At 62.7% G+C, this 56,607-nt stretch carries 51 protein-coding genes and 2 pseudogenes (1 of these 53 running past the window's edge); 27 read left to right on the top strand and 26 right to left on the bottom strand.

The annotated features are described in order from the left end of the window. The 3 genes from CUJ91_RS25550 to CUJ91_RS25540 all read right to left on the bottom strand — a co-directional run. On the bottom strand, positions 1-1,104 hold the 5' portion of the coding sequence (locus CUJ91_RS25550) for a sensor domain-containing diguanylate cyclase (RefSeq protein ID WP_053860272.1). 375 nt of this gene lie to the left of the window's left edge; the window shows 1,104 of its 1,479 coding nt (coding positions 1-1,104); its start codon is at positions 1,102-1,104; its stop codon lies off the left edge, out of view. Positions 1,105-1,233: 129 nt separating this feature from the next. Continuing rightward, positions 1,234-3,813 (bottom strand): adenosylcobalamin-dependent ribonucleoside-diphosphate reductase, encoded by a 2,580-nt coding sequence (locus tag CUJ91_RS25545; protein ID WP_114157463.1) that lies wholly within the window; start codon positions 3,811-3,813, stop codon positions 1,234-1,236. Between the two features lie 272 nt (positions 3,814-4,085). After that, positions 4,086-4,373, bottom strand: coding sequence for a DUF3331 domain-containing protein (locus CUJ91_RS25540; RefSeq protein ID WP_029968727.1), 288 nt, complete (start codon positions 4,371-4,373; stop codon positions 4,086-4,088). Between the two features lie 347 nt (positions 4,374-4,720). On the opposite strand from CUJ91_RS25540, the gene CUJ91_RS25535 reads away from it, so the two are divergent. Next, complete coding sequence (locus tag CUJ91_RS25535) at positions 4,721-5,839, top strand: AI-2E family transporter (protein WP_029968728.1); 1,119 nt, start codon at positions 4,721-4,723, stop codon at positions 5,837-5,839. 49 nt (positions 5,840-5,888) lie between these two features. Here the strand turns inward: CUJ91_RS25535 and CUJ91_RS25530 are convergent, their stop codons facing one another. Both CUJ91_RS25530 and CUJ91_RS25525 read right to left on the bottom strand, forming a co-directional pair. Further along, the gene (locus CUJ91_RS25530; RefSeq protein ID WP_006053033.1) at positions 5,889-6,761 is read right to left on the bottom strand and encodes an alpha/beta hydrolase; all 873 of its coding nucleotides are present in this window, start codon (positions 6,759-6,761) and stop codon (positions 5,889-5,891) included. A gap of 77 nt (positions 6,762-6,838) precedes the next feature. Continuing rightward, the gene (locus CUJ91_RS25525) at positions 6,839-7,948 is read right to left on the bottom strand and encodes an OpgC domain-containing protein (RefSeq protein WP_114157462.1); all 1,110 of its coding nucleotides are present in this window, start codon (positions 7,946-7,948) and stop codon (positions 6,839-6,841) included. A 502-nt stretch (positions 7,949-8,450) separates the two neighbouring features. Between CUJ91_RS25525 and CUJ91_RS25520 the strand changes: the two genes are divergently transcribed. After that, positions 8,451-9,611 carry a porin gene (locus CUJ91_RS25520; RefSeq protein WP_053860276.1) on the top strand — a complete coding sequence of 387 codons (1,161 nt, stop codon included), beginning with the start codon at positions 8,451-8,453 and terminating at the stop codon, positions 9,609-9,611. A 28-nt stretch (positions 9,612-9,639) separates the two neighbouring features. On the opposite strand, the gene CUJ91_RS25515 is transcribed toward CUJ91_RS25520, so the two are convergent. Then, positions 9,640-10,122, bottom strand: a complete 483-nt coding sequence (locus CUJ91_RS25515; RefSeq protein WP_244231025.1) for a hypothetical protein — start codon at positions 10,120-10,122, stop codon at positions 9,640-9,642. A gap of 72 nt (positions 10,123-10,194) precedes the next feature. Beyond that, a complete protein-coding gene (locus CUJ91_RS25510; protein ID WP_114157461.1) occupies positions 10,195-10,782 on the bottom strand; it encodes an NUDIX domain-containing protein in 588 nt (195 codons plus the stop codon). A gap of 128 nt (positions 10,783-10,910) precedes the next feature. On the opposite strand from CUJ91_RS25510, the gene CUJ91_RS25505 reads away from it, so the two are divergent. The 3 genes from CUJ91_RS25505 to CUJ91_RS25495 all read left to right on the top strand — a co-directional run bounded on the left by CUJ91_RS25505 (position 10,911) and on the right by CUJ91_RS25495 (position 13,617). Continuing rightward, the gene (locus CUJ91_RS25505) at positions 10,911-11,666 is read left to right on the top strand and encodes a DeoR/GlpR family DNA-binding transcription regulator (RefSeq protein WP_114158057.1); all 756 of its coding nucleotides are present in this window, start codon (positions 10,911-10,913) and stop codon (positions 11,664-11,666) included. 133 nt (positions 11,667-11,799) lie between these two features. Beyond that, positions 11,800-12,216 carry a hypothetical protein gene (locus CUJ91_RS25500; protein WP_029968743.1) on the top strand — a complete coding sequence of 139 codons (417 nt, stop codon included), beginning with the start codon at positions 11,800-11,802 and terminating at the stop codon, positions 12,214-12,216. A 468-nt stretch (positions 12,217-12,684) separates the two neighbouring features. Continuing rightward, positions 12,685-13,617, top strand: coding sequence for a peptidoglycan DD-metalloendopeptidase family protein (locus CUJ91_RS25495; protein WP_114158056.1), 933 nt, complete (start codon positions 12,685-12,687; stop codon positions 13,615-13,617). Between the two features lie 30 nt (positions 13,618-13,647). On the opposite strand, the gene CUJ91_RS25490 is transcribed toward CUJ91_RS25495, so the two are convergent. Next, complete coding sequence (locus tag CUJ91_RS25490; protein WP_107710334.1) at positions 13,648-14,466, bottom strand: alpha/beta fold hydrolase; 819 nt, start codon at positions 14,464-14,466, stop codon at positions 13,648-13,650. A gap of 399 nt (positions 14,467-14,865) precedes the next feature. After that, positions 14,866-15,264 carry a hypothetical protein gene (locus tag CUJ91_RS25485; RefSeq protein ID WP_053860278.1) on the bottom strand — a complete coding sequence of 133 codons (399 nt, stop codon included), beginning with the start codon at positions 15,262-15,264 and terminating at the stop codon, positions 14,866-14,868. 324 nt (positions 15,265-15,588) lie between these two features. On the opposite strand from CUJ91_RS25485, the gene CUJ91_RS25480 reads away from it, so the two are divergent. From CUJ91_RS25480 to CUJ91_RS25470, 3 genes are read left to right on the top strand one after another with little or no spacing between them, the layout of a single operon-like run. After that, complete coding sequence (locus tag CUJ91_RS25480) at positions 15,589-16,044, top strand: (2Fe-2S)-binding protein (protein ID WP_006053023.1); 456 nt, start codon at positions 15,589-15,591, stop codon at positions 16,042-16,044. A gap of 1 nt (position 16,045) precedes the next feature. Next, positions 16,046-18,298, top strand: coding sequence for a xanthine dehydrogenase family protein molybdopterin-binding subunit (locus CUJ91_RS25475; RefSeq protein WP_114157460.1), 2,253 nt, complete (start codon positions 16,046-16,048; stop codon positions 18,296-18,298). A gap of 12 nt (positions 18,299-18,310) precedes the next feature. After that, positions 18,311-19,609, top strand: a complete 1,299-nt coding sequence (locus CUJ91_RS25470; protein ID WP_114157459.1) for a cytochrome c — start codon at positions 18,311-18,313, stop codon at positions 19,607-19,609. Between the two features lie 91 nt (positions 19,610-19,700). Here the strand turns inward: CUJ91_RS25470 and CUJ91_RS25465 are convergent, their stop codons facing one another. The 3 genes from CUJ91_RS25465 to CUJ91_RS25455 are packed head-to-tail and all read right to left on the bottom strand — an operon-like array spanning position 19,701 to position 21,972. Then, complete coding sequence (locus CUJ91_RS25465) at positions 19,701-20,357, bottom strand: amino acid ABC transporter permease (protein ID WP_114157458.1); 657 nt, start codon at positions 20,355-20,357, stop codon at positions 19,701-19,703. A 2-nt stretch (positions 20,358-20,359) separates the two neighbouring features. Further along, positions 20,360-21,106 carry an amino acid ABC transporter permease gene (locus tag CUJ91_RS25460; RefSeq protein ID WP_029968756.1) on the bottom strand — a complete coding sequence of 249 codons (747 nt, stop codon included), beginning with the start codon at positions 21,104-21,106 and terminating at the stop codon, positions 20,360-20,362. Between the two features lie 41 nt (positions 21,107-21,147). Continuing rightward, positions 21,148-21,972: a transporter substrate-binding domain-containing protein gene (locus tag CUJ91_RS25455; RefSeq protein ID WP_114157457.1), complete on the bottom strand. Its 825-nt coding sequence runs from the start codon at positions 21,970-21,972 to the stop codon at positions 21,148-21,150. A gap of 332 nt (positions 21,973-22,304) precedes the next feature. On the opposite strand from CUJ91_RS25455, the gene CUJ91_RS25450 reads away from it, so the two are divergent. Beyond that, complete coding sequence (locus CUJ91_RS25450) at positions 22,305-23,198, top strand: LysR substrate-binding domain-containing protein (RefSeq protein ID WP_029968760.1); 894 nt, start codon at positions 22,305-22,307, stop codon at positions 23,196-23,198. A gap of 29 nt (positions 23,199-23,227) precedes the next feature. Here the strand turns inward: CUJ91_RS25450 and CUJ91_RS25445 are convergent, their stop codons facing one another. Together CUJ91_RS25445 and CUJ91_RS25440 are read right to left on the bottom strand one after the other, a co-directional pair. Then, on the bottom strand, positions 23,228-24,310 hold the full coding sequence (locus CUJ91_RS25445) for a calcium:cation antiporter (RefSeq protein ID WP_006053016.1): 1,083 nt from the start codon (positions 24,308-24,310) through the stop codon (positions 23,228-23,230). A gap of 193 nt (positions 24,311-24,503) precedes the next feature. Then, a complete protein-coding gene (locus CUJ91_RS25440; RefSeq protein WP_006053015.1) occupies positions 24,504-24,866 on the bottom strand; it encodes a BON domain-containing protein in 363 nt (120 codons plus the stop codon). Positions 24,867-25,292: 426 nt separating this feature from the next. Here CUJ91_RS25440 and CUJ91_RS25435 point away from each other — a divergent pair, with 426 nt between their 5' ends. Next, positions 25,293-25,940 (top strand): DNA-3-methyladenine glycosylase, encoded by a 648-nt coding sequence (locus CUJ91_RS25435; protein WP_029968764.1) that lies wholly within the window; start codon positions 25,293-25,295, stop codon positions 25,938-25,940. Between the two features lie 272 nt (positions 25,941-26,212). Beyond that, complete coding sequence (locus CUJ91_RS25430; RefSeq protein ID WP_006053013.1) at positions 26,213-26,557, top strand: DUF4148 domain-containing protein; 345 nt, start codon at positions 26,213-26,215, stop codon at positions 26,555-26,557. Between the two features lie 316 nt (positions 26,558-26,873). On the opposite strand, the gene CUJ91_RS25425 is transcribed toward CUJ91_RS25430, so the two are convergent. Beyond that, complete coding sequence (locus tag CUJ91_RS25425; protein ID WP_006053012.1) at positions 26,874-27,314, bottom strand: CBS domain-containing protein; 441 nt, start codon at positions 27,312-27,314, stop codon at positions 26,874-26,876. Between the two features lie 336 nt (positions 27,315-27,650). On the opposite strand from CUJ91_RS25425, the gene ribA reads away from it, so the two are divergent. From ribA to CUJ91_RS35145, 3 genes and pseudogenes are all read left to right on the top strand, one after another. Next, positions 27,651-28,301, top strand: a complete 651-nt coding sequence (gene ribA, locus CUJ91_RS25420; RefSeq protein ID WP_006053011.1) for a GTP cyclohydrolase II — start codon at positions 27,651-27,653, stop codon at positions 28,299-28,301. An 80-nt stretch (positions 28,302-28,381) separates the two neighbouring features. Beyond that, positions 28,382-28,522 (top strand): annotated as a pseudogene (locus tag CUJ91_RS34950) (tyrosine-type recombinase/integrase); the annotation flags it as partial. 146 nt (positions 28,523-28,668) lie between these two features. Then, entirely contained in the window at positions 28,669-29,679 is a 1,011-nt protein-coding gene (locus tag CUJ91_RS35145; RefSeq protein ID WP_279635431.1) for a GGDEF domain-containing protein, read from the top strand. Positions 29,680-29,920: 241 nt separating this feature from the next. Here CUJ91_RS35145 and CUJ91_RS25405 read toward each other — a convergent pair whose 3' ends face one another. Continuing rightward, positions 29,921-30,955: an IS110 family RNA-guided transposase gene (locus CUJ91_RS25405; RefSeq protein ID WP_114157456.1), complete on the bottom strand. Its 1,035-nt coding sequence runs from the start codon at positions 30,953-30,955 to the stop codon at positions 29,921-29,923. Between the two features lie 29 nt (positions 30,956-30,984). Between CUJ91_RS25405 and CUJ91_RS25400 the strand changes: the two genes are divergently transcribed. From CUJ91_RS25400 to CUJ91_RS25355, 10 genes are all read left to right on the top strand, one after another. Beyond that, positions 30,985-31,266, top strand: a complete 282-nt coding sequence (locus tag CUJ91_RS25400; RefSeq protein ID WP_244231024.1) for a GGDEF domain-containing protein — start codon at positions 30,985-30,987, stop codon at positions 31,264-31,266. A 251-nt stretch (positions 31,267-31,517) separates the two neighbouring features. Beyond that, positions 31,518-32,321: a transglutaminase-like domain-containing protein gene (locus CUJ91_RS25395; protein WP_006051639.1), complete on the top strand. Its 804-nt coding sequence runs from the start codon at positions 31,518-31,520 to the stop codon at positions 32,319-32,321. Between the two features lie 332 nt (positions 32,322-32,653). After that, the gene (locus tag CUJ91_RS25390; RefSeq protein WP_006051638.1) at positions 32,654-33,079 is read left to right on the top strand and encodes a CopG family transcriptional regulator; all 426 of its coding nucleotides are present in this window, start codon (positions 32,654-32,656) and stop codon (positions 33,077-33,079) included. Positions 33,080-33,119: 40 nt separating this feature from the next. Next, the gene (locus CUJ91_RS25385; RefSeq protein ID WP_114157455.1) at positions 33,120-34,214 is read left to right on the top strand and encodes an extracellular catalytic domain type 1 short-chain-length polyhydroxyalkanoate depolymerase; all 1,095 of its coding nucleotides are present in this window, start codon (positions 33,120-33,122) and stop codon (positions 34,212-34,214) included. A gap of 306 nt (positions 34,215-34,520) precedes the next feature. After that, complete coding sequence (locus tag CUJ91_RS25380; RefSeq protein WP_114157454.1) at positions 34,521-35,738, top strand: acyl-CoA dehydrogenase family protein; 1,218 nt, start codon at positions 34,521-34,523, stop codon at positions 35,736-35,738. 44 nt (positions 35,739-35,782) lie between these two features. Next, entirely contained in the window at positions 35,783-36,130 is a 348-nt protein-coding gene (locus CUJ91_RS25375; RefSeq protein WP_006051635.1) for a DUF3088 domain-containing protein, read from the top strand. 285 nt (positions 36,131-36,415) lie between these two features. Next, positions 36,416-38,014: an ABC transporter substrate-binding protein gene (locus tag CUJ91_RS25370; protein WP_114157453.1), complete on the top strand. Its 1,599-nt coding sequence runs from the start codon at positions 36,416-36,418 to the stop codon at positions 38,012-38,014. Positions 38,015-38,027: 13 nt separating this feature from the next. Then, entirely contained in the window at positions 38,028-39,008 is a 981-nt protein-coding gene (locus tag CUJ91_RS25365; RefSeq protein ID WP_006051633.1) for an ABC transporter permease, read from the top strand. Positions 39,009-39,066: 58 nt separating this feature from the next. After that, positions 39,067-40,044, top strand: a complete 978-nt coding sequence (locus CUJ91_RS25360) for an ABC transporter permease (protein WP_006051632.1) — start codon at positions 39,067-39,069, stop codon at positions 40,042-40,044. A 2-nt stretch (positions 40,045-40,046) separates the two neighbouring features. Further along, positions 40,047-41,789, top strand: a complete 1,743-nt coding sequence (locus tag CUJ91_RS25355; RefSeq protein WP_114157452.1) for an ABC transporter ATP-binding protein — start codon at positions 40,047-40,049, stop codon at positions 41,787-41,789. 141 nt (positions 41,790-41,930) lie between these two features. On the opposite strand, the pseudogene CUJ91_RS25350 reads toward CUJ91_RS25355, so the two are convergent. The 4 genes and pseudogenes from CUJ91_RS25350 to CUJ91_RS34510 all read right to left on the bottom strand — a co-directional run. Next, positions 41,931-42,413: pseudogene (locus CUJ91_RS25350) on the bottom strand (aldo/keto reductase); the annotation flags it as partial. Positions 42,414-42,449: 36 nt separating this feature from the next. Next, positions 42,450-44,075 carry an ABC transporter substrate-binding protein gene (locus CUJ91_RS25345; RefSeq protein WP_114157451.1) on the bottom strand — a complete coding sequence of 542 codons (1,626 nt, stop codon included), beginning with the start codon at positions 44,073-44,075 and terminating at the stop codon, positions 42,450-42,452. 234 nt (positions 44,076-44,309) lie between these two features. Beyond that, a complete protein-coding gene (locus CUJ91_RS25340) occupies positions 44,310-45,518 on the bottom strand; it encodes an LLM class flavin-dependent oxidoreductase (RefSeq protein WP_114157450.1) in 1,209 nt (402 codons plus the stop codon). 126 nt (positions 45,519-45,644) lie between these two features. Continuing rightward, positions 45,645-45,797 (bottom strand): hypothetical protein, encoded by a 153-nt coding sequence (locus tag CUJ91_RS34510; protein WP_167450660.1) that lies wholly within the window; start codon positions 45,795-45,797, stop codon positions 45,645-45,647. A gap of 473 nt (positions 45,798-46,270) precedes the next feature. Between CUJ91_RS34510 and CUJ91_RS25330 the strand changes: the two genes are divergently transcribed. Together CUJ91_RS25330 and CUJ91_RS25325 are read left to right on the top strand one after the other, a co-directional pair. Next, complete coding sequence (locus CUJ91_RS25330; protein WP_114157449.1) at positions 46,271-47,860, top strand: ABC transporter substrate-binding protein; 1,590 nt, start codon at positions 46,271-46,273, stop codon at positions 47,858-47,860. 131 nt (positions 47,861-47,991) lie between these two features. Beyond that, positions 47,992-49,347 carry an LLM class flavin-dependent oxidoreductase gene (locus tag CUJ91_RS25325; RefSeq protein WP_114157448.1) on the top strand — a complete coding sequence of 452 codons (1,356 nt, stop codon included), beginning with the start codon at positions 47,992-47,994 and terminating at the stop codon, positions 49,345-49,347. A gap of 36 nt (positions 49,348-49,383) precedes the next feature. On the opposite strand, the gene CUJ91_RS25320 is transcribed toward CUJ91_RS25325, so the two are convergent. Beyond that, complete coding sequence (locus CUJ91_RS25320) at positions 49,384-50,352, bottom strand: NADPH-dependent F420 reductase (protein WP_374710176.1); 969 nt, start codon at positions 50,350-50,352, stop codon at positions 49,384-49,386. Here CUJ91_RS25320 and CUJ91_RS25315 point away from each other — a divergent pair. Then, complete coding sequence (locus CUJ91_RS25315) at positions 50,243-50,617, top strand: winged helix-turn-helix transcriptional regulator (protein ID WP_107707965.1); 375 nt, start codon at positions 50,243-50,245, stop codon at positions 50,615-50,617. The genes CUJ91_RS25320 and CUJ91_RS25315 overlap by 110 nt on opposite strands. Positions 50,618-50,792: 175 nt before the next feature. Here CUJ91_RS25315 and CUJ91_RS25310 read toward each other — a convergent pair whose 3' ends face one another. Genes CUJ91_RS25310 through CUJ91_RS25290 form a run of 5 tightly spaced genes read right to left on the bottom strand, consistent with a single transcriptional unit; the run spans position 50,793 to position 56,418 of the window. Next, positions 50,793-51,053, bottom strand: a complete 261-nt coding sequence (locus CUJ91_RS25310; protein ID WP_006051621.1) for a hypothetical protein — start codon at positions 51,051-51,053, stop codon at positions 50,793-50,795. Positions 51,054-51,085: 32 nt separating this feature from the next. Beyond that, entirely contained in the window at positions 51,086-51,868 is a 783-nt protein-coding gene (gene fabI, locus CUJ91_RS25305; protein WP_006051620.1) for an enoyl-ACP reductase FabI, read from the bottom strand. Between the two features lie 38 nt (positions 51,869-51,906). Continuing rightward, positions 51,907-53,094 carry an acetate/propionate family kinase gene (locus CUJ91_RS25300; protein WP_029968791.1) on the bottom strand — a complete coding sequence of 396 codons (1,188 nt, stop codon included), beginning with the start codon at positions 53,092-53,094 and terminating at the stop codon, positions 51,907-51,909. Positions 53,095-53,098: 4 nt separating this feature from the next. Further along, on the bottom strand, positions 53,099-54,037 hold the full coding sequence (locus CUJ91_RS25295) for a phosphate acetyltransferase (RefSeq protein ID WP_006051618.1): 939 nt from the start codon (positions 54,035-54,037) through the stop codon (positions 53,099-53,101). A 44-nt stretch (positions 54,038-54,081) separates the two neighbouring features. Continuing rightward, positions 54,082-56,418, bottom strand: a complete 2,337-nt coding sequence (locus CUJ91_RS25290) for a DUF3141 domain-containing protein (RefSeq protein WP_114157446.1) — start codon at positions 56,416-56,418, stop codon at positions 54,082-54,084. Positions 56,419-56,607 lie beyond the last annotated feature (189 nt).

Below are 56,607 nucleotides of genomic sequence, written 5' to 3'. Positions count from 1 at the left end.
CAGATCGGCGATGATGATCGTGACAGGCCACGGCCCCTTGCGTTCGAGCCGATTCAATTCGTCGACATAGAACGAGCGGTTGCGCAGTTTCGTCAGCACGTCGTGCTTGCCGAGAAACTCCAGGTACGCCTCAGCCTTCTTGCGGGCGGTGATGTCGGTCAATGCGACCAGCACCAGGTCCCAGTTGTTCTCATGCCCCGGCAGCACTGAAAATTGCAGGTGCACATGCACCTCGTTGCCGTCGAGCGAATAGTTGAGCACTTCTCGCTGCTGGAACAGTTTGCCTTCCCACAGGTCGAGCAACTGCTCGCGGAAATGCGGACGCATGTCGTCGCGGAACACATCGGGCAGATGCGCGAGCAGCGTTTTTTTATCGGGCGCGGCGAACATCTCAAGCGTGTGCTGGTTCACGTCGAGTACGTGAATCTCCTGCATGCAGCGCTCGACGAACTCAGGGTGTACGTCGGTGAACACGCGAAAATCGCTAATGCCTGCCGCGCGCGCCTGATCGAGCAGTTGCTTGACCGCGCTGAAGTCTTCGACCCATAGCGACACCGGAGAATGTTCGAAGAGACCGCGCGCGTATTCCTCGGCGAGCGTCATACGATGCCGCGCGCTTTCCAGTTCGGTGATGTCTTCCACCGACACCAGCACGCGGTCCCAGCGTTCTTCGTGGCCCGGCAGAATAGAGCCTTTGAGCAGCACGTCGAGTCGCCGTCCAGCGAGCGTGTAGTTGACCGTCTGGCTCGTGAAATGCGATTGCCCGGCCCACAACTGGCAGAGTTCCTCGAGATGCGTCTTGAGCATGTCGTCGCGGAACACAGCGGCGAGATTGCCGTTGAGCGTGTCGAAGTCCGCGGCCTCGAACTGCGTCAGCGTCTTCTGATTGACCTTCACCACGCGAATGCTGCGCGCGCATTCGGCGACCTGTTCGGGCGCTTTGGCGAAGTACGCGCGCAGATCGCTCACGCCCTCGGCGCGCCAGGTATCGAACAGATCGCGCACGCCGCTAAAGTCCTCGACCCACAGCGAGACGGGCGCGAGATCGAACATTTTCGAATCGTCGTTGGCGGGCTTGGTAACGCCTGGCGAAATATCCAGCATGAGAGTCTCGTCGCGGAAAGTGCGGCTATTCTACGGCTGGTTGCGCATCGGTCTAAAAAACAACCAGCTTTCCAGTATCAGCACTTTCGACAGGTGCAATAGCGGGGCAAGAGACCCGCTAACGCTAATTCACCCGCACGCTCCCACTTCGCCGCAGGCCGTGCAGAAGTCGCATCCGTCCTTGCGGATCACGGCGTTCGCGCCGCACGATCCGCATTTGCGACCGAGCATCGTATGCAATCCCGGCATCACGCCGGGCTGCGTCAATTCCGCTGTGTGCGCGTCGGCGGGAGCGGGACGGATGCCGAAGTCCGCGGACAGCGCCGTTTCCGCTTTCATCTGTCCGCGCGGCAAACGTGCGAGCAGACGCGATGGAACCTGATTGCCCTCGGCGTCGAGAAAACCGCGGCGATGCAGAATCTGCTGGATCGCAAACGCGAGCGCGGCCACTTCCGAATCGTGCCAGCGCGGCGTGCGATGACCGTCCAGACGCTGCACTTCGCCAAGCCGCACTTGCCCGCGATCCCACGAGACCTTGCGCATGTCCTGCAGATTACGCGCGACGAAACCGCCACGCGCGGCGAGCGACAGCGAACGCATGGTCGCCGTGATCCATTGCTGCGATTCGTCGCGCTGACCGGTCGGAATGAAGAACTCGATGGGCCGCTCGATCGTCACGTCTTCACCGCCGAGACGTCCGGTCACTTCAATGAACGACACCGCCACGTACAGCGATTTTTTGCCGGCTTGCGTCAGGTACTCGACCTTTTCGATGATCGCCGGTAATTCGCCTTTCGGCCGATGATCGATTGCGATTCGCAATGGATCGAGATCGCTTTCGGCGAGCGTGTCGTCGGCTTGCGCCGGACTCACGCTCAGCACGGCGCCGAGCGTTTCGTTCGGGCGATAAGTCGCGAGACCTTTCAGGCCGCTTTTCCATGCATCGAAATAGAGGCTTTCGAAGGCTTCGAACGGATAGTCGGCGGGTACGTTGACGGTCTTCGAGATCGACGTGTCCACGTAAGGCTGCACGGCCGCCATCATGTCCAGATGATCGCGTGCGGACATCTCCAGCGCGCTGACGAAATAGTCGGGTAGCCTGGTCACATCGCCGCCCAGCTCGCGATAAAGCCGGTATGCGTAGTCTTCGACATCGAACGATTCGCGGCCGCCGTCGGCCATCACCTTCATGCGCGTGTAGGTCCACGAGAAGGCCGGCTCGATGCCGTTCGACGCGTTGTCCGCGAACGCGAGGCTCACGGTGCCGGTCGGCGCGATCGACAGAAGATGGCTGTTGCGGATGCCGTCGCGGCGAATCGCTTCCTTGATGTCCTCGGGCAGCCGCGACGCGAAGGTGCCGGCTTCGAGGTAGCGCGCGGCATCGAAAAGCGCAAACGCGCCGCGCTCCTTCGCGAGTTCCACCGACGCGCGATACGCCTCGTCGCGCATCAGCCGCGCAATGCGCACCGCGAAGTCGCGGCCTTCCTGCGAGTTGTAGCGCAGCCCGAGCATCACGAGCGTATCGCCGAGACCCGTAAAGCCCACGCCGATGCGGCGCTTCGCGCGCGATTCGTCGTATTGCTGCGGCAGCGGCCACAGCGTGACGTCGAGTACGTTGTCGAGAAAGCGCACTTGGGTGCGCGTGCGTCGAGCGAGGCCGTCCCAATCGAACGAAGGCTCGCGGCCTTTGAGTTGCGCGAACGGGTCGATCACGAAACGCGTCAGATTGAGCGGCCCGAGATTGCAGCAACCGTAAGCCGGCAACGGCTGTTCGCCGCACGGATTGGTCGCGCGAATCGTTTCGACGGCACGCAGGTTGTTGTCCTCGTTCATGCGCGAGATGAACACGATGCCCGGTTCCGCGACGTCGTACGTGGAGCGCATGATGCGATCCCAGATCTCGCGCGCCGGCCGCTCGCTGTAGACCCACAGGCCGTCGTCGCGCTGCCGCACGTCGCCGGCCGCGCGCAGCGCCGGCGACGGTTCCGCGCGATGCACGAGCTGCCACGGCTGGTCTTCTTCGACGGCGCGCATGAATTCGTCGGTCACGCCGACGGACACGTTGAAGTTGTTCCAGCGTCCCTTCGAATGTTTGGCCTCGATGAATTCGAGCAGGTCGGGATGATTGCAGTCGAGCACGGCCATTTGCGCGCCGCGCCGCGAGCCGGCGCTTTCGACCGTGCGGCACGACGCGTCGAACACATCCATATAACTGCACGGACCGGACGCCGACGAACTCGTGGTGTGAACCCGCGCGCCCTTCGGCCGGATCGCCGAGAAGTTGTAGCCGACGCCGCCGCCGCGCCGCATGGTTTCCGCGGCTTGCAGCAGCGCGACGTAGATGCCCGGCAGCCCTTGTTCGTCGACGCCCTGAATCGCGTCGCCGACCGGCTGCACGAAACAGTTGATCAGCGTGGCGGCAATGCCGGTGCCCGCCGCGCTCATGATGCGGCCCGCGCCGAGCGCACCGTGCCGCAGATTGTCGACGAAGAGCGCCTCGACCGATTCGCGCAGCGCTTCCGGTTCCGCCTCGGCGACGCCGCGGGCGACGCGCTTGAAGACGTCGTCGGCGGATTGCTCGTCGCCTTTGGCGTATTTCTCGAGCAGGACGTCGGTGGAAAACTGCTGGGGAGCGATGAGCGGAGCAGGGGGCGCGCTGGCTGCGCGAGTCTCCGGCCGGGTCGACGTGTGCGGCGTGTCTTCTGCCATGGTGTGCCCTCAAACGGCGCCGTGCCGCGCACGGCGCGATGGGTGGAGATGCGCGTCACTTTACCGCCGGGCGTCGGGCCGGCAGGGTGATTTGACGCAAGCAGGTCCACCTTAACGCACGCGACGAAGGGCCGCAATCGGGGCGGTTTCATGCGCGCGGCGGCGTTAGGGACTCGATGGCGGAGTCAGCGCGAGCGGGCAGGCGCAGGGCAGGTGCAGGGCACGCGTGACGGCACGCGCGACGGCGCGCGTGGGCAGGATTGACGGCGAAATCAGGCTTCGGCGGGCAGCGCGCCGAGAATTTCCGCGCAGATCATCGCGGACGCATTCGACGGCGCCGGGCGCTCGGCCGGCTTGAAGACGGCATCGCCGCGGCGAATCTTGCGGCGCGATACCGCGCAGGTTCCCGACGTATGCGCCGACCTGCGACGCCACCGCTGCTCGCCGTAATGACATCGTCCGGGCTCGACCCAGCGGATCACCAGCGTGGTGTCGGAGCGCTCGAGAATCTCGATGCGTATGCCGTTAGTACCGTCAAGGGGGATGGACTCCAGGGTCATCATCGTCGGCTCCGAATTTGTGGTGTGCCCGAATTTAGTCCCCCAACGGCTGCAGAGCCATTGTGTCTACGTTGAAACACTGTTCCCCAATCAGCAACAATCCGACTTGACTTTCGACGGCACTTGAATTGGCGGGGCCTGGCGAAGGGCGTGCCGCCCAAAAATGAGATAAGAGCGCTTTTTGCAACGCAGTGTTGTAGCTGGTGAGACAGCCAAAGCAGGCCGCAAGCGCCTTGCGCGCTTCCATTAAGATGTCGTTGTTTATTGGGCGAGCGCGTCCCGCAGTTTAGCGGGTTTGCTTTTTTCGGGTCGGCTCGCGCACATACCGGCATCCACACACGAACCACATGAATTCACGTCCCCCCGTCGGCCCGTCCAGATCGACGCACCCGCCGCGCTCGTCGCATCCGACTCAGTCGCTGCTGACGCCCGAGCGCGTCAAAAAACAGAGGGCTGCTTCGCTCGCCTTGTACATCGGGCTCGTGCTGCTCGCGTTGTGGGTCGTGCGCGACTTTCTTCCGGTGGTCGGCTGGGCCGCCGTGCTGGCGATCGCGCTATGGCCGCTTCTGCGCAAGGTCGAAGGCAGCCGCTGGCTGACCGGGCGCACCACGCTGATTGCTGCCGTGCTGACACTGGCGATCGCGTTGCTGGTGGTGTTGCCAGTGGGCGTGGGCATCGCGCAGGCGTTGCGCGAAGCGCATGACCTCACCGACTGGTTCAAGGCCGCGCAGGAGAACGGCATCGCGATGCCGGACTTCATCCACCGTTTGCCGTTCGGCGCGCACCAGGCCGAGGCGTGGTGGCAAGCCTATCTGACGCCGCCGTTGCGCGACTCTGCGGCGATGAAGGGCTTGCACAGCACGACGGTCGTCACGCTTGGCCGCCATTTCGGGGCGCGCGCCGTGCACGCGGTCACCGTGTTCGCGTTCATGCTCGTGACGCTGTTCGTGATCTTCCAGGCGGGGCCGCGTCTGTCGGGCGCATTGGCGAGAGGTCTGCAACGCGGTTTCGGCGAAGACGGCGCACAGCTCGTCCAGCGGATGGCAACGGCTGTGCGGGGCACCGTGTCGGGGCTGGTCGTGGTCGGACTCGGCGAGGGCGCGTTGCTCGGCGTCGCCTATTTCGTGACGGGCTTGCCGCACGTCGCGCTGCTTGCGCTGATCACCGCGATTGCCGCGATGTTGCCCTTCTGCGCGCCGATAACCTTCAGCCTCGCCGCGTTGTGGCTGTTCTCGCAGGGATCGGTCGCGAGCGCGATCGGTCTTCTGGTGTTCGGGTCGATCGTGGTCTTCGTCGCCGAGCATTTCGTGCGGCCGGTGTTGATCGGGAATTCCACGCGCCTGCCGTTTCTGCTCGTGCTGTTCGGCATTCTGGGCGGCGCGGAGACCTTCGGGCTGCTCGGCCTTTTTATCGGCCCTGCGCTGATGACGGTCTTGATGGTGCTGTGGACCGACCTCGTGCAATAGCCCGGCCGGGTGTCGTCCGATTCGCGATTTTCGCGAGTGCTTTACTGATTCAAGGCCGCTGGTTCGACGGATGTTCCTGCGCCGGCAGCCTCGTGCAACCGAGCGTGTATTTCAGCGCGCCGGGCAGCAGGGCGCTCCACACGTCCCACGTATGGCCGCCGTCGATAATGCGCAGCGCCGCCGGATTGCCCGCCAGGCGAAGCTGCGTATAAAGCAGTGATGCATCGGCCTGGATCGCGAGGTCGTCGTCGCCGGCAGCGATGAAGACCGGCACGCGATACGGCCGGCTCATATAGCGTTCCCACTGCGCCGGGTAGTTCAGCTCGTGCCAGATCCGCGGATCGAACTGACGTTCGCCGAACACGCCGACGCGGCGCGCGGCCGAACCGCGCGGCGGTTCGTCGGCGTAGATGGCCGGGCTCAGCAGCAGCGCGCCGCAAAAGCGCTCGGGCTGCGTCATCACGTAGCGCAGTGCGCCGAAGCCGCCCATCGACACGCCGCCGATCATGCGCCCCGCGCGCTGCGTCGACACCGCGTAGTGCGTTTCGATTTCGGGCAGCAGATCGTCGAAGAACGCCGTCTCCATTTTTTCCTTGCGGTCCACGTACCAGTCGGTGCCGCCTTGCGGCATCACGACGGCGAGCGGCGGAATATCGCGGTGTTCGATCAGCGCGTCGACGGTGCTTTGCAGATGGCCGCGGCTGATCCAGTCGTTGGCATCGCCGTTGTTGCCGTGCAGGAGATAGATCACCGGAATGCGCGCGGCGTCGGGGCGATAGCCGGTCGGCAGATAAAGCGTGTAGGACCAGTCCCGGCCGAGCGCGGACGAATGGAAGCTGCGGGTCGTCACCGTGCTCGCGAACGACGAAGTGCCGCACGCGGCGCACAGAACGGTCAGCGCAAGCTGTAGGAATAGGCGCATGTCGGGAAAGGAACAGTGACGGCGGACGGCGGCCAACGCTGAGTCATAGCTCAAAGCTCAGAGCTGACCCACACATGTTACGGCGACGTCCGAAGCCGTGTGCCTACCATCCGCATCACGAGCCGCTTGAGCGGCTCCGTCCCACACGCGACGGCAACGAGCGCCGTGATCGCGCACGCGTCGGCGAGCAAGCCTAGCGGATAGTTCAGGTAACCGTCGGTGGCGGCATACAGCACCGAGTCCACCACGAGCGAGATCACCGCGCCGGCGATAAAGCACAGCAAGCCCTTGCGCCCGATGAGCCCAATCAGCGGCAGAGACTGCGCGAGCTTTCTTGCCCAGCCCGCCTCGATCAGCTTGGCCACGAGCCACGCGATCGCGAGGAAATTGACCGCGCGCAAGTAGGACAGATTCTGTTTGAAGCTCGGATCGAGCGGCTCGACTTCCACAAAGAGCTTGTAGTACGCCGCGACCGCCGCCACACAGCAGGCCGCGAGCGTCACGAGCCAGCCGAGACGGTGCTGACTCACGCGCTGATAGACCGGCTGGCAACGCACGAGCGCGCCCAGCACGAACAGCAACTGCCAGGCGAACGGGTTGAAGTCCCAGTGCATGTCCGGCGCGGCAGGCAGATACGCGTTGATGGCCGGCGCGCCGGCCCACAGCGCGACGCTGCCCGTGAGCAGCAGCCACGGTTTGCTGCGCGCGAGCGGCAGGATCATCGGCACGAGCAGCGCGAAGAAGGCGTACATCGGCAGCACGGACGCGAGATAAGGCTGACGGCGGAACAGCAGGATATCGCGCAACGCGGCGACGGGCGTGTCCATCAGGTCGTCGAGATCGGTGATCGCGAGATTCGGCGCCTCGACGTTGAACGCGTTCAGGACCGCGCTCACGAGCAGCATGAGGCCGGCGGTCACGAGAAAGGCGCGGTAGATTTCCAGCGAGCGCCGCAGGAAGCGGTTGCGCGCGATCGATTCGCTACGCCGCTCCGCGAGCGCCGCGTAGGCCGTCGCGGTTGCGAAGCCGCCGAGAAACACGAACACCTCCGCGGCGTCGCACAGCGCGTACGCATGCAGCGTGACGCGCGACAAGATGCTTCCGCCGATGTGGTCCACCACGATGATCAGCAGAACGAGTCCTCGGAAAAAGTCGAGCTCGATTAAACGCGATTGCGAAGCTTGCATTGTTTTTATGCCCAAAGCAGCCCCGTGCGACGGCGCGCTCTTTAGCGCGTCGGGCGTCTCACAAGGCTTTGGAATAGTGGGTAGATGCTGTTGCTGCAGCGGCGTTGCTGCGCTGAACCGCGCGTTGCCGCCGTAACGGACCTGCCTCAAAGCCGGCGCGCGCACGCGCTTGCATGAAGCAGTAAAAATGACCCTGACAGCACGGCGGAGTTCCGCCTCGGTGCCGCGAAAGTCGGCAATTATATTTCTTTCTGTGACAAGTCTGCTTGGCAGCGCACATTGCAAACGCAGTGCTGGCGGAGCCTCGGCGGAATGGACGTTTAAAGACAGTGGAGATTTCGCAACGTTTCGACACATCCAGGCGACACCCAATGGACGGACGCGTTCCGGCGTGTGAGGATTTCCCGTAAGCGCGTCGGACTTGAAGAAGCGCGTTGTCGTAGGGTCAAGAAGAACGCGTCAGATCGAGTTAGGCCGATTACTCGAGTGCAGGGGGATCGTCATGAACAAGCAAGTGTTCGCGCTGGCCGTTTCCACCGCTGTGTCCGCCGCCTTTAGCACGCCGGCTTCGGCGCAGACGAGCGTCACGCTGTACGGCGTACTCGACGAAGGCATCAACTACACGAACAACGCGGGCCGAGGACATGTGTACGAGCTGGCAAGCGGCTACGCGCAAGGCAGCCGCTGGGGCTTGAAGGGCGCGGAAGAACTGGGCGGCGGCCTCAAAGCCATTTTCCAGCTCGAAAACGGTTTCGACGTCAGTTCGGGGCGCCTGAATCAGGGCGGCCGGATGTTCGGGCGACAGGCTTTTGTGGGCTTGAGCGCGGAGCGCTATGGCGTATTGACGTTCGGGCGGCAATACGATTCAGTGGTCGATTATCTGGCGCAAACTACCGCGAATGGCAATTGGGCCGGCTCGCTTTTCTCGCATCCCTACGATAACGACAATACCGATAACTCGTTTCGGCTCGACAACACCGTCAAATACACAAGCCCGTCGATTAGCGGCTTTCAATTCGGCGGCACGTACAGCTTTAGCAACGACACGAATTTCGGCAATAACCGCGCCTATAGCGTGGGCGGGCAGTATGCGTATGGCGGCCTGCTGGTGAGCGCCGCGTATTTGCAGGCCAATAATCCGGGCAATGGTGCGAATGGTGCGATTACGGCTAACGACGCAAGCTTTATCGCGGCCCGCATGCGCGTGTTCGGCGGCGGCATTACTTATAACTTCGGTCCGGCCACGGCGGGTTTCGCGTATAGCAAATCGAGCTATTTGAATCCGACCGGCAACGGTTATCTCGGCATTACACCACTCGTGCCGCCCGGCGTATTGCTGAACTCGTTGAAATATCAGAACTTTGAACTGAACGGCAAGTATCAGATCTCGCCGATGCTGTTTGTCGGCGCGCAATATGTCTACACGATAGAAAACTTCGATGCGTCGAGTGGCGGCGTCAAACCGAAAATCCACTCATTTGGACTGATGGCGGATTACAACCTGTCCAAGCGGACCGACGTCTACATTCAGGGCGAATACCAGCAAGTGACTGGCGACTCGACGTATTCGATACTCGATGAGGCGTTTATACCAGGCGCGCAAGCGCCGTCATCGACGTCGAAACAGGTTGTGGTGCGCGCTGCGATCCGGCATAAATTCTAGAGTTTCATGCCGGGTGCCTGAACTGCGTTCAATTCATCAAAACGTTTTGAACCAGAATGCCGACCATCACGCCGGCGGGAATACCAAAGCTTCTGCCGCGAAGCGTCGCGCTCAGGTCTTCGTCGAGAATGAAACTGCAGCGGCGCTCGCGCCAGACGGTTTTATACAGAAGCGGCTTGGTGCCGGCGACGAGCACTGAAATGACCGCTGTTGCAATCACTTGCTGGATTGCATGCAGCTTCGCCATGAGAGGCACAAATTCGCCGCTGACGCAGAGCACGACCATGATCGCGGTAGCGACGACAGCGCCAAAGAAAAAACCGCCCATGAAGCGGTTGGCCGATGTAAGAGAATCCACGTTGAGCCTCGACTTCTTCATCGCCCGGAATGCAGGTTGACGAAGCAAAAATATTCTGAAGGGAAGGGTTCCGTTTGAGTTTTCCGGCGGGAGCGTGGCGCGCCGCCGGTCAACATCAAAGCAACGTAAGAATATTTTTTTTGCGTTCCTCAACCTATCGTCCGTTTCCTAATCGGGCTTGGGAAAATTCCTAAAGCGAGTGAGACGCGACGTGACGCGACGCGATCAAGCGTCGAACAGGTTCAACTGTGCGTACTGCAACAGCATGATCGTCTTGCCGTCGACGATCTCGCCGCGCTCGACCATCGCAAGCGCCTGTCCGATCGGCAATTCCAGCACCTCGATATCTTCGCCTTCGTGTTCGAGACCGCCGCCTGCGCCGACCCGCGCGAGCGCATCGTATTCGGCGACGAAAAAATGCAGTTTCTCCGTGACCGAACCGGGGCTCATGAAGGCTTCGAACACTTTGCGCACTTCATGGACGCGATAACCGGTTTCTTCCTCGACTTCGGCCCGAATCCGCTCTTCCGGTGAAGCGGACTCGAGCAGACCGGCGGGTGTCTCGATCAGCATCCCGTGATGACCGTTGACGAACGCGGGCAAGCGGAACTGCCGCGTCAGCACGACCATGCGCCGGCGCGGTTCGTACAGAAGCAGCGTCGCGCCGTTGCCGCGGTCGTAGGTTTCGCGGCTTTGGCGCTGCCAGGAACCGTCGGCGCGGCGATAGTCGAAGGTGGTCTTTTTCAGCACATACCAGTCGTCGGAGAGCACTTTCACGTCCACGATTCGCACTCGTTCCGCGGTTTCATTCATGGCTCGTACCTTTAATTGGTTGGTGGTGGTTAGGCCGACACGCGAATCATGGTATCGTGCAGTATCGTGCAAAAACAAGAAATTTCGTGCAATGGACGGATCGCGCGACCCGTCTGCCGGAGACGAGCGTGCTTACATCGCAGAGAAAACAGTTGATCCTCGAGGCGCTCAGGCGCGACGGGCAGGTCGTCGCCAAAACGCTTAGCGCCGAGTACGACGTCTCCGAAGACACCATCCGCCGCGATCTGCGCGAACTCGCGGCGGAAGGGCAGCTCCAGCGCGTGCACGGCGGCGCTTTGCCGGCGTCGCCGGCAGCGGTGGATCTCGCCGGGCGCGAGCGGATCGAATCGGCGTCGAAGGCGGCCATCGGGCGCGCCGCGGCGGGCATGATCGCGCCGGGGCAAATCGCGTTCGTCGACGGCGGCACCACCGCGGTTCAGCTTGCGCGACACCTTCCGCGTGAGTTGCGTGCGACGATCGTCACGCATAGCCCGAGCATCGCCGTCGAACTCGCCGGGCATGCGCAACTGGAAGTGGTGATGATCGGCGGCCGGCTTTTCCGGCATTCGATGGTCAATGTCGGCGCGGCCGCCATCGAAGCGCTCAGCCATATCCGCGCCGATCTGTACTTCATGGGCGTGACGGGGGTGCATCCGCAAGCCGGCCTCAGCACCGGCGACATCGAGGAAGCGTACGTGAAGCGCGCGCTCGCGGAGCACGCGGCGGAGACGGTGGTGCTGGCATCGGCGGAGAAACTCAATGCGGCGTCGGCGTACCGGATCGCGGACGTATCGGCGGCGAGCACGATCGTGGTCGAACGCGGCACGGCCGAGACGCTTACCGCGCCTTTCGAGGCGCTGGGCGTGACGGTTGTGCGCGCGTAGAGGTTGGCCGCTGCAATCGCATCGGCACGCGCCCTGAACTCCCGCCCGTCGAGCCGCTCAAACGGATCGCGCAGCAGGCCCGCATGCGCCTGTTCTTCCGCCGTCTCAGCCTGGCTTCTTCCACGGAGATTTCATGAGCAATCGCGCGACGCAGATCCTTCCTCATCATCGCTATGTTCATTCGCTCGGTGCGCCGCTTGCCTGCGTGCAAGGCACAATCACGAAGGTGTTCGCGAGCCCGGACAACCACCACGGCGCAAATCATCAGCACCTGATCGTGAAGATCGACAAGGTGTTGAAGTTTGAAGGCGGCACGCAGAATCTCGTCGGCACCGAGGTGTTCATTGCGGTGCGCTTCGGCGATAACGAAGGGCTTGCCGAGGAAATCCCCGGACTCCAAGCCGGCCAGCCCATCGAGGCGCAGGGCGAATACATCCCCGAGGCAAGCGCCTATCCCACCGACGACAACTCCAACCCTGTACTGCCCGTGCTCCACTTCACTCATCATCCCGTGGGCTACGTGTCATACGCGGGGCATTACTACAGCTAGCGGCTCGCCGCGCGTTCCGCGCAAGCTCCATCGCGTTTTTGAACCGGCAATTCAAGTTCTCGCGCCAGCGTGCCGTTAAGCAGATGGCGTCGATGGCGCTGCCCATGCGGCCCGGTTTTGCCGCATGGTTGTGCGCACAACGAGCACGCAGACGCTGTTGGTAACGTTTGTATCAGACTGTGTGACGCACGCGTTTTCTGTTAATCGCACTTTACAATCCGGCTGGAAATTTAATCGTAGTCTGGCCGTCCGCGGAAAAGTGGCTGTGTAAGCGCCGGAATCCGCCGTCGCCCGCGCGAAGATTCGACGCACGGAGCGATGCAACGAACAAGGCCAGCCGGCAATACAACGGTGAGGTGCCAGCACGCTCGCCAGGCCGCGATGCGAACGGCGGCGCGTCAGCGCGACGCGCGCGTGCAGGCGGCAAGGCGGCGTCCGGCCCGCCTACAGAACAAGCAGGAGCCGAACATGATGGGAAAGGGTTTCGACAGGGCAGTGATGGCAGGCATCGCCGGCGCCTGGCTCGCGCTCGCGATGAGCGGTTGCGCCGGCGTCGGGCAGCCGGGCGCGCAGACCGGCGCAGCGGCCGCTTCGGGTGCGTCCGCGGCAGGCGCGGCGAATCTGCAAGGCACGGCAGGGACGTCAGCGTCGGCGAGTGCGGCCGCTTTGGGTGACACGCCTCTGGCTGCGTCGCTCAAAAAAGCGCCGCCGCTCGTTTATCGGGTGAAGCGCGGCGACACGCTCGCGCGCATCGCGCAGAGCCATCACTGCAGCGTCAAGCAGTTGCAGGCATGGAACGGCCTGAAGGCGTCGTCGCGATTGAAGAATGGCCAGGTGCTGCGCGTTGCATCGCCGGAGACCGTGCAGGCGGTTAATGCGGCTAATGCGGCTGCGGCTAATGCCGCTGCGGCGTCGAGTGCGTCTGGCGCGCAGGCGTCGGCGGCAGCGGCAGTTATCGCGCAGCCTTCGCCCGCTCCCAGTGCCGCCGAAGTCCGCGAAGTCGCGCAACAAAGCATGCGTCATGCAAACGGTTTATCGTTGGCATGGCCCGCGGGCGGCCGCGTGGTCGAAGCGTTCCAGCCGGGCGAGACGCGCGGCATCGAGATTGGCGGCAAGCCGGGCGATCCGGTTCGCGCGGCCGCCGACGGCAAAGTCATGTATGCCGGCACGGGTCTGAACAGCTACGGCAGTCTTATCATCGTGCAGCACAACAAGGACTTCCTGACCGCGTACTCGCATAACCGCAAACTGCTGGTCAAAACCGGCGAGATCGTTCGACAGGGCCAGCAGATCGCCGAGATGGGCGACGAAAACAACTCGCGCGTGTCGGTCGGCTTCGAGTTGCGCCGCGACGGCAAACCGGTCGATCCGATGCCGTATCTGCCGCAAGGACGCGGCTAAACGCAGCGCGCGGCTGTGCTGTGGGTGGCCTCAGTCGAGCCACCGCAGCGCCGCCGCGACGATCGCCTCGGGCGCGTCTTCCTGCATCAAATGGCCCGCGCGCGGCACCGCCTGAAAGCGCGCGTGAGGAATCAGCGCGGCCAGACGCCGGCCGCGCTCGAGCGGAATCCACTGGTCCTCTTCGCCCCACAGAATCTGCGTCGGACAACGCATTTGCGGATAGCGCGATTCGACTTCATCGGTATAGCGCTGATCCATTTGTGCGATCTGCCGGTAGAACGCGGCTTGTCCCGTCGCGCCGAGCCACGGCGTGACGTACGGCGCGAGTTCTTCATCCGTGATGTCGCGTGCAATCGCGCCGCGCACATAGGCGTTCACCACGGCTTCATGAATATACGGCGGCAATCCGGCGAATGCATCGCCGTGACGGCGCACATGCTGCACGAACGGCGAGCCCCACGGCGCCAGCGCGACCGGATCGATCAGCGTCAGGCTGCGATAGTCGCAACCGTCGATAAGATGCGCGCGCAACGAAGTCGCTCCGCCGAAGTCATGCGCGATCACATCCGGGCTCTTCAATTGCCAATGCGCGAGCAACGCGGCGAGCAAGGCGTTCTGGACGCCAAGCGACACGTCCTGGCCGTCACGCATCTCCGACTGACCGTAGCCGAGCAGATCGTAATAGTGCACCGTGCGAATCTGCGCCAGATGCGGCGCGATGCGATGCCACACGTACGATGAGAACGGCGTGCCGTGCACGAGTACGAGCGGTGGCCCGGTGCCCGTCACATTGAAGCGCACGGTTTGATCGCGGAACGTGTACGTCTCGGGAAGCGGCCAGTCGGTCATGGCGGTGGGCGGTGGTGACGAGGTCCGCTTACCTTAACAGGGCTTGTGATTGGCTGCAGGACGCACCAAGGACAATGGAACGCCCAGTCACCTCCCGCAAAAGCTCACCATTGATTTGTTCAGCAAAACCAGGCAATTCAGCCGATGCCATGCTTCGCTGCACTCAGGCCGCATGCTCGTTCGAACACACAGCGTCGATGATCCTTGCGAATCGCGCACGAATCACCTTCAAATACAGCGATTTTCCACGCGCACGTTGAAGAAAGCCTGGTAATCCTCTATACAACAACCAAGGTCGCGCCTAAACCGCGACGCCTCATCGCCGCAAATTCCGCAGACTCACCCACATTTAACGGTGAGGAAATCCGGGAGCCCAAACGCAGCGCGCTCGACTCAGACCTACTTTGTCTGCGTCCCGCGCAACACCTGCGAGACCTGGCCATGCAGATGGAGGATGCCCGGATCGGCCTGCAGCAGCGGCAGATAACGCGGCAGAAAACTGTTGTTCGGCTGATCGGCGGAAAAGAGACCGGTGACGGCTTCGACCGCGGCGAGCCGGTCGGCGGCATCGGCTTCCTTGTCGTCGAGTATTTCGTCCACGTTCGCAATGATGGTGGACAGCGGCGTCAGCCAGCGAAACCCCGAACCGTTGATCAGCACCTGCAGAAAAGCCGCCGGCGTGACCGGGCCGAATTCTTTTTCATAGGCCGCGCGTTCGTGATCGAGTATCGCCTTATGCAGCGCGAGCAGCGGCTTGCGGATGTCCGAGAGGAATTGGGTGCATTGCGGGTCGTTCATGATGCGTCTCCTTCGGATAGTCAGATAGTCAGTGCAGTCGCGTCATGCTAGCAAAATTGCGGGCGACGAACCGCCTTCGGCGCCTTCGCAACGGCGCATGTCGGGGTGCAGGCGAATTTCTTAATGCACGGCTACAATCGCCGGACCCTCACAGCACACTCGCGCAATGCCTGGTCCGAAGTCGTGCGGCGACGCATTGGCGAAGCCGCGCATCGGCATTGCGCATTAGTCCGGGCTCTCGAATAAACGCGGCAACTCGTTGCGTTTTGATCGGCGTCCCGTTCTAAACAGGCTGATAAAACATAACTCGACAAGGAACCGCTCATGACAACGTTCAATATCAACGGCGAAACGCATACCGTCGATGCGCCGCCTGACATGCCTCTGTTGTGGGTCCTGCGCGATCTCGTCGGCCTGACCGGGACGAAGTTCGGCTGCGGCATCGCTCAATGCGGCGCGTGCACGGTTCATCTCGACGGCGTGGCGGTGCGTTCGTGCGTGTTGCCCGCGGCGGCTGTCGGCGACAAGAAGATCACGACGATCGAAGCGGTCGGCAACACGCCGGCCGGCCAGAAAGTGCAGCAGGCATGGCGTCAACTGGACGTCGTGCAATGCGGTTATTGCCAGTCGGGGCAGGTGATGTCGGCGGCCTCGCTGATCGCAAGCAATCCCAATCCGAGCGATGCGGACATCGACGCCGCGATGGCCGGCAACATCTGCCGCTGCGGCACTTACAACCGCATTCGCGCGGCGATCAAGCACGCGGCGAAGGGAGTCTGACATGTCCCAGGGATTGCTCGATGCATACAAAGGCGCGAAGCGCCCGCAAGCCGAAGCCGATGAAGCGCGCGGCGTGTCGCGCCGCACGTTCCTCAAGTTCGGCGTGAGCGTCGGCGCGGCGGCGGGCGGCGGTCTGCTGCTCGGCTTCAGTCTGCCGGCCGTCAGTCAGGATCAGAAGAGCGGCAAGTCGGTGATCGGCGGCGACGCAAACGAAGCGCCGCAGAACGGCGTGTTCGCACCGAACGCGTTCATCCAGATCGACACGGCAGGCAAGGTCACGCTGGTGATTCCAAAGGTCGAGATGGGCCAGGGCGTGTACACGTCGATTCCGATGCTGATTGCAGAAGAACTCGAAGTGCCGCTCGACACCGTCACGCTCGACCACGCGCCGCCGGACGAAAAGCTTTTCACCGACCCGCTGCTCGGCGGCCAGCTCACCGGCGGTTCGACGTCGATCCGCTATGCATGGGAGCCGATGCGCCGCGCCGGCGCGACCGCGCGCACGCTGCTCGTGAGCGCGGCCGCGCAGCAATGGCAGGTCGACGCCGCGAGCTGTCATGCGCAGGCCGGCCAGGTCATCCACGCGGCGAGCAATCGCAGCATCGGCTATGGTCAACTGGTCGAGGCGGCTGCCAAACTGCCCGCGCCGCAGAACGTGCCGCTGAAGAACCCGAAAGACTTCAAGATCATCGGCACGGCAGTCAAGCGGCTCGATTCGCCGGAGAAAGTGGACGGCACGGCGATGTTCGGCCTCGACGTGCGTGTGCCCGACATGGTCTACGCGGCCATCGCGAACTGTCCCGTGTTCGGCGGCACGCTCGCAAGCGTCGACGATACCAACGCGAAGAAGATTCCCGGCGTGCGTCAGGTGGTGAAGATCGACAACGCGGTGGCCGTAATCGGCGATCACACGTGGGCCGCCAAACGCGGGTTGCAGGCGCTCGACATCAAGTGGAACGAAGGCGCGGACGCGAAGCTGTCGATGAAGCAGATCGTCGATGATCTGGCCAACGCGTCGCAACGCAATGGCGCGGTCGCGCGCAAGGACGGCGACGTGGTGCACGCGTTTTCGAACGCGAAGACGCGCGTCGATGCGATCTACCAGCAGCCGTTTCTCGCGCACGCGACGATGGAGCCGATCAATTGCACGGTCCATGTGCGCGCGGACAGTTGCGAAGTCTGGCTTGGCTCGCAGGTGCCGACGCGCGTGCGCGACGCGGCGATGGCCGTCACCGGCTTGCCCGCCGACAAGATCATCGTGCATAACCATCTGATCGGCGGCGGCTTCGGGCGGCGGCTCGAATTCGACATGGTCACGCAGGCAGTGAAGATCGCGAAGCAGGTGTCGACACCCGTGAAGGTGCTGTGGACGCGCGAAGAAGACATTCAGCACGACATGTACCGCCCGTATTACTACGACAAGATCTCCGCCGGTCTCGACGCGAACGGCAAGCCGCTCGCGTGGCAGCACCGCATCGTCGGCTCGTCGATCCTCGCGCGTTTCGCGCCGCCCGCGTTCAAGAACGGGCTCGACCCCGACGCGGTCGAGGTCGCGTCGGACCTGCCGTACGACTTGCCGAACCAGCTCGTCGACTACGTGCGCCAGGAACCGCACGCTATTCCCACCGCGTTCTGGCGCGGCGTCGGTCCCACCCGCAGCACGTTCGTGGTGGAGAGTTTCATCGACGAACTCGCGGCCGAGGCGAAGGTCGATCCCGTCAAATACCGGCGCGATCTGCTCGGCAAGACGCCGCGCGCGCTGAACGTGCTCAACGTCGCGGCGCAGGCGGCCGACTGGGGCAGCGCGGTGCCGAAGGGGCAAGGGCGCGGCGTGTCGGTCATGCATGCGTTCGGCAGCTACTTCGCGATCATCGTCGATGTCGCCATGGAGCAGGGCGAGGTGGCGGTCAAGCGCGTGGTTTGCGCGGTGGATTGCGGCATGGTGGTCAATCCGAACACGGTGGAGGCGCAGGTGCAGGGCGGCATCATTTTCGGCATTACGGGCGCGCTCTACAGCGAGATCACGATCAAGGACGGCCGCGTGCAGCAGAACAACTTCACCGACTACCGGATGCTGCGTATCGATCAGACGCCGCCTATCGACGTGCATATCGTGAAGAGCAGCGAGGCGCCCGGCGGCATCGGCGAGCCCGGCACGGCGGCGCTCGCGCCGGCGCTGACCAACGCGATCTTCGCGGCCACCGGCAAGCGGCTGCGGCATTTGCCGGTCGGCAGCCAGTTGCAAACCGCTTAACGGGAGCCCGACATGAAAAGCATACTCAAGGGTTTCGGCGCGGCGCTGAGCGTGGCGCTGCCGTTGCTGATGCAGGCATCGGCGGCAGCAGCGGCAACAGCATCGGCTTTCGATCCCGCGCTCGTGCAGCGCGGCGCTTATCTCGCGAAGGCCGGCGACTGCGCCGCCTGCCACACGGCGCCGAAGGGCAAGCCGTTCGCGGGCGGCCTGCCGATGAACACGCCGATGGGTCAGATCTACACGACCAACATCACGCCGGACTCGCAAACCGGCATCGGCGGCTATACGGAGCAGGACTTTGCGCGGGCGATGCGCGAAGGCGTCGCGAAAGACGGGCACAACCTGTATCCGGCGATGCCGTATCCGTCGTATGCCAAGGTCAACGACGACGACATGAAGGCGCTGTACGCGTACTTCATGAGCGGCGTGGCGCCAGTGCAGCAGGCGAATCGCGAGGCCGACATCGCATGGCCGATGAACATGCGCTGGCCGTTGAAGCTCTGGAACATGGTGTTCCTCGAGAAAGGCGTGTATCAGAACAAGCCGGGCAAGGACGTCGCATGGAATCGCGGCGCGTATCTGATCCAGGGCCTCGGCCACTGCGGCTCGTGTCACACGCCGCGCGGCATCGCGTTCCAGGAGAAGGCGCTCGACGAAAGCGGCAGCGCGTTTCTCACCGGCAGCCTGCTCGACGGCTGGTTCGCGACCAACCTGACCGGCGAGCATAACGTCGGCCTGGGACGCTGGAACGATCAGGACTTGCAGGCGTTCCTGAAGACCGGCGCGAATCGTCACGCCACGGCGTTCGGCTCGATGACGAGCGTGATCAACAACAGCACGCAGGCGTTGAACGATACCGACATCGCGGCCATGACGACGTATCTGAAATCGCTGCCGCCGGCGGGCGGCAACGGCGCGCCGCCTTACACGTACGATCCGCAGGCGACGAAGGTGTCGCTGAACCGTCCCGCGAACGACGCCGGCGCGCGCGTCTACACCGCGTATTGCATGCATTGCCACGGCGTCGACGGACGCGGTTTCGCGCCGATGCTCGCGCCGCTGGCCGGCAATCCGAACGTGCTGGAGAAGGACGCGTCGTCGCTCATTAACGTGACGCTGAACGGCACCGAAGACCTCGTGATCGGCGGCATTCCCGCGCCGTATCCGATGCCGAAGTACGCACCGGTGCTGACCGACCAGCAGATCGCCGACGTGTTGACGTTCGTGCGCGCCGGCTGGAACAACGGCGCGCCGGCCGTGACCGCAGCCGATGTCACGAAGCTGCGCAAGTCGACTCAAGCGGCCCGCTAGCAGTAGTTACTCAAACCGGCCGAGCATGAAAAAAGCGTCAACCGTCTTTCGGCGGTTGACGCTTTTTGTTGTGTCGCTTGCAAAGACGCGGCTAACGGTGTTGACCAACCTTGTTGCGCTTTTCGAGCACACGCGCATACCACGTCAACGGAAAACACATCGCGAAGTAGATCATGGCCACCATGCCGTAGATTGGGAACGGCCGGAACGCCGCGTTCGTGATCATCGTGCCGGTCTTCGTCAATTCCGTGAAGCCGATGATCGACGCAAGCGCCGTGCTCTTGACCACCTGCACGAGAAAACCGACCGTCGGCGCGACTGCGATTTTGAGCGCTTGCGGCCAGACGATATAGCGCAATTGCTGCGCGAACGTCATGCCGAGACTCGCGCCCGCGGCCCATTGACCGCGCGGCACCGCTTCCACGCAGCCACGCCAGATGTCGACCAGATACGCGCTCGTGTACAGCGTCAAGGTAACGGTCGCCGCGACCCACGGCGACACGTCCACGCCCACCAGCGGCAAGCCGAAGAACGCGAGAAACAGTTGCATCAGCAGCGGTGTGCCCTGGAACACTTCCACATACAGCATGACGATGCGGCGCAGCCAGGCGATCGGCGACACGCGCATCGCGAGCAGGATCAATCCGAAGACGCCGCCGCCGACGAAAGCGATCAGCGAGAGCAGCACGGTCCAGCGCGCGGCGAGCAGCAGATTACGGGCGATGTCCCACAGCGTGAATTCGACCATGATCAGCGCTCCGTCGGCACAGTGCGGGCGGCGCGCCACATCAGGCGGCTGCGCCAGGCGCGAGGCGCGCTGTCCGAGCCGCGCGCCGCGCGCCCCGCGAACAGACCGCGTCCGAACCGGTTGAGGATTTGCCGCAGCACGATTGACAGCAGCAGATACGTCGCCGTGATGATCAGGTAGCTCTCGAACGAGCGGAAGTTGCGCGACTGGACAAAGTTGGCCGCGTACGTGAGGTCCGGCACGGAGATTTGCGACACGACCGCTGAGCCGAGCATCACGATCAGCACCTGGCTCAGCAGCGCGGGGAACACATTGGCGAGCGCCTGCGGCAGCACGATATAGCGAAACACCTGGCGTCCATGCAGGCCGAGCGCCTGCGCCGCCTGTACCTGGCCGCGCGAGATCGAATCGATGCCCGCGCGCACGATCTCGATCGCATAGGCGCCGAGGTTCACTGTCATCGCCAGAATCGCGGCCTGCATTTCGTCGATATGAATGCCGAGCGTCGGCAGGCCGAAGAACACAAAGAACAGTTGCACGATGAACGGCGTGTTGCGGATCAGTTCGACGTAGCTCGCCACGACCCAGCGCGCCCACTTCGGCCCGGCCACCGCGACGCTCGCGCCGGCGATGCCGACGAGCGCGCCGAGCAACGTCGAGATCGCGGTCAGCCCCAGGGTGACCGCGACGCCGCGCGCGAGCATGCCCGCATAAAGGCCGAAGCCGCTGAAATCGAACGCATAGGTCATGGCGTGGCGCTCATCGTGAGGTCAAACTCCGGGCGGTAAATTCAGAGATCGGCGGGCAGCGGCGTGCGCAGCCATTTCTGCGAGATCGCGTTCATGGTGCCGTCGCTGCGAGCCTTGGCGATGGTTTCGTCGACTTTCTGCTTCAGACGCGGCTCGTTCTTGTTCAAACCGACGTGATCCGGCGAGCTGAACAACGAAAACTTCTGCTCGGGATCGTTCGCGGGATGACGCGCGAGAATCGTGGCGCCGACGTCGTTGCCGACCACCATCAACTGTACCTGACCAGAAATAAACGCCGAAATTGCTCCGTTGGGATCGTCGAAACGTTTGATGTTCGCGCTGGGCGGCGCGATTTTCGTCACGCTCAGGTCTTCCAGCGTGCCGCGCGCGACCGAAATCGACTTGCCGGCGAGGTCGGCGGCGTTCTTCACGGGCAGCGCTTTCGGGCCGAACACGGCGAGGTAGTACGGCGCGTAGGGCTTCGAGAAGTCGATCACCTTCTCGCGTTCCGGCGTCTGGCCGACCGACAGCAGCATGTCGGTCTTGTGGTCCGCGAGATAGGCCATGCGGTTGTCGCCCGTCACCTGCACGAGTTCGACCTTGGCGTTAAGCGCCCGGCCGATCAGATTGGCGACGTCGATGTCGTAGCCCATCGGCTTCATGTCCGGACCGATTGAGCCGAACGGCGGATAGTCCATGAACACGCCGATGCGCACCGTGCCCGTCTTCGCGATGTTGTCGAGCGCATCGGCATGCGCGGCGGGCGAGAACGCGCTGAGCGCGCCCGCGGCGGTGAACGCGAGGGCCGCGGCGAGCGTGGCGAACGCGCGGCGGGCGGTCGATTGAACGGGCTGGTGCTGGTTCATGGTGTGTCCTCTGTCGAAAAACGCTTATTGGAGTGAGATGGATGAGGTGGAAGGATGAAGTGGACTCTAGGTTTGCCAAAATCCCTCAACAAACGAAATATGCGCATGGAGGCCATGACGTAAGCTCATGCTCGCCGCATCGCCCGCCGGCTGTTGCGCGGCGACGCGCGCGGCGCGATGAATCGTTGGACGTATGAGCGCAGTGCATGCAGCCAGGGTCCGCCGCAACTCGTGGCGCGACGCGCGATCGCGTATCCTGTGGGGTTGGAAGGCGTGTCCCGACAGCAGTTCGCCGCGCCGCCTCAATGACTTTTTCTAATCCCGATATGTCGATGCGACGTCTTCCGCCGCTCAACGCGCTGCAAATTTTCGAAACCGTCGCGCGCCATCGCAGCTTCACGCGCGCGGCCGATCATCTGTGTCTCACGCAGGGCGCGGTGAGCCGGCAGATCATCGCGCTCGAGGACTACTACAAGTTTCCGCTGTTCAAGCGTCACGCGAAGGGCCTCACGCTCACCGCCGAAGGCGAGTTGCTGCTGCCCGCGGTCAAGGAAAGCTTTGCGCGTATCGAAGAGATTTCGCTGCGGCTCACGCGGCAGCGCACCGACCTCGCGCTGAAGGTGCCGACCTGCGTGATGCGCTGGATGCTGCCGAAGATCATGCGCTTTCAGACCGAGTATCCCGACCTGCATGTGCAGATCACCACGACGTGGCAGCACGACGTCGACTTCCAGCTCGAACCGTTCGACGCGGCGATCATTTACGGATCGTCGCCGGGTGCGGACGTGCAATCCGTGCCGCTCTTCGAGGAGCGTCTAACGCCGGTGTGCGCGCCCGATCTGCTGAAGGACAAGCCGCTGGCATCGGTCGCGGATCTCGCGCGCCATACGCTGCTGCATCCGACGCGCGATCATCGCGACTGGAAGATGTGGCTCGCGAGGGTCGCCGAAGCTGACCCGGCCGACGCGCGCGCGATCGACGCCGAGCACGGCCCGAGCTTCGACACGCTCGACATGGCGACCAACGCGGCGTTGCAAGGCTTCGGCGTGGCGATCAGTGACCTCGCGCTGATCGACGAGGACGTGGCCGCGCGGCGTCTCGTGCGGCCGTTCGATACGGTGCTGAAGACCGGCTGGCGCTACTACTTCGTCTATCCGGATTCAGTCGCGCATCAGCACAAGCTGAGTCTGTTTCGCGACTGGATCGCGGCGCATTGGGAAGAGTAGGCGAGGGCGCCGTCGCGCGACGGCGTGTGTCAGGGCGCGAACGATAAAAACAGGTAGGCGGCGAACAGCGACAGATGCACGGCGCCTTGCAGGATCGTCGTGCGGCCGGTGCTGATCGTCAGCGTGCTGACCAGCAGCGTGAGCACCAACAATACCGTTTCCTTGCCGTTGATGCCGAGCACGAGCGGTTGCCCCGTCGTCAGAAACACGGCGGCCACCGTCGGAATCGTCAAGCCGATGCTGGCGAGCGCCGAGCCGAGCGCGAGATTCAGGCTGTTCTGCAAGCGGTCGGCGCGCGCCGCGCGCACCGCGGCGAGGCCTTCGGGCAGCAGCACCAGCGCGGCGATCACGATGCCGACCACCGCCGCCGGCGCGCCCGCGTTTTCAACGGCCGTCTCGACAACCGGCGACAGCACTTTGGCGAGCAGCACGACGGCGACGAGGCACACCAGCAGCAAGCCGCCGCTCGTCAGCGCGAGCCGGGCGCCAGGCGGCGCGGCATGCACGTCTTCGTCGGACACGTCGGCGAGAAAATAGTCGCGATGCCGGACCGTCTGCACGAACACGAACACGCCGTACAACACGAGCGACGACACGCCCGCGAACGCCAGTTGCGACGACGACAGCATGGGGCCGACGTTGGTCGTCGTGTAGTTGGGCATGACGAGCGTCAGCACCGATAACGACGCGAGCACCGCGAGAGCCGCAGCCGCGCCGCGAATCTGAAAGTCCTGCTCGCGATGGCGAATGCCGCCCACCAGCAGGCACATCCCGACGATTCCGTTGCATACGATCATGACGGCGGCGAACACCGTATCGCGCGCAAGGCCCGCTTTCTCGGGACCGGCTGTCAGCATGACCGACACGATCAGCGCGACTTCGATCACGGTCACCGCGATCGCGAGCACCAGCGTGCCGAAGGGTTCGCCGACCTGATGCGCGACCACTTCCGCGTGATGCACGGCCGCGAATACCGCCGCGCACAGCGCGATGCCCACCAGCGCGAGCAGCAGCCCGTTGCCCGGCAACGCGTAGGACGCGCCGAGCACGATCCACGCGACGAACGGCACGGCCAGAGTCCAGCGGGGCAAGACGGTTGCGGACATGGTCATCGGCTGGTTGGTCTGTGACTTCGGTGATTTCTGTGACTTCTGTGAGTGTTCCCGGCCCGCGGAACAGCATGCGATTCTAAAAACGCGGGCGATGCAATCGAGGCTTCAGGTCTGGCGGATGCCAACGTCCCTGCAACCGGACATTGGCACCCGTCCATGCGACTGCCGGCGCGATCACGCGCCGGCCCGAGCCTTACTGCCCGACCGGCCGAACCGTCAATGCGTTCTTGACCGACGTCACGCCTGCCACGCCTTGCGCCGCTTGCGTGGCGAGGTCGACTTGCGACTGGTCCGGCACCGTGCCGGCCAGCGTCACAGCGCCGCCGCGTGCACGGACGTTGATGTTCGCGACGCTGACGCCCTTGGTCTTGGCGAGCGCGCTGCGCACCTTGCGCCCGAGCGCGCGGTTGGCGGCCTTGGCCTGCTTGCCGGTTGTCGCCGATGATGCCGCCGCTGCCGGTGCGGCCGCCGCGTCGCTGCTTTGCGCGGATGCGTTGAGCGATGCCAGTACGATCAGCGCGCCGCCGACCATCTTCATTGCCGTGGATGCTTTCATGCGAATTTCTCCTTGTCGTGAATAATTCGTCCCCTTGCGGGAACGTGTGCTGGACTACGGTAAAGCGCAATGGAACGGAAAGGACGTTGCTGCGGGTCTTGCGGATGCTTCAGGTTGACAGAGACTGCTGGATGCTGCGGATGCGGCCGAAGCGCGCGGCCGGCGAGGCGCACTGCGGGCCGAAAGACACGATACTCCAATTGGTTCCAGAATGAGGCTGCCGCTGCCTGGAAGTGAGGCGTCGCTACAACGCTCGCGACGATGGGCCGCGATGTGTGACTGCACGGTCTGGCGCTCTGAGATGGTGCGTGCGCCCCGGCGCTTGCGCAACATGCGCGAATCGGGGCATAAATGAACGCATCCACCGATGCACCGACCGACGCAAAACTCGACGCCAAAACCGACGCAAAAACAAAGGCCCAATGCATGCGCAAACCGTCGCTTCCCATCATCCCCTTGTCGCGTGACGATTTGCCCGTCGGCGCGACGCAACTCGCGCGCTTCATGATCGGCAAGTATCTCGTTCACGACGTGCCGGAAGGGCGCATGAGCGGCCGCATCGTCGAGACGGAGGCGTATCCGGTGGGCGATTCGACGAGCCATGCGTTTATCGGACGGCGTCCGCACAACGGCTCGATGTTCCTCGCGCCCGGCTATGCGTACGTCCGGCTCACCTATGGTCTCTCGTACATGCTCAACATGTCCGCCGAAGCGGAGGACGTAGGCGCCGGCATTCTGATCCGCGCGATCGAGCCGCTCGAAGGTCTGCCGCTGATGGAAGCGCGCCGCCCCGGCGTGCCGCTGCGCGATCTCGCGCGCGGGCCCGGCCGGCTGACTGTGGCGCTCGGCATCGGACAATCGTTCGACGGCCGCGATTTGTGCACCGGCCGCGATTTGTGGATCGGCGTCATCGAGACAGGCGACGTGCCGGTCGGCGTGACGACGCGCATTGGCCTGTCGCGCGAGATGCATCGGCCGTTGCGCTTTTTCGAGCCCGGCAGCGCGTTCGTGAGCGGACCGCGCAAGCTGCTGGTTGCGCCACACGCGGACCTCGGCGACGGTCCGCAAATCTGACCGCGTGCAAAGCCGTTGCGGCAAGGTCTGCACGTCGGCGCGCTTGTTCCAAAGCGAAGGCTACACGCGGCTACGCGCTGCCCAATTATTACGCGGTCGATGCGGCGCGCATTGCTATCGCCGGAAACTTCGCCGCACTTTTTCAGTGACGACAATTATGTATCTCACAAATAGGTGTTTTCCCTTGGTGAATCGATGACTAGACTGGAATCACTCGCTTCCACATGGTGTGGCAAGCGCGGCAAATAAAACCAGGTCTGGAGGTAATAATCATGAAATCGCTTATCAAGGCAGTCGCCATTGCAGCCGTTCTCGCCGCTCCGGTCGCGTCGTTCGCGCAGTCGAGCCAGCAACCGGTCACGCGCGCCGAAGTGCGCAACGAACTGATTCAGTTGGAGCGCGCGGGTTACAACCCGTCGGTCAGCAACGACCCGTACTATCCGGCCGACATTCAGGCCGCGGAACGCCGCGTGCAGGAGCAAAACCCGGCAGTCGCGCAAACGCAGTTGCCGGTCGCGGACACGAGCGGCTATGGCGGCACGACGAGCGGCTCGTCGCAATCGGGCGGCGTGCGTGAGTCGATGACCGGCGCGAAGTCGGTGTATTTCGGCAATTAAGTTGGGAAGTTGAGTTCGTAGCTGGTTTGCGCTGGTGGCAGTAGAAATGTCATCTGCGATAGCAGCGAGCGCGCCGCGATAAAAGCGGCGCGCCGCAGCTAGCGATGCGGATCTCAGTTCGCCCAGCACGCATACGTGAGCGCACTTTGGCGCTTGCAGAAGCAGGCGCTAGACACACGATCCCTATAGGCCCTGGTTCAAATGGGCTGACCAGAATCGAGGAACCTCCGCTGCCGCAAGGTAGCTTCGCCCAACCGTTCAGCGATTGGGCTTTTTTTGCGGCTAAAACCGGCGGGTAGGCGAGAAGCGTGGCCCGTCAGGGACGCTCGCCGTGGATGTAGAACTCGAGCTGCTGGATAGTGAATTGCTGCTCGGCGATGATGTTCTTCACGAGGTCGCCGATCGACACCATGCCGATGAGCCTGTCGTTCTCGATCACCGGCAAGTGGCGCATGCGCCGCTCGGTCATGAGCGCCATGCAGTCGTCGGTGGTTTGATCCGGGCGCACGAAGCGCACCGCCTTGCTCATGATCTCGCGTACCGGCGTGGCCTTCGACGACCTGTCCATCAGCACGACCTTGCGCGCGTAGTCGCGCTCGGTGATGATTCCCGCGATGCTGTCGCCGTCCGTCACGACCAGTGCGCCGATGCCTTTGTCAGCCATCAGCCTGATCGCTTCATAGACGGAGTCGTCGGCTCCGATCGTATAAACGGTCGTGTTTGGTTTGGTTTTTAGCAGCTGTGCAACGGTTGTCATGGAGCGGCTCCCTTTCGCAGTGCAGCAGTGCAGCACGCCGGCGCGGCGGGCTGTCGGTGACAGGCGATTCCAGTATAGGCGCGACGCGCCAGCGAGTGTGTCCGGGAATACCTGGAGCGCGCAACGCACGCAATTCATGTAGCGCGCGGTTTTGCGCGCGCTTTGCGATCGCGTGAAGCGTATTGCGCGTTGCGTCTCGCGCTTGCGCTCTGGTGGTGCAAGAACCGTGCGCCATGCATGGGCATCCGGGTGCGGTGCGCCGATTAGCGGTAAACTCCTGTCCGTACCTTATCCCCGGTTTCATCGGGTTCATGTCCAGCACCACTGTCTAACGCCATGCTCACGTCTCACGATCCGTCGCCTGCGGCAGACGGCGCAATCAACGGCGAATGCGTCGTTCTCGACGCCACCGCCACGCTTCCCACGCGCTACGGCACGTTCACCTCTTATGTGTTTCGCGTGGTCGACAGCGGCGCCGAACATCTTGCGCTCGTGATGGGCGACGTGGCCAACAAGTCGTCGGTGCTGACCCGTTTGCACTCCGAATGCCTGACGGGCGACGTGCTCGGCTCATATCGCTGCGATTGCGGCGAGCAACTCGATCTCGCGCTGCGCTATATCGCCGCCGAAGGCTGCGGCGTGCTGCTTTATCTGCGCGGCCACGAAGGCCGCGGCATTGGCCTGTCGAACAAGATTCGCGCTTATGCGCTGCAGGAGCAGGGGCGCGACACGGTCGAGGCCAATCTCGACCTTGGCCTACCGGACGACTCACGCGAATACGATTCGGCGGCGGGCATTTTGCGCACGCTGAAAGTCACCTCGGTCCGGCTGATGAGCAACAATCCCGAGAAGTTCGACACGCTGTCCAAGCACGGCATTCCGGTGTGCGAACGCGTCGCGCTCGCGATTCCGATGCGCGAGGAAAACGAGCGCTATATCCGCACGAAGCAGTTGAAGTTTGGGCATTACTTCGACGAGAACGAATAGGGCGGAGCTGCGAGTCCTACGCCGAGGGAAGAGCGCCCTTCGATGCACGCGCCGCGGCCAGGCTGCCGGGCGGCGATCACATGACCTTCGATGGATTCCCCGGACTGCGCTTCCAAGCGTCTACGAGCCGGAAATCGTGGACGTATCGCTAGAAGTCACCGGTCGATAGCCGCATGCGGCAAGTCAAGCCCGGTGCATGGCCAGCCATGTCGTTCGCCGGAGGGGCATGCAGAAGTCAACCGGAAGACCAACGGTTGTCTTCGCATCTGCACGTTCTCCCGACGGTTGCAGCGCCTTTAGAATGGGACCTCGCAACGCGAACTCGTAGGCACGTCGGTGTCGTAGCCGGCACCGGAGAACGAGCTAGATGTCCGTTCAGATAACGCCCAATCAACTTATTCAATTGATCATTCCAGGCATCACCGCCGTCTTTGCATTCGGTTTTGGGTGTGCATGGTTCTATGATCGACGACTGCGTTATCTGCGCCTTCTTGCCGCTTCGTTTGTTGCTTTCGCACTCGGCTCCGCCGTGCAGATCTGCCACCTGCCTGATGAATGGCGATTGAACGCCCTTGTATCGGCAACGTTTTATGCGTTGAGCATTCAACTGTTGGCGGAAGGTGTGATGCGCAGGGCCGGGCTTCGCCTGCGACTGGTGACGCATGCGTCGATGTTCGCGCTGGTGCTGGCCGGCATGTACTACTTCTCCTTCGTGACGCCGAACCTGCTGGTGCGTATCTACATTCTGAATTTCAGCGCCGGGCTGTTGATGTTGTTTACCGCGATCCGTTTCAGGAAACACTGCAATGGCCGCATCATCAACCACGTTCTCCTCTGGGTGCTGCTGATCTTCGGCGTTAGTTTTTTCATCAGAACGTCGCTCACTACGATCCAACCCTTGCCGCATAGCGCTGCGCCGTTCGCGCGAACCATTTTCTGGGTCTTGCTACAGTTGTCGCTCGCCCTGATGGGCGCTGTCTTGGGGCTCGTGCTGCTGGCCGCCGCGATGTCGGACGTAATCGACCGGCTGACTCTCGAACGCGATCTCGATTCGCTCACCGAAACGTTGAACCGGCGCGCGTTTGAACGCGTGGCGGGCCGGCGCGTCGCGGACCGGCGAAGCTATCCGCTCACACTGATCGCTTTCGACATCGACAACTTCAAGTCCATCAATGACCGTTACGGGCATGCGGCCGGCGATGCGGTGCTGCGCCAGTTCGCCGCAATCCTGCGCGCCGCGGTGCGCGAGAAAGACGTGGTGGCGCGCATCGGCGGCGAGGAGTTCGTGCTTCTGCTGCCCGGTGCTGACGACAAATTCGCGTATGAGATCGCCGAGCGTACATGGACGCCCCCGGTTTGCCAAGCTCTCAGTTCATGACGACGTGAAGAGGAAGATTGCTCCCGTACATCCGGACTTTTGACACAAGCGTTGCCTGCTCGCTGTCCCTGATGGGATTTGCTGGTCGGCGCCTCGATCGCTTACACGCACTCTTGGTGCCTCGCCCGGCGCGGGTTATGCCAACCACGGTCTTACCTGCCTTGCCATCACTTCGTGATTGCCTGTGCAATCTGTGGTGTGATCGTGCTTCGATGAAGTTTGCTTTGCCTGGCCGACCTGGCTACGCGACTGCGAGAGCAGGCGTGTAGCCAGGCCGGAACTGACGGTCGTGAACAAGCAGAGCCCAGACGATTCTGGCTGTCTTGTTGGCCTGCGCGACTGCTGCGACATTTGCGTTTCGACGCGCGGTCAACTTTACTAACCAACTGTCTGGGTCGTTCCTTTGCGTGACTCGGTAAATCACCGAGCGTGCTCCACGGATGAGTAATGTTCTGAGGTACGCATCACCTCGCTTACTCATGCCAAGCAGCTTTGCTTTGCCGCCACTGGAGTGCTGCCGTGGTACGAGCCCCAGCCACGCGGCGAGTTGTCTCCCGTTGTCGAAGTTCTTTGCATCACCAACCGTCGCGGCCAGCGCGCTCGCCGTGATCGGGCCGATCCCCGGCACCTGTTCAAGTCGTCGGCTGATCTCGTTATCACGATGCCAGGCCTTGATCTGCGTCTCGATCTCATCGACCTGTCGGTCGAGCAACTTCAGGTGTTCAAGCAGACGGTCGATGAGTTGCCGAAATACCCCGGGCAACTCGTTGGTCGCGTCTTCGATCAGAGTAGGTACTCGCACGGCGATGTGAGCAATGCCCTGCGGCACAACGAGACCAAATTCGCCCAATAGGCCACGAATCTGGTTAGCCTGCGCCGTACGAGCCTTTATGAAGCTCTGCCGCGCGCGATGCAATGAGAGTACGGACTGCTGCTCGACGTTTTTTACCGGGACAAACCGCATCGTCGGTCGCGTCACAGCCTCGCAAATGGCTTGCGCATCGGCTGCGTCGTTTTTATTGCTTTTCACGTAGGGCTTTACGAATTGCGGCGCCATCAGCCGAACCGTGTGGCCAAGCGCCTGCAGCTTGCGAGCCCAGTGGTGGGAGCTGCCACACGCTTCCATCCCGATGAGGCAGGTCGGAAGATTCGCGAAGAATTCCACGAATTTCTCACGCCGCAGTTGCTTACGCAGCACCGTCTTCCCACGCTCGTTCGCCCCGTGTACCTGAAATACGTTCTTGGCCAGGTCGATGCCAATTGTCGTAATCTGCATGGTGGCGCCCCTTCCGGTTTAAGTGGTTGATGACACTTCCACTTTGGCACATCGATGTCGTTATCGGGTGGGGGCGTCCATCCCATTGCTTACGTACTGTGCTGGAGTCTTCGCGCTTCGATGAGATCGAGGCTACGCTTCGCGTCACGACCAGTGCCGGGATCGCGCGGTATCGGCCTGGTGAGGACTTGAGGGCGCTGCTGGCGCGCGCCGATCAGCTGCTCTATGCAGCGAAGCGCGCGGGAAGGAATCGGGTGGTCGGAGAATCACCCGGTCAGACGCGGGACGCCCCCGAACGCGATATGGTGTGATCGTCCGGCGTCTGGCAAAGACTGACTGCCGGGGAGCATCCCGGCAGGCAAACATCCGATTAGCCGCGGCGAGGTGGCGATAGGTGGCGATTCTTCATAAAGTGCTGCCCAACCGGCAACACCGGCATGCGATTGTTTTTGATGCAGGGCGAAGCGCCCCGCATCGTGGGATGATGTTATTGCAGACATCCCCACCACTTTGGAATGCCTGCCGCAGCACCTCCCAACGATCAGTCAAACCAGGAGCTCCGATGAAGCTTCGCGTCGGATATGAGCTGTCGTTCGAGTGTCCAGGACCGACGCCGATGATGCTGATGTTGAACACGCATTCTTCGCATGCGAAGGATATTCTTGTGGCGGACGTGCTTGTTACCGATCCGCCGGTGCCGATCAGGCAGTATCGCGATGGCTACGGCAACCTGTGCAGCCGGATCGTCGCGCCCGCCGGCCGGATTGGATTGAGCACGACAGCGCTGCTGAACGTGCCGGAGTCGATGGAAACGCGGCCTATCGACGGTCGGCGCGATCCGGTTGAACAGTTGCCCGACGAGACGCTGGTTTTCCTGCTGGGCAGCCGCTACTGCGAAACCGATCTGCTGGTCGATGTTGCGTGGAAGATCTTTGGGCAGTGTCCGCCGGGCCGCGAGACGGTCCTCGCAATCTGCGATTTCGTGCACCGGCATATCCGGTTTGACTACGGACACGCGCGAGCGACCAAAACCGCAGTCGATGTGTACCGCGAACGCACAGGCGTCTGCCGGGACTTTGCGCATCTCGGCGTCACGCTATGCCGTGCGATGAATATTCCGGCGCGCTACTGCACCGGCTATATCAGCGACATTGGCCTGCCGCCGGTAGAGGCGCCGATGGATTTCGCGGGCTGGTTTCAGGCCTACGTCGGCGGCAGCTGGCAAACGTTCGACCCTCGCAACAACGCACCGCGCATTGGGCGCATTCTGATGGCATATGGTCGTGATGCGGCCGATGTGGCCATCAGCAATGCGTTCGGGCCCGCCATGCTGAGACACTTCAAGGTGCATTGTCACCAGGAATAGGCGTGCAACGGCGGACCGCGGAGCCGACGGGCCGACGCCCCTACGGTCTGCCGCAATGACGCGTGCCGTCCGAATCCGAGGGGCGGCTTCGACTTTCTGGTGCTCGGGCCAGAGCCATCTCGCGTGCTCGCCGGCTGCAGGCGGCGGGCCACACCTCACGCTCACGCGGTAGCCATGCCGCCGTACCGGCTGCTGTTTATTTCCCCGGCAAACCCTTCGCCGTCCGGTGCACAACGACGTTCCGCCCATCGCCTCTGGCCCGCTTTTTATGCGTTGCGCCCTCCGGCAAACCCGCGTATAACCATCCCGTTGGATGGTGTACGGATGGAAAAATGAAAAAACAGTCTGCTGTCGTAACGCCGCGCCCGGCAGGCGGCGAGTCGGAAAAAATCACGATCAACCTCGGCCCCGTTGACCTCGGGCAGATCGATCTGCTCGTCGAGGAAGGCTTTTATTCGAACCGGACGGACCTGATCCGAACGGCAATCCGCAACCAGCTCGCGCTGCATGCGGGGGTCGTGCGGGAAACGGTTGCGCGTCGTTCGCTGGTGCTCGGGCTGCAGCGTTTTTCCAGACAAGATCTGGAGGCGATCCAGGCCGCGCACGAGCGTCTGAATATTCAGGTCCTTGGGTTGGCCACTATTGCTGCCGACGTTTCCCCGGAACTCGCGCTGGCGACTATCGAAAGCGTCGTCGTGCTGGGTGCCTTTCACGCTTCGCCTGCCGTCAAGGCGGCGCTCGCCGGCAGAATTCTCTAGCCGCCTGAGGCCGAAGCCAACATCAGAAAGTGGGAAATTAATGAAACTCAACGAAGGCTTTTTGAACTCGATGCACGATGCGATGACCTTGCTGCGTACACGCGGCGTTGCAGAAGCGACAGAAGCGATACAACGCGCGCTGCGAGGCGACATCGGCACACCGAATGACTCGGCACGACGAGAAAACGGCCCAGTGTCGGCGGATTTCGCTCCTGCAAACGTAAGTGAGACTGCCGCGCGTGGCGCACGAGAAGACTGCATTGACGTGGAAGACCGCGGATATTTCGGCACGCATGCGTATGCGAACGCCGCCGGTCGCCGTCAGTATCGGCTGTATGTGCCAGCGGGGGCCGTGGGCGAACCGTTGCCATTACTGGTGATGCTGCACGGATGCACGCAGGACGCCGACGACTTCGCAGCAGGCACACAAATGAATGCGCTTGCCGACCGGCATCGGTTTCTCGCTGCTTATCCGGTGCAACCGCCGCAGGCGAATCCGTCAAAGTGCTGGAACTGGTTCAAACCGGACGATCAGCAGCGCGATCGCGGGGAGCCGTCGTTGATTGCAGGCATCACGCGCGAAATCATCTCCACTCACAGCGTCGATCCCACGCGCGTGTATGTCGCGGGCATGTCTGCGGGGGGCGCAATGGCGGCGATCATGATCGCCGAATACCCCGAACTGTACGCCGCGGCCGGCGTTCATTCCGGTCTTCCGGCAGGGTGCGCGCACGATCTGCCCTCGGCGCTGGCGGCGATGAAAGGGGGCAAACGTCCGCGTGGGGCACGGCACACGCCAGAAAATGAGCGCTTGTCACCGAAACGGCCCATCATCGTCTTTCACGGCGACGCCGATGCCACAGTCAACATCGCGAATGCGACCCGGCTTCTGCACGGCTTCGCTGCACGGCCTGACGACCCTAGCGAAGGGCACCGGACCTACCAGGACCGGCGCGCCTGCACTGTCTGCCGACTGCATTCCGCCGATAGCATCGACGCAGAACTCTGGACCATTCATGGCGCCGGGCACGCGTGGGCAGGCGGGAACGCAGGAGGCAGTTACACGGACCCTGCCGGGCCGGACGCAAGTGCCGAAATGCTTCGCTTCTTTCTTGACCATCCGCGACGCGGGTAAGCCGCGCTACTCGCAATCGGCAGTGGTGCGGCTACATGAAGGAGCCGAGCGCCTCGCTCGCTGACCGGCATCGAATACGAACTCGATGCCTGGCACTCCAATAACAAATTCACCAATCCTTATCGGCGATTCGCATTTCGGAATCGCGCATATTCATAGCTTGATTCGCTGGTTCTGTCTCGAAAGCTGCGCACCTATACTGCTGCGTCGAACCCACGTATACGGCGTGAATTCGTCAACGATGGTGGCGCGGCTTTCCGCCGTGGCCATCTCAAGATGTGTGCGGTAGCAAAAGGAAACCAGTCTATGCAGGCGTCTCAGGACACCATTAAACGCTCGAAACTCGAAAGTGCGCTTGCAGCATTGCCCGCGCTCGCGCAGGCAATCGGAGAAGATGCGGCCGGGCGCGAACTGCGGCGCGAATTGCCGCTGGACCGCTTCGCGCTATTTCGTGCATCGGGGCTGGGTGTGCTGCGATTTCCAGTCGAGTGGGGCGGCCTTGGCGGATCGCTCGAAGATCTCTTTCATGTCGTGAGTACTTTGGCAGCCCACGAGTCGAACGTCGCGCACGCTCTACGGATTCACTACGATCAGACTGAGCAACTGTTGCTGTCGCCGCGTTCGTCGTTCAACGACACGCAGATCGAACGGGTAAGGCAAGGCGCGATTTTCGGCGGCGCATCGACGGAACTGGGCACATCGCGGCCCGGCGAAATTGTCACGAAGCTCGTGCGCGACGGCGAGCATTTCCGCGTGACCGGCAAGAAGTATTACTCGACCGGTACGGCGTTCGCGGACTATGCGCGGATCAACGTGCAGGACGAGAACGGCGAAAACGTATCGTTCATTGTGCCGGTATCGCGTGAAGGCCTTCAGGTCGTCGACGATTGGGATGGCATGGGACAGCGCATGACAGCGAGCGGCAGTCTTCTGCTCGACAATGTGCAGGTCTTTGCGCACGAGATCTCCGCACGCGGTTACGGGACCCTCCCGGGTCGGCACGGTGGCGCGTTGCGACAGTTGCATCTCGTTGCCGTCGCTGCGGGAATTGTGCGCAATATTCTCGCCGACGCGCGACGCTACGTCGTGCAGCATGGCCGTCCGGTGCTTCACAGTCCCGCTCCATCTTCGCGCGAAGATGGCTTCGTGCAGCAGGTGGTGGGCGACATTGCGGCGCACAGCCACTCGATCGACGCGCTCGTGCAGCAGAATGCACGCACGCTGGATCGCTCGGCGAATGCGATCCGCAACGGCGCGGCGAACGCCGAAGAACTGGTGCTGGAAGGCGCGCTTGCAACCGCGAAGACCCAGCTCGTCGTCAGCAAACTCGCGCTGCATACGGCCGAGCGGCTGTTCGAAATCGGTGGTGCGTCGGCGACTGCGCGCTCACACAACTTCGATCGCCACTGGCGCAATCTACGCACCATATTCAGCCACAATCCGCTGCTTCACAAAGCGCGAGTGATCGGCGACTACGAATTGAACGGCGTGACAACGCATCTCACCGAAGGTCGCGTGTTCTAGCGCGGCCGTGCCTCGTTTTTATCCACTTGCCGTCACGGAACACCATGAGCCGACGAGACTTGCTGCTATTGCTGGAACCGGGCTTCACCGACCCGAAGTATCCGGGCGAGCGCTTCATCTGTCCGGCGGGCGCGCCCATTGAAGGATTGCTCGCGAGCGATGCGCCGCGCAACGCGCGCCTCGACATTCGCAGGGTGGCGTTTGCACGTCCGCGCGCTGAAGTGGTCGCAGCGCTCGACGCTGACCACCAGGGGCTGCCTGTGCTGATTTTCGGCGACGAACAACCCGCGCCTGCCGATGCACAGGTGCTGGGCGACAAGCGCTTCGTGACCGATACTCGCCGCATTCTGGACCTGCTCGCCGAACGTCACGGTTTTCCCAAGGTGCATTGAATACAACGGCGTTGAAATGCGGGCGCGGATGACCGGGTGGTCGCCGCGCCCGCCTTGCTTTGTGCGGTCGAAAAAAGGGGAAGCGTTAACGACAGAAGTCGCCGCGCAGATGAGCAAACTCCCGGAGGCGCGCCTGGTTCTATCGTCGGTGCCGTGCTTTGCTTATGCGCAACCGTTGGTTCTTTTGGCGCGGCAGCGGCTTTATCGTGTGCGTTGCTGCATGGCCGGCGATGGAATAGGCCGTCGAACCGGAGGCAGCGCATCGACAAAAAGGATCTGCATCAAATGGCGGGACTTAACCGACGTGAGTTTCTGATCTCGACGGCCGCAACGCTGTCAGCCGGCATGCCTGCATGGGCACTCGCGCAGAGCGGCAACGTCGCGCCGAGAAGGGGCGGCACGTTGAACATGCTGATCAACCCTGAGCCGCCGGTCCTCGTCTCGATCTTTCAGACGACCGGCCCCGCGCTCGTCGCCAGTTCGAAGGTACTCGAAGGCCTGCTGGCTTACGACTTCGATCTGCGACCGAAGCCGCAACTTGCGACTGCGTGGACAGTGAGTCGCGACGGTCTTCAATACAGCTTCACGTTGCGTCAGAACGTGAAATGGCACGACGGTCAGCCCTTTACGTCGGCAGACGTTGCGTTTTCAATCGAGCTGCTCAAGGCGGTGCACCCACGCGGTCGCAGCACCTTCGCCAATGTGACACGCGTCGTCACGCCGGATGCCCGCACCGCGATCATCGAATTGTCGAAGCCCGCACCGTTCCTGCTGAAGGCGCTGTCCGCAGGCGAATCTCCCATCGTGCCCAGGCATCTGTACGCGAGCGGCGATCCGTTGACGAACCCGCACAACAGCGCGCCGATCGGCACAGGGCCGTTCCGCTTCAAGTCATGGACACGCGGCGCCAGCATCGTCTATGAACGCAATCCGGACTACTGGGACGCCGGCAAGCCGTATATCGACGCACTGGTGTTCAAGGTGATTCCGGACGCGGCGGCGCGCTCGGCGGCTTTCGAAACCGGCGCACTCGACCTGGGCGGCGAAAACCCCGTGCCGTTGACCGATCTGCCGCGCCTCTCGCAATTGCCGCAACTCGTCACCGAGACGCGCGGCTACCGGTTTCTCGAGCCATTGTCGGAGATCGACTTCAATCTCGATCATCCCATCCTCAGGGACCTCAAAGTTCGGCAGGCCATTGCCCATGCGATCAATCCGCAGGTCGTGCAGCGCACGATCGCCTATGGCTACGCGGACATCTCGCCGACGCCGATCACACCCGGATCGCCCTATCACGACGCAAAGCTCTCGCCCTATGCGTTCGACATTGCGAAGGCGGAGCAACTGCTCGACGCGGCGGGCTATCCGCGCAAGGACGGCGTGCGCTTCCGGCTGACGCACGACTTCCTGCCTTATGGCGATATGTATCGCCGTCAGGCTGACTACGTGAAGTCCGCATTGGCGCGCGTCGGGGTCGACGTGACGGTGCGTTCACAGGATCTTCCCGCGTTCCTGAAACGCGTTTATGCAGACCGTCAGTTCGATTTCACGAGTATCGGCGTGAATACGCTGTTCGATCCGAGCGTGGGTGTGCAGCGTCTGTACTGGTCGAAAAACATCCGCCCGGGCGTGCCGTTCTCCAATGCGCCGCATTACAGCAACGCCGAGGTGGACCGGCTGCTGGAAAGCGCGTCCGTCGAGACCGACGAAGGCAAGCGCGTCGCGCTCTATCAGGAGTTTCAGCAGATCGTGTATCGCGATCTGCCCATTCTGAACCTCGTGGCGCCGCGCATGATCACACTGGCGAACCGGCGCGTGCGCAACCACACCGTTTCCGCGCAGGGCCTCGAGGGCAATCTTGCGGATGTCTTTCTCAGCGCGTGACAGGAGATCCAGCATGAGCCGGAGTGTGCGTTTCGGAGCGGTTGCGCGGCGGACAGCGTGGCAGGTGTTGCCGACCGTGATCGGCATCGTGATCTTCAACTTCTTCCTGCTGAAGCTGATGCCCGGCGACGCCGCCGATGTGCTCGCCGGCGAATCCGGCTCGGCGACGGCGGAGACGATGCAGGTACTGCGTGCGAAGTTTGGGCTCGACCAGCCGGTGCTGCATCAGTTGTGGTCGTATCTGACTCATCTTGCGCACTTCAGCCTCGGCTATTCGCCGCGCTACGACGCGCCCGTCATGCAGTTGATCCTGTCACGCCTGCCCAATACGCTGCTGCTGATGGGCGTGGCATTGACGTTCGCGATCGCGGTCGGCGTCACGCTCGGCGCCGTCATGGCGCATTGGGTAGGCCGATGGCCGGATCGTGTGCTGTCGGTGCTGGCATTACTGTTCTATTCGACGCCTGGATTCTGGATCGGGCTGCTCGCCATCGTGCTGTTTTCGGTGCACCTCGGCTGGCTGCCGAGCGGCGGGAATGTAACGCTCGGCGTCCAGTTGCATGGCTTTGCCTGGTTCGCCGATGCGGCAAAACACGTGTTGCTTCCTGCCGCGACGCTGTCGACGTTCTTCATTGCAATCTACGCGCGGCTCACGCGCGCGGCGATGCTCGAAGTGCAGCGCCAGGATTTCGTCCGCACCGCGCAGGCCAAGGGACTGCACCCGTGGCGTGTCACGGTGCGTCACGTGCTGCGCAATGCACTCATGCCGCTGACGACCATGGTCGGCATTCACTTCGGCACGTTGCTCGGTGGCGCGGCGGTCACTGAGACTGTGTTCAGTTGGCCAGGCCTTGGCCGTCTCGCCCTCGATGCGGTGATGGCGCGCGATTTCAGCGTGCTGCTCGGCGTATTGCTGCTGTCTTCGCTGCTGGTGATTATCGCTAACGTGCTGGTGGACCTGCTGCAGGCCTGGCTCGATCCGCGTATCGCCTAAGCAGTGTGCCTTTGAATCTGTTCGCTGTCGCTGAACCGTTATTCACCTGAGAGACGCAATGGCTTCCGAATCCTCCAATATCATTTCGACGACGCCGAAGCAGTCTGCCGGATCGTCTTCATGGCGGCGTCAACTGGCCGGTGCGCTGTTCGGCCAGCGCCGTGAGCGGATCGCTGCGGCCGGATTGTCACGGCGCAGCGGACGCGGCGTGCTGCGCACGCTCGCCGGCAATCCGTCGGCGTTGAGCGGTCTTGTCCTGCTCGCTGCCTTCATCGTGCTGGCGCTCGCCGCACCGCATCTGTTTCCCGGCGATCCGCTCGACATGGTCGCCGCGCCTTTCGAATGGCCGGGCAGCGATCCGCAATACTGGCTCGGCACCGATTCCCTTGGTCGCGACGTGGCGGCGGGCATTGCTCACGGTACGCGCGTGTCGCTTCTGATCGGAGCGTCGGCGGCTGGCATCGGGCTGCTCATCGGTACGCTGGTGGGCGCGGTGGGCGGCTTCTTCGGCGGTCTGGTCGACAACGTGCTGGTTCGTGTAACCGAGCTGTTCCAGACTATTCCTTCGTTCCTGCTGGTGATCGTGATCGTTGCGATTGGCCGGCCGAGTGTGGAGGTGATTGCGCTCGCTATCGGCGTCGCGTCGTGGCCTACTGTTGCGCGAATCGTGCGCGCCGAGTTTCGCACGCTGCGCGAGGCCGATTTCGTACTGGCGGCGCGCACTCAGGGCTTCGGCAATGCGCGCATCATATTCGGCGAGATTTTGCCCAATGCACTGCCGCCGGTGATCGTGACCGCTTCGGTGATGGTGGCGAGCGCGATCCTGATCGAGTCGTCGCTGTCGTTTCTCGGCATGGGCGATCCGAATGTTGTGAGCTGGGGCGCCATGATCGGCGCGGGGCGCGATTCGTTGCGAACGGCGTGGTATTTGACGGCGGTTCCGGGCACCGCGATCGTCGTCGCCGTGTTGGCGTTGAACCTCCTCGGGGACGGCCTGAACGACGCGTTGAATCCGCGTTTGCGGGAGCGTACCTGACCATGAACGCAAGGACGCAAGGCGTGAGCAAAGCCGACAACCTGCTCGAAGTGCGTGATTTGCGCGTCAGCTTCGGCGCGCATGAAGCGGTACGTGGAATCGGTTTTGAGGTTGCGAGGGGCGAGACGCTCGCGTTGGTGGGCGAATCGGGTTGCGGCAAGTCGGCCACCGCGCTATCGCTGATGCGCCTCGTGCCCAGCCCGGGGCGTGTGAGCGGCAGCGTGCGGTTCGATGGCCGCGATCTGCTCGATCTGTCCGCCTCTGAGATACGCGCAGTGCGCGGCCAGCAGATCTCCATGATCTTTCAGGAGCCGATGACTTCGCTCAATCCGGTTCTGTCGATCGGCGCACAGATCGTCGAAACATTGCGTCAGCACGAGAACCTGTCTAAAACCGCGGCATGGAAGAGGGCCGTGGAGTTACTCGACCTTGTGCGCATTCCCGAGCCGCAACGGCGCGTGTTCGACTATCCGCACGAGCTTTCCGGCGGCCAACGGCAGCGCGTGATGATAGCAATGGCCGTGGCATGCCGGCCGCGCCTGCTGATTGCCGACGAACCGACTACCGCGCTCGACGTCACGATCCAGGCGCGCATTCTCGAACTGCTGGACGGCCTGAAACGCGAACTGTCCATGTCGTTGCTGCTGATCACGCACGATCTGGGCGTGGTCGCACAACACGCCGATCGCGTCGCGGTCATGCTGGCGGGCCGGCTGGTGGAGCAGGCGGCCACTTCGCAACTCTTCGCGCGGCCCGAACATGCCTACACGCGCGGATTGCTTGGCGCGTCGTTGAATCTCGTCGACGATCTGCACTATCGCGGCTGGAAATTGCCGGAGATCCGTCATGTTCGATCGGACGACGGCAGCGCAGCCTTTTCAGTGATCCCGCGCGCGCCGTACTCGAGCGAAGACGACGCGCGGCACGAAGCGGACAACGCCGCAAGCGTCGACGCGCCGTTGCTCTCGCTGCACGATGTCCGGATCGACTATCCGCAGCGTCATGGCAAGACGACGCTGCGTGCAGTGGACGGCGTGTCCCTCCAGATCGCACCCGGCGAAACGGTAGGTCTGGTCGGCGAGTCGGGTTGTGGAAAGTCGACGCTGTCGAAAGCCATTCTGCGGCTCGTGCCGGCCTCGGGCGGCCAGATCCGCTTACGGGGCACCGATCTCGTGCCGCTTCGCGAGCGCGAGTTGCGGCCTTTGCGCCGCCACGTGCAGATGGTGTTTCAGGACCCGTATGCGTCGCTCAATCCGCGGCGTACTGTCGGCGAAATCCTCGACACCGTTCTGGTGGTCAATGGTGTGAGCGATGCACGGCAACGCCGCACGCGCATTGCGGCAATGCTCGACCGAGTGGGCTTGCCGGGCAGCGCGCAGCAGCGCTTTCCGCATGAGTTTTCCGGTGGCCAGCGGCAACGCATCGGCATTGCACGCGCGCTCGTGCTGGAGCCCGATCTTCTGATCTGCGACGAACCGGTGTCCGCGCTCGACGTGTCGATTCAGGCGCAGATTCTCAACCTCCTCGTCGACCTCAAACGCGATCTCGGACTTGCGTATCTGTTCATCTCGCACGATCTGTCGGTGGTGCGCTATATCGCCGACCGGGTGCATGTGATGCAGGCCGGACGGATTGTCGAAAGCGGCGACCATCGCGAGATCTGGCGTGCGCCGCAGCATCCGTACACACGCACGTTGCTCGACGCAGTACCGGGCCGCAAGTCCGAGGACGCTCGCGCCGCGTGAGGCGGGTGCCTCGAATCACTGGCGGCTGTGACGACTCCAACGCAACGAGCTCGATGCCGGCTTGATCGGCGATCACGTCGTGCCCGGTCATGTCCACTCGAATCCCGTTCCGTTGCGGTCCTACGTTGTGTCGCCATGACGAGCGAATTCCGCGATCTTCCACGCCCGATGATTCGACAGCCCGTAGTAGCGCAGCTTGCCGGCGCGGATCAGATCGTTGAGCGCACGCACGGATTCTTCCACGGGCGTCCAATGATCCTCGCGATGCAGGTACAGCACGTCGATATAGTCGGTGCCGAGGCGCGTGAGGCTCGCTTCGACTGCGCGTTGGATGTGTTTGCGCGACGCGCCTCGGGCGTTCACGTCGCGTTCGTCGAGCGGGTTGGCGAATTTGGTGGCGAGCACCCAGCGCTCGCGCTGCGCGGCGATCGCGCGGCCCACTACGCGCTCCGATTCTCCCTTGCCGTAGACGTCCGCGGTGTCGATCGAATTGACGCCTTGCTCCAGCGCCTCTCCGATGATGCGGGCGGAGGTCGCTTCGTCGGTCGGGCCGCCGAACATCATCGTGCCGAGCGTGAGTGCGGAAACCTTGATGCCGCTGCGGCCGAGTTGTCTATATTCCATGTGAGTACAGTTCCGTCAGAGTGAGTGGGGATCGTTTCAACGTTGCAGCCAGACGTCGGCGAAACTTGCCGAGACCCCGTCCGGACCAGTCGTATGGTTGTGAACCGCGCGTGAATACACGGTGAGATATCGCGGAGCGACGAGATTCAGGTCGGGCAGGTCGCGCTCCAGAATCTGCTGGATCTGCGAGAACAGTTGCTTGCGCTTCGCCTCGTCCGTTTCTTCGGCCGCCTGTGCGAACAGTCGATCGATCTGCGGATTGCTGTAGTGCGAGCCGTTCGTGAACGGCACGCCGCGCCGGAAGTTGCCGGTCGTGTAGAGGCGCGCGACGCCGACCACCGGATCGAACAGATTGCTCATGCCGTTGATCGAAAAATCGAAGTCGCGGTCGGTGTAGATCCGCTTCAGATACGCGGGTAGGTCCTGGCTGCGCACGGTGACCGCAATGCCGACTCTGGCGAGCGCCGACTTCACGTAGGCAGCGGTGCGAGCGGGCAACTCGCCGATCGGCAACGGATCGACCCTCAGCGCGAAGCGTGTGCCGTCGGCCTTGCGTGGAAAGCCGGCTGCATCGAGGAGCGCGTTGGCGCGCTCCACGTCATACGGATACGGCGTTGGCGCGGGATCGTAGTAAGGACTCGACGGAATGATCGGGCTGGCAAGCGGCGTGGCGTAGCCGTAGAAAATCACTTTGCGGATCACTTCGCGGTCGATCGCCGATGCAATCGCCTGGCGAACCCGCAGGTTCTTCACTACCGGATTGTCCAGGTTGAATTCGATGCGGGTGACGCCGGCCTGGAACTCGTAGCCGCGCGAGTCGAGTGCGAGCTTCGGACTGTTCTTCAGCCGCGCGAGGTCGGACAGCGGCACCGGCGTGTCGCCGCTCAGATCGATCGAGCCGTCTTCGAAGGCGACGGTGCGCGCCGCAGGATCGGTAATGATCTTGACGACAATCTTGTCCAGGAACGGCTTGCCTTTGTCCCAGTAGTCGTCGTTGCGGGCGTATTCGATGTAGCTGCCGCGCACCCATTTGACGAAGCGGAATGGCCCCGTGCCGATCGGCGCGTTGTTGGCGGGATTCGTCAGCGGGTCGCTGCCTTCGTACAGATGCCTCGGCACGATCGGCGTCTCCGACGAAGAGAACGCCTTGATCAGATACGGCGCGGGCTTCGACAGCGTGATGACGACCGTGTACGGATCGGGCGTCGTAATGGCGGTCACATTCGCGAAGGTGGTCTTGGCGCGCGGATGCACTTGCCGCAGTGTCTGCAGCGAATAGGCGACGTCGGCGGAGGTGAACGGCTGGCCGTCATGCCATTTCACGCCGTGCCGCAGATGGAACACATACTTGCGGCTGTCGTCGCTGATGTCCCATGAAGTTGCAAGCGACGGCTTCGGCTGCAACGAGAAGTCGTATTCGAGCAGTCCTTCGACGACTTTCGCGCTGACCTTCAGCACGTTGGTCGCGGTCGTGGCGAGATCCACCAGCGCGGTCGGCTCGGGCGTGACGACGAAGTTCAGGGTGCCGCCGCGCACAGGCGTCTGCGCGCTTGCGTATGAAGACGAGAGCGAGATCAGCAGGGCGGTGCCGAGTCCTAGCGCGCTGAGCAACAACGAGGTGCCGCGACGACGCGGCGCCGCCTGCGAGATGAGAGCAAGCATCTTACGGTTCGATAGAAAGAGGAGATGAATAGCAGCGCAATGGCAGCGCAATGGCAGCGGAATGGCGGCGCCTCAGACGGAAGCCGAAGCCGTTGCATCGCGTCGCGCCAGAGCACCACGCCAGCCCTTCTGTACGGCGATGCCAAATGGAGTCGGAGCGGGGCAGCGGGTGTACCAGAGTCGGCTCATGCGTCTCGCCATGAAGTAAAGAGAAAGTGGGGGATGGGTCCGGGATCAGTAGCGCAGACCGGCTTCGCGCAATAACGGCAACACGTGTGCGCCAAAGAATTCGAGGTCCGGCTGAAAATCGAAAAAGCTCAGTTGCACGCCGTCGATACCGGCCCGGTGAAGCCGCACGATGTAATCGGCGATTTGCTGCGGCGAGCCGACTATCGAAATGTTGCCGCCCACCGCGCGCGCGGCTGCCTGATTGCGCTGTTCGGAATTGCCACGCCAGGCGTGCGCGTCGCTCTCGAAGCGATGGAAGCTGCCTTCGTCGCCATGCGCGACGATCGCGTCGCGATAGGCCAGCGCTTCGGCAGCCGTTTCGCGGCAAATCACCATGGGATTGATCAGCGTGCGGATCTTGCGGCCATATTTCGCCGCAGTGGCCTTCACACGCGCCGTGTGCGCGGGCAAGGCGGCGAGCGCGGCTTCGATCTCCGAGCCCGCGGGACTCGTGATGAACACCACGTCGGAATAGCGGGCGGCGAACTCGATCCCCGCATCGGAGCCGGTCGCATTGACGAGCAACGGGCGGCCGTATTGCGGCTTCGGCGTGACGAACGCCTTGTCGAGCCTCCAGCTCGACAAAGGCGGCGCAAAGCTGAAGTTATCGGGCTGTGCCCATAGCTGTTGCACGGCGTCGAGGAACTCGCTCGCCAGCTCATAGCGGCGATCGTGCTCGATGCGATGCCAGCCGAACATCTCGTGTTCGACGGCCCGATGCCCGGTGACCACATTGATGCCCCAGCGTCCCTTCGAAATGTGATCGAGCGTCGCGCAGAACTTCGCGAAATGCAGCGGATGCCACGGCCCGTACAGCACATGGCTGGTTGCGACCAGGATGATTTTTTCGGTGCACGCGGTCATGGCCGCGAGTGACATGAAGGAGTCGAGCGCCTCGCCGTTGAACACGCCGCCGTAACCGCCTTTCGGGAGCCACTGCGAGAGTGCGAAGACGAGATCGAAACCGAGGCTCTCGGCTCTCTGCACCAGCGCGAGGTTGTAGTCGAAGTTCCAGTCGGTGGTGCGCGGCAGCGTCGACGCGCTCCAGCCGCCCGCCTGAATTGGCAGGAAGAGCCCGAGCAGCAGCGGCTGTTCGAGCGCGCGTGCAACGGGACTGGCAGGGAAGTCGGCGGGCGAGCGCACCGGCACGAAAGGCGTGGCATCCGGCGCTTGTCCTAATGCTTGCGGTGCGGCGGCGAGAAGGGTGTCGGTCATGGCGATAATCGGTGTAGAGAACGTGGCGGTTCGGTTCGGCGTGGCGCGTGTCAGGTCTCGCTCTTCGGCCGGATGGCGGCGCGATCAACGGCGATGCAGCCTGAGCGCATGCCTGGGCGCAGCGCGTCAGGTTTTGCCGGTTGCGGGCGGCCGCACACCATTCGGATAGAAGTCGCCGATCGCCGCGTACTTCCGGCGCACCGGGTCATGCACGGTGTGCACCCGCCCGGGGTTGCGGATAAGCGCCAATGGCGCGAAAAAACCGGTCGTGATGGACATATCCGATGCTGTGACAGACGAAGTTCAGGGTCGGGCGTCGCATTCGGGCAGGCGCACCGGAGCCCTCAAAACTTACCGGCAAGTCGACACATCGGACAACGAACAATAATTTCTATCCTTATCTGCTCGCGCAATTGAGCAGCGCCGGAAATAACGCAAAAGCGTAAGCAAAGAAGAATCGCTTGGTTCGCTTATGTGGAGTGGCTGGCTATGCTGTGCAGCGTATTAGCCTTGTCCAGTCACCCATCATTTCAACCGCTCATACATGACGACGCTCAACGAGTATCTCGTGCAAAAGCGCGCTGCCTGGCTTGCGAAACGCGAAGCCGCGCGCAACGATCCGGATCTCAAGTCCAACCGGCTCAAGGCGCGAGAGTCGGACCCAATAGCGCCGCAGCACGCAGCCGCGCCAGCCCAATGAAACGACAACAAAGCGACAACAACGACAACGAAAAGACAACAAGAGGACCACAATGAAAACGACACACAGGGCACGCGCGATCCGGCTTGTCGCGCTACTGGCGAGTGCATTCATCGGGATCGTGCCTGCGGGCGCGAGCGCCGCGCCCGACCACGGTGGAACGCTGACCTGGCTCGTGACGCCCGAGCCGGCTTCCATTGTTCCTCTCACTACGACGGCCGGGGGCAATGCGGAGATCGGCCCCAAGGTGGTGGAGGGCCTTCTGACGTATGACAGGAACCTCAACCCGAAGCCGCTGCTCGCCACTTCCTGGGTAGTCAGCATGGACGGACTGCAATACCGGTTCAATCTGCGCCGCGGTGTGAAGTGGCATGACGGCAAGCCCTTCACGTCCGCCGACGTTGCCTTTTCGATCCTGACGTTAAAGCAGGTGCATCCGCGGGGGCGAAGCACGTTTGCCAACGTGACCGATGTGAAAACGCCGGACCCTTACACCGCAGTCATCGGGGTTTCCAGGCCCGCGCCGTTTCTGTTGACGGCGCTCGCGGGCACCGAGTCGCCGATCATTCCGAGGCACCTGTACGAGGGCACCGACATCGCGGCGAGCCCGTACAACAGCGCCCCGGTCGGCACGGGTCCGTTTGTATTCAAGTCGTTCGTGCACGGCAGCAACATCGTGCTCGAACGCAACCCCGACTATTGGGACAAGCCGAAGCCTTACGTCGACAGGATCGTCGTGCGGTTTTTGCCGGACGGCGCGGCGCGCGCTGCGGCGTTGGAGTCGGGCGCCGCCAATCTCGGCGACCAGGCCATTCCGCTATCGGATGTGAAGCGCTTTAGCGCGCTGTCGAACTTCAATGTCGATACGACGAACTGGGCGTACAACAGCAATCATCAGCAGTTGATTTTCAACCTGGATACGCCCGTTCTGAAAGACAAGGCGGTCCGCAAGGCGATCTCGCAGGCGCTCGACGTCAATGCGCTGAACCGTGTGGTCTGGTATGGATATGGTCAGGTGTCGGCCGCCGCGATCGGTACGGCGAACGCGAAGTATCACAACGCCGACATTCACTACTTTCCGTACGACGTCGCGCAGGCGAACGCGGCCCTCGATGCAGCGGGTTATAAGCGCGGGCCCGATGGCAAGCGCTTCCGCTTGCGGCTGCTGTACAACCCGTTCCAGGACCCGCGTGCGGCGGATTTCGTCCGGCAATCGCTGGCGCGAATCGGGATCGACGGCGAGATCGAAAGTTACGACTTCGCCACGTACGTGAAGCGGGCGTACACCGATCGCGCATTCGACATCACGCTCGAAGCGCTTTCGAACACCTTCGATCCGACCGTCGGAGTTCAGCGAGTGTTCTGGTCGAAGAACTTCAAGATCGGTCTGCCGTTCTCGAACGCCGCGCACTACTCCAATCCGGAAGTAGACCGATTGCTCGAGGCAGCCTCCGTCGCTACCGACGATGCCCAGCGCCGCCAGCTCTTCATGCAGTTTCAGCAGATCGTGCACGACGATATTCCGTCCGTCGAGTTCGGTGCAAATCCGAACATCACGATTTCGTCCAGGAAAGTGAAGAACTATGCGCCGGGCGGCGAGGGCATACGCGGCAATTTCGCCGACCTGTATATCGAACGCTGAATCGCCTGGCTGCCGATCCGAACTGAACGCGCCGTGCATGCCGGTCTCGCGCATCCCGCCAACGCACAGCGCTGGCGCGCGCGACCGGCAGCATCGCGCGCTCGCCATCCGAAGCACACTTCGCACACACCATGAGCCAACGAAAAGGACAACTGCACCTCGGCGCGTTTCTCTATCCGACCGGGCATCACATCGCCGCGTGGCGTCATCCGGGCAGTCACGCGGATGCGGGACGCGACTTTCGGCACTACGTCCGGCTTGCGCAAGCCGCCGAAGCAGCAAGGTTCGATCTCGTCTTCCTCGCGGACGGCTCGGGAACGCGTGGCGACAACGTCGACTTCCTGAGCCGCACAGCGCACAGCTACGTCGCGCAGTTCGAGCCGCTCACCTTGCTCTCGGCATTGGCTGCTGTCACCGAGCGAATCGGCCTTGTGGGCACGGCGTCGACGACCTTCAACGAGCCGTATCACATTGCCCGCAAGTTTGCGTCGCTCGATCACATTAGCGGCGGGCGAGCGGGCTGGAACCTCGTCACGTCGTCGAATGCGCACGAGGCGAAGAATTTTGGCTTCGACGAACATCTTGCCCATACGCGTCGCTATGAACGCGCGGTGGAGTTCGCGGAAGTGGTCGAGGGGCTGTGGGACAGCTGGGATGAAGGCGCGTTCGTGCGAGACAAAGCGGCCGGGCGTTATTTCGATCCGGCAAAGCGTCATGTGCTCGACCATCGCGGCGAATTCTTCAACGTGCGCGGGCCGCTGAATGTCGAACGCTCGCCTCAGGGGAGGCCGGTCGTCGTGCAGGCGGGTTCCTCGGAAGCAGGCAAGGCGCTCGCAGCGCGTACCGCCGAAGTGATCTTCACCGCGCAGCAAACGCTGGACGACGCGGTTGCGTTCTACGCGGACGTGAAGGGCCGCCTCGCGCAGTACGGACGCGACCCGGACGATCTGAAGATCATGCCCGGCGTGATGCCGATTGTCGGCGCGACCGAGCAGGAAGCGCAGGACAAGTTCGCCGCGCTACAGGCGCTGATCGATCCGGCGGTCGGACTTGCATTGGTGTCCGGACTCACGGGCGGCTTCGATCTGTCGGGCTATCCGCTCGACGGGCCGATTCCCGAATTGCCTGAGACCAATGCAAGCAAGAGCCGGCAGTCGTTGACGCTCGAACTGGCGCGGCGCGAGAAATTGACGATCCGCGATTTGTATCTGCGCGTCGCCGGCGCACGCGGGCATTGGCAACTAATCGGTACCCCGAAGCATATCGCCGATGCGCTCGAGGAACGCTTCGTCAACTATGGTGCGGACGGCTTCAACGTAATGCCGGCGCTGTTGCCGGACGGCCTCGACGACTTCATCCGACTGGTATTGCCGGAATTGCGGCGGAGAGGCCTCTTCCGCACGGAATACGAAGGTGCGACGTTGCGCGAGAACCTGGGCCTGCGGCGGCCGGTGTCGCGGTATCAGCGCGAAGCTACCGTAGCTTGAGGCGTTAGATGAAGCGCGGCGCTACAACTAGCCCGCTCACGACGCTGGTTTGCCTGCAACGATGTTGGTTGCACGGTTTGCCGCGACAATATCGGCGTGGGTCGGATTCGGGCCGAGGCTGGCGAAAACCTCCGGCAGCCGGTCGCGTATCCTCGGCGCAATCCCAGGAGCGGCCGCGGCCAGCGCCTTGCGCATGGCATCCGCGTCGTAGTCGCAGCAATACGCAGGAGTTGACGGCTGCTGGCGCCAGGATTCTGCGAGCGAACCCGCATCGACCGGATCGAAGCCCGTCTGATTCACCAGCTCCATCACGATTCCCCTGGAGCGCAGGTCATCCCCCGCCACGGCGACGGCGAGGCGGCCAGGCGTCCCCTCCGGCTGGCCCAACTCGGCGAGCGTGTAGGCCAGCACGTTGTTGAATGCCTTGATGACAGGGCGCCCGATCTGTCTGGATACCCACACGCTTTCGGGCATTCCTTCGTCGATTTCCGGAATGTGCGGGTCGCGCATGTCCGGGTAGTAGTTGCCGGTGTCGACGACGATCGCGTCAGCCGCTACTGAATCGAACAAATCCGCAGGAAGCGCCTGTATGGCGGGCAGCGGAATCGACAGGATGATGACTTCCGCGCCATCGACCGCGCCGCGAACATCCACGGCTTGCGCGCCGATCTCGTCGGCGAACTGTCGAACACCATCCACGCCGCGAGAGTTCGCGACGCGGACTTCATGGCCTGCCGTGCTCAACTTGCGGGCGAGAGACGCGCCAATGTTTCCTGTTCCGACGATCCCGATTTTCATAGCTGTATCCTCGATATTGCACGTGGCGCCCACTTTAGCTGGCTTATGTTGTAATGGTAAGTACCGACTAAAAAGTAAGTAGCATACCGAGGTGTTTGTGTCTGAAGAGCGTGAATGGAACTGCGAAGATCCCAAGAAGCGGCTTGAATGGGCCGAGGCGACGACGGAGGCCCTCCGGGTTCTGGAGGGCAAGTGGAAGATCGTCATCATTTGCCAGTTGTTTGCCGCAAAAGGCCCGCTGCGATTCTCCGATCTGGAGAAGCTGATTGACGGCATCAACCAGAAAATGCTGATTCAGCAGCTCAAGCAGCTTGAGAAAGACGGCATCTTGCGGCGAACGGTGTATCCCCAAGTGCCGCCGAAGGTAGAGTACGAACTTTGCGATATGGGATATGCGCTCGGGCCGTCGATGCAGGCGTTAATCGAGTGGGCCGAGATGAGGCGCAAACGTGCCGGAGGTGACGGCTACTGAGAAAGAGGCCGGCGGCGGCTCGACCGCGCGGCGCGGCGTGCGGCTCGCTGATACCTCGGGCAAAGTGCAAGGACTACGAGTCGCCGTTCCCGACGTAACTGATCCCGTCGCCGTCGGTAACCTGGGTCGGCAAGCAAGGGGTCCAGGACCAGTCACATACCGTTCCGCTTACCTTCTACGACCTGTCGGCGCGCTCCGGCATGACCTGAACGACAATGGGCCGGCTCTTCCAGAACATGTTGTGGACTCGGGCCTGCAGATTGCGCAACGCATCCGGCGACGTGCCGCTGAAGCTGAGCACGATCGCGGGCCGCGCTCCCGTTCCGTGATAGCGGTGGATCCGGTCGAATGGCGGAAAGCCGTATTTGATAAGGAAATCATTGATTTCGTCATCCGAAGTATTGTCTTCAACGTTTCCCATCCACAGATCAGCCATAAAGTGCTCCCTTAGTGGAATCGATACGGCGGTCAGGCCATGATATTGACGCCGCCGTCGATATACAGCGTCTCTCCGGACAGGCGCCGGGCGTAGGGCGTCGCCAGAAAGGCGCAGGTAAACCCAACATCCATGATGTCGACCAGCTCGCCCAGCGGCGCGCGTTGCGCAGCTTCCGTAAGTAGCAGATCGAAGTCTTTCAGGCCCGACGCGGCTCTCGTCTTGAGCGGCCCCGGTGAAATGGCGTGAACGCGGATTCCCTTCGGGCCGAGTTCATATGCAAGGTAACGGGCGCAGGCTTCCAGTGCGGCCTTGACGGGTCCCATCATGTTGTACGAAGGCACTACCTTGTTTGCGCCGTGATAGCTCATGGTGAGCATGGTGCCGCCGTTTTTCATCAAAGGCGCGGCAAGGCGGGCCATGCGCACGAACGAGTGGCACGAAATGTCCATTGCACTCGCGAAGCCTTCGCTCGAACTGTCGATCAACTGTCCTTGCAGATCATTTTTGGGCGCCCACGCGATCGAATGGACGAGAATATCGAGGTTGCCCCATTCCCTGTCGATTCGTTCGAACACGGCCGCAAGCTCGGCCGCGCTCGAAGCATCGAGCGGCTCGAAGATCGATGCACCGAGGGCCGTTGCAAGCGGCTCTACATAGGGCCTTGTTTTCTCGTTGGCATAGGTAATCGCGAGGTCCGCGCCCAGCTCGCGAAACGCTTTCGCACATCCGTACGCGATCGAATATTCGTTGGCAATGCCTGTGACCAGCGCTTTCGCGCCACTCAGGATCGGCTGCGGCGGGGCGGATGTCATGGAGGTATCCTTCGGGTCCGGTCGGGCGTACGTTCGCTCTATGAGGCGGCGGCATGGATCGCCGCGAGTGTGTGTTGCCCTATCATGAGTTCTTCATTGGTCGGGATGACCCAGACAGATACCTTGCTCGACGCAGCGCTGATGCAGGGGCCGCCCGACTCGTTTGCCGCAGGGTCGAGTTCCAGTCCGAGCCATGCGGCGTCGCGCACAATGCGCTCGCGAATCGCGCTGGCGTTTTCCCCCACGCCGGCTGTGAGAACGAGCGCGTCGATGCCGTGCATCGCGGCCGCTAGCGAGCCGAGTTCACGGGCGATCCTGTACGTGTAGATATCGACTGCGAAACGGGCGCGTGGCGCATCGCTCGCGAGCAGTGCGCGCATGTCGCTCGAAATACCGGACACGCCAAGCAGGCCCGACTGCCGGTAGATCAGATCTTCGATGTCCTGCTTGTCCATCTTCAGTGCATCGATCAGATAGAGAATTACGCCTGGGTCCAGATTGCCGCAGCGTGTGCCCATCGGGAGGCCATCGACGGCGGTGAAGCCCATCGTGCTCGCGACGCTCTTGCCGCCCACCATCGCGCACATGCTGGCGCCGTTGCCGAGATGGGCTACGACGCATCGGCCCGCTGCCGCGGCCGGTGCGATCCGAGGCAGCACGCTCGCAATGTACTCATAGGAGAGGCCGTGAAAGCCATAACGGCGCACGCCTCTTTCCGTGATCGCCGAGGGTAGCGCGTAAGCCTGCGCGACCTCGGGTGTCAAGCGATGAAACGCCGTATCGAAGCAGGCTACCTGCGGGATATCGGGCCGAGTTCGCGCGATGATGCGTATCGGACTCAGGTTGTGCGGCTGATGCAGCGGTGCGAGCGGCACCAGCTTGTCCAGTTCGTCGAGAACGGCGGGCGTCACCGTCACCGGGCCCGAGTACATCTGACCGCCGTGTACGACACGATGGCCGACGGCGATCAGACGATATCCTCCGCCGTAGCTTCGCAGGAAGCCGCCGATATGCTCGATTGCGCCCTCGTGTCCGAGCGTTGGATCGGCGTCCCAGTCGCGGGTTGTCGTGTTGCCGTCGCTGTCTACGGCGATAAAGCGTGGCGCCGTGCCGAGACCGTCGACCTGACCGCGCAGCACGAGATGCATCGTCGCACCGTCTACGCCGAAGGCGCGGAACTTGATGCTGGACGAACCGGCGTTCAGTACCAGAATGACATCCGGCATGGCGTTACCTCAACACCTTGTCGCTCGTGCGCCTGGCGTCTGCCACGAGGGCCGCCACTGCGCATGAGGCGAGGCGCGTCAGCAAGCTGTCGGCGCGGCTGGTTAGCACGATCGGCACACGGGCGCCCAGCACGATACCCGCCGCATCCGCACCAGCGAGAAACGACAGGCTCTTCGCGAGCATGTTGCCGGCTTCGAGGTCGGGCACCATCAGCACGTTGGCGCGGCCCGCCACCTGCGAATCGATCTGCTTGATCCGGGCCGCTTCGACACTGATCGCGTTGTCCAGTGCAAGCGGACCGTCTACCAACGCTCCCGTCACCTGACGTCGATCGACCATTTTGCAGAGCGCGGCGGCTTCTATCGTGGAAGGCAGTTTCGGATTCACGGTTTCCATCGCTGACAGAATCGCCACGCGTACTTGCTCGAATTGCAACGCGTGACCCAGGTCGATCGCGTTCTGCAAGATGTCCATCTTCACGTCGAGTGTGGGCGCGATATTGATCGCGGCGTCGGTGACGATCAGCGCCTGCTCGAGCAGCGGGACGTCCATGACAAAGCAGTGGCTGATACGCCGTTCGGTACGCAGCCCCGACTCGCGGCTCACCACCGCGCCCATCAGTTCGTCCGTATGCAGGCTGCCTTTCATCAGGGCTTCTGCCTTGCCTTCGCGCACGAGTTGCACTGCGGCGGCTGCCGCGGCGTGGCTGTGCGGGGCATCGACGAGCGCAAAGCCGGCGATCGCAACGCCGGCCAGCGCGGCTGCGGCTTCGATACGCTCGACCGGCCCCACGAGTATCGGCGCGATGAGCCCCAGCCGCGCCGCTTCGACAGCGCCCTCGAGCGAGCTCGCATCGCACGGATGCGCGACCGCCGTTTTCATCGGCGGCAAGCTTTTGCAGTGCTCGATGAGTCGTTGGTACTTGCTGTGCTTCGCTTCCATTGAGGCTCCATGCAAAACAGGACCGTGTGCATCTGGCTGGCGGACTATGGCCGCGCGAGCGCAGCAACGGAGCGGCCCGGCGTGGGCTTCGCCGTGAGTGCCTGGCGAATGCGATCGAACATGGCCCGCTGCGCTTCAGTCGGACCGGTGCTTTGTACGCGTTCGTCTTTCAACAATTCGTCTAGCAGCGTGATGAAACGCGCCCGATCTTTCCTGTCGGCGACAAGTACCGGCAACGTGGCAATCGCCTCATCCTGCTCGAAGCTGACGATGATTTCCTGCTCACCGCGAATTCGCCGCCACTGATCGGCAGGCAGATCCGGAAGATAGCTCGCGTACGCCTGAGCCAGTTCCTTGCGCGTGACGAGCCGCGAAAGCGGCAATGGCTCGCCTTTGCGCGAGAGCAGGGCGGCCGCGCGTGCGATTGCTTCCGTGTAGCCCCCTTCGCGGATCGACGCGAGCGCTTCCTTGACGAACGGCAAATCGCGAGGATCACTGTCGGGCCCGGTCCCGCTTTTGGCCCCGCTTTCTGCCGCAGGTTTAGCGTCAGCGAGATAGAGCGAGAACAGGTTGCCGTAGATCGTGAAGAATGTTGCCTCCGTACCTGCATCGCGCATCTCCCGATAGTAATCGAGCGATGCGCTGATCATTTGCGAGCCGCTTTGCTCGATCGCGCGCCACGGGTTGTCTGCTTCCGCGGGCTGGCGATGAGTCTTCACCGCGCTCGCCGCGGATGGCAGCCACGCGAGCCAGGGATTGAGATCCGAGAACGCCCAGCGCTGCAAACGCAACGGATGAAATTCGCGAAACAGCCGCGCGGTCGTTTCGTTCGACATGGCCTGCACGATCGGCTGGGCGAACAGTTCGTACGCACGCTGGTTGAACTCGGAAAGTTGCGCGACGGCTTCGAACGGCTTTTCGTCCTCGCGCTCGAAGCGGTTGAAATGCGCCGCGATTTCTTCGAGCCGATGTTCTCGAAACTCGACCTCGTATTCGGTTTCGCCGTTTGCGTCTTTTCGTTCGGTGATCGACATTCCGTAGAGGCCGGGCGCAAAAGATTCGATGGCTTCCAGCACTGAGACGATCTGCGTGTGTTCCTTCTTTGCCACTTTGCCCGATACAAAGATGCCGAGATGGCCGATGTCCTGATGCATGAGTCCGACGATCACCTGGCCGCGGGCCTTGATTTCCTCGGTGCTGCCGTACAGATCCGCCACCCAGTTAAATGCCTGTTGCGGCGGCGTGATGTTATCGCCAAGCGATGCAAACAGAATGATCGGCGAGCGGATTTCGCGCAGATCGAATGCCTTGCCGCTTGATCCTCTCACATCGCCAGACCAGAGCTTGTTTCCGATGAACAGGTTGTGCGTGATCCACTCGATTTCCTCGCGGTTCATCAGATAGTAATCGCCCCACCAGCGTTCGAAGTCGAGAAAGCGGGGCGGTTCGGTATCGACGTTATGAAAGAGGTGATAGTACTTGTCCCACAGCGTATTCGCCGGATTAAGGCTCTCGAAGTTCTGCACCAGATGAGCGCCGTCGAATTTTCCGGCTCCGAGATCCGCGGCAAATGACGCAAGCCACGAGCCTCCGAGTATGCCGCCGGCGTAGCGCATCGGGTTATCGCCCTGGCCTTCGCTCCACGCACCGCTCCAGTAGGACATCGGCGCGCCATTGATGACGATCGGGCCGGTGTCGTCCGGGTCTGACGCCGCGATCATCATCGCGGCCCACCCGCCCTGGCAATTACCGACGAGCGCGGGTTTCGGGCTGTCGGGGTGTAGCGTGCGCAACCGCTTCACGAACTGCTGCTCGGCGGCGCACACGTCGAGCAATGTCTGGCCCGGTTCTGGATCGGGAAAGAAGATGAGAAAGTACACCGGATGTCCCCCGCGCAGCGCGACACCGGCTTGTGAGTCGTCCTTGAAGCCTCCAATGCCCGGGCCATGGCCGGCGCGCGGATCGATGATGAGGTAAGGGCGCTTGCGCGGGTCCACAATCACGCCTTCGGGAGGCTTGATTTTTAGCAGCGCGTAGTTGACGGGCCTTTCGAACTGGCGACCGTCGAGAACAGACTCGTAGTCGAAGTGCAACACGGGTTTCGGATCCTGCCGGGCCCGCTCGCGATACGCAGTCCCGCGCTCACGCAGCGTATCGAGAAACATGACCGACCGCTGAATGATGTCGAGCCCGTAAGACCATGTGTCCCAAGGCGTTGGCGCACGCGTGGTCGGCGCGGCTGCAGTGTCGCGATCGACACCTGACGCGGTGCGCACGCGTTCTGTCAGATGCTCGTGTGCGACCGCGCTGCGCTTCGTCAAAATGCGGGCAACCTTTGCATTGATGTCCCGACTGCGTGAAAACTGCTTTGCTCCGTCCATGAGATGGACCTCGACATTGAAAAGCGGGACCAACGAGGCGCGACTTGCCAACGGTTCGAATGCTGAAGGCAGCGCCCGACTGTAGCAATTGGACCATGGTCCTACACGCGAACCGCTGGTTGCTGCCGGCCCGGCGGCGGGCAGGCGGCCGACGGCGTAATGGAGCAGGTTGGCTGCCCGCCAACATCG

The organism is Paraburkholderia graminis (genome assembly GCF_003330785.1).
Taxonomy (GTDB): Bacteria; Pseudomonadota; Gammaproteobacteria; order Burkholderiales; family Burkholderiaceae; genus Paraburkholderia; species Paraburkholderia graminis.
This window is presented reverse-complemented; position numbering and strand designations above follow the sequence as displayed.

Bases quoted from the DNA above. Each gene is read 5' to 3' on its own strand.
- CUJ91_RS25470 (WP_114157459.1), top strand. From the start codon at position 18,311: ATGAAAAGCATACTCAAGGGTTTCGGCGCGGCGCTGAGCGTGGCGCTG.
- CUJ91_RS25525 (WP_114157462.1), bottom strand. From the start codon at position 7,948: ATGCAAGCTTCGCAATCGCGTTTAATCGAGCTCGACTTTTTCCGAGGA.
- CUJ91_RS25355 (WP_114157452.1), top strand. From the start codon at position 40,047: ATGAACGCAAGGACGCAAGGCGTGAGCAAAGCCGACAACCTGCTCGAA.
- CUJ91_RS25385 (WP_114157455.1), top strand. From the start codon at position 33,120: ATGAAACTCAACGAAGGCTTTTTGAACTCGATGCACGATGCGATGACC.
- CUJ91_RS25545 (WP_114157463.1), bottom strand. From the start codon at position 3,813: ATGGCAGAAGACACGCCGCACACGTCGACCCGGCCGGAGACTCGCGCA.
- CUJ91_RS25430 (WP_006053013.1), top strand. From the start codon at position 26,213: ATGAAATCGCTTATCAAGGCAGTCGCCATTGCAGCCGTTCTCGCCGCT.
- CUJ91_RS25425 (WP_006053012.1), bottom strand. From the start codon at position 27,314: ATGACAACCGTTGCACAGCTGCTAAAAACCAAACCAAACACGACCGTT.
- CUJ91_RS25325 (WP_114157448.1), top strand. From the start codon at position 47,992: ATGAGCCAACGAAAAGGACAACTGCACCTCGGCGCGTTTCTCTATCCG.
- CUJ91_RS25440 (WP_006053015.1), bottom strand. From the start codon at position 24,866: ATGAAAGCATCCACGGCAATGAAGATGGTCGGCGGCGCGCTGATCGTA.
- CUJ91_RS34510 (WP_167450660.1), bottom strand. From the start codon at position 45,797: ATGTCCATCACGACCGGTTTTTTCGCGCCATTGGCGCTTATCCGCAAC.
- CUJ91_RS25475 (WP_114157460.1), top strand. From the start codon at position 16,046: ATGTCCCAGGGATTGCTCGATGCATACAAAGGCGCGAAGCGCCCGCAA.
- CUJ91_RS25535 (WP_029968728.1), top strand. From the start codon at position 4,721: ATGAATTCACGTCCCCCCGTCGGCCCGTCCAGATCGACGCACCCGCCG.
- CUJ91_RS25450 (WP_029968760.1), top strand. From the start codon at position 22,305: ATGCGACGTCTTCCGCCGCTCAACGCGCTGCAAATTTTCGAAACCGTC.
- CUJ91_RS25490 (WP_107710334.1), bottom strand. From the start codon at position 14,466: ATGACCGACTGGCCGCTTCCCGAGACGTACACGTTCCGCGATCAAACC.
- CUJ91_RS25530 (WP_006053033.1), bottom strand. From the start codon at position 6,761: ATGCGCCTATTCCTACAGCTTGCGCTGACCGTTCTGTGCGCCGCGTGC.
- CUJ91_RS25455 (WP_114157457.1), bottom strand. From the start codon at position 21,972: ATGAACCAGCACCAGCCCGTTCAATCGACCGCCCGCCGCGCGTTCGCC.
- CUJ91_RS25290 (WP_114157446.1), bottom strand. From the start codon at position 56,418: ATGGACGGAGCAAAGCAGTTTTCACGCAGTCGGGACATCAATGCAAAG.
- CUJ91_RS25395 (WP_006051639.1), top strand. From the start codon at position 31,518: ATGAAGCTTCGCGTCGGATATGAGCTGTCGTTCGAGTGTCCAGGACCG.
- CUJ91_RS25540 (WP_029968727.1), bottom strand. From the start codon at position 4,373: ATGACCCTGGAGTCCATCCCCCTTGACGGTACTAACGGCATACGCATC.
- CUJ91_RS25510 (WP_114157461.1), bottom strand. From the start codon at position 10,782: ATGAATGAAACCGCGGAACGAGTGCGAATCGTGGACGTGAAAGTGCTC.
- CUJ91_RS25500 (WP_029968743.1), top strand. From the start codon at position 11,800: ATGAGCAATCGCGCGACGCAGATCCTTCCTCATCATCGCTATGTTCAT.
- CUJ91_RS25330 (WP_114157449.1), top strand. From the start codon at position 46,271: ATGAAAACGACACACAGGGCACGCGCGATCCGGCTTGTCGCGCTACTG.
- CUJ91_RS25295 (WP_006051618.1), bottom strand. From the start codon at position 54,037: ATGGAAGCGAAGCACAGCAAGTACCAACGACTCATCGAGCACTGCAAA.
- CUJ91_RS25320 (WP_374710176.1), bottom strand. From the start codon at position 50,352: ATGACGATCTTCCACTTGCCCTCCAGAACCCGGAGGGCCTCCGTCGTC.
- CUJ91_RS25370 (WP_114157453.1), top strand. From the start codon at position 36,416: ATGGCGGGACTTAACCGACGTGAGTTTCTGATCTCGACGGCCGCAACG.
- CUJ91_RS25445 (WP_006053016.1), bottom strand. From the start codon at position 24,310: ATGACCATGTCCGCAACCGTCTTGCCCCGCTGGACTCTGGCCGTGCCG.
- CUJ91_RS25520 (WP_053860276.1), top strand. From the start codon at position 8,451: ATGAACAAGCAAGTGTTCGCGCTGGCCGTTTCCACCGCTGTGTCCGCC.
- CUJ91_RS25340 (WP_114157450.1), bottom strand. From the start codon at position 45,518: ATGACCGACACCCTTCTCGCCGCCGCACCGCAAGCATTAGGACAAGCG.
- CUJ91_RS25485 (WP_053860278.1), bottom strand. From the start codon at position 15,264: ATGAACGACCCGCAATGCACCCAATTCCTCTCGGACATCCGCAAGCCG.
- CUJ91_RS25360 (WP_006051632.1), top strand. From the start codon at position 39,067: ATGGCTTCCGAATCCTCCAATATCATTTCGACGACGCCGAAGCAGTCT.
- CUJ91_RS25400 (WP_244231024.1), top strand. From the start codon at position 30,985: ATGACACTTCCACTTTGGCACATCGATGTCGTTATCGGGTGGGGGCGT.
- CUJ91_RS25365 (WP_006051633.1), top strand. From the start codon at position 38,028: ATGAGCCGGAGTGTGCGTTTCGGAGCGGTTGCGCGGCGGACAGCGTGG.
- CUJ91_RS25460 (WP_029968756.1), bottom strand. From the start codon at position 21,106: ATGACCTATGCGTTCGATTTCAGCGGCTTCGGCCTTTATGCGGGCATG.
- CUJ91_RS25435 (WP_029968764.1), top strand. From the start codon at position 25,293: ATGCGCAAACCGTCGCTTCCCATCATCCCCTTGTCGCGTGACGATTTG.
- CUJ91_RS25380 (WP_114157454.1), top strand. From the start codon at position 34,521: ATGCAGGCGTCTCAGGACACCATTAAACGCTCGAAACTCGAAAGTGCG.
- CUJ91_RS25495 (WP_114158056.1), top strand. From the start codon at position 12,685: ATGATGGGAAAGGGTTTCGACAGGGCAGTGATGGCAGGCATCGCCGGC.
- CUJ91_RS25375 (WP_006051635.1), top strand. From the start codon at position 35,783: ATGAGCCGACGAGACTTGCTGCTATTGCTGGAACCGGGCTTCACCGAC.
- CUJ91_RS35145 (WP_279635431.1), top strand. From the start codon at position 28,669: ATGTCCGTTCAGATAACGCCCAATCAACTTATTCAATTGATCATTCCA.
- fabI (WP_006051620.1), bottom strand. From the start codon at position 51,868: ATGACATCCGCCCCGCCGCAGCCGATCCTGAGTGGCGCGAAAGCGCTG.
- CUJ91_RS25390 (WP_006051638.1), top strand. From the start codon at position 32,654: ATGAAAAAACAGTCTGCTGTCGTAACGCCGCGCCCGGCAGGCGGCGAG.
- ribA (WP_006053011.1), top strand. From the start codon at position 27,651: ATGCTCACGTCTCACGATCCGTCGCCTGCGGCAGACGGCGCAATCAAC.
- CUJ91_RS25465 (WP_114157458.1), bottom strand. From the start codon at position 20,357: ATGGTCGAATTCACGCTGTGGGACATCGCCCGTAATCTGCTGCTCGCC.
- CUJ91_RS25345 (WP_114157451.1), bottom strand. From the start codon at position 44,075: ATGCTTGCTCTCATCTCGCAGGCGGCGCCGCGTCGTCGCGGCACCTCG.
- CUJ91_RS25480 (WP_006053023.1), top strand. From the start codon at position 15,589: ATGACAACGTTCAATATCAACGGCGAAACGCATACCGTCGATGCGCCG.
- CUJ91_RS25310 (WP_006051621.1), bottom strand. From the start codon at position 51,053: ATGGCTGATCTGTGGATGGGAAACGTTGAAGACAATACTTCGGATGAC.
- CUJ91_RS25405 (WP_114157456.1), bottom strand. From the start codon at position 30,955: ATGCAGATTACGACAATTGGCATCGACCTGGCCAAGAACGTATTTCAG.
- CUJ91_RS25300 (WP_029968791.1), bottom strand. From the start codon at position 53,094: ATGCCGGATGTCATTCTGGTACTGAACGCCGGTTCGTCCAGCATCAAG.